The organism is Vibrio sp. OPT24, assembly GCF_015163545.1.
Classification (GTDB): domain Bacteria; phylum Pseudomonadota; class Gammaproteobacteria; order Enterobacterales; family Vibrionaceae; genus Vibrio; species Vibrio cyclitrophicus.
In genome coordinates this window covers 490,266-547,936 of the sequence record NZ_JADDYI010000053.1, presented here as the reverse complement: position 1 = coordinate 547,936, position 57,671 = coordinate 490,266, and the positions used below count along the sequence as shown (strand labels likewise).

The following is a 57,671-nucleotide window of genomic DNA, read 5'->3' as shown; positions in this document are numbered from 1 at the left end:
ACGCCTAATTTGCCTGAAGGCGCGGCGTTAACAGGCAAGCCGGTACCTGAAAGCGAAGCTGAAATGCAGGGCATGATTGAAGATTTACGCGCACTAGGTGCTAAAGCGGTTCTCTTGAAAGGCGGCCACCTGGAGAAAGATGAAAACAGTAACGACTTACTGATTCTGCCAACCACATCTGCTCTGATTAGCGCGAAGCGTTTTCCTACCAAAAACACTCATGGAACGGGCTGTACGCTCTCTTCTGCTATTGCTTCTTTCTTGGCTCAAGGCAACAAACTTCCAGAGGCTGTCGACCTAGGTAAACAATACATTTCACGAGCAATTGCTCACGCCGACGAACTTCAAGTTGGTCAAGGTCACGGCCCTGTAAATCACTTCTTCGTTGGGCACGGTAATGTCCGTTAATACGATTGGCGTTCAACTCAGTAATGCGACTCTGCGTTACCGAGATAGCGAGCACGCGACCTTATCTGGACTGTCATTGAGCTTAAAAGCAGGCAAGTGGACAGTGTTACTTGGTCGCAGTGGCTGCGGAAAAACCACGGTATTGCGTTATCTGGCAGGCTTGTTGGACGACAAGGTGGAATGGCAGGGCACATTGGCAACGTCTGATGAATTGCCTTTAACGGAGCGCATCGCTTACATGGCGCAGCAAGATTTGTTACTGCCATGGCTATCGGTTATCGACAACGTGTGTTTGAGCCATCGCTTTCAAAATTCCGCAGATAAGCATAAAAATATCGAGCATAAAAATCAGGCGTTAGAGCTACTGATTTCTGTTGGTCTGGCTGATTACGCGGATGCTATGCCGGATCAATTGTCTGGTGGTATGCGTCAGCGTGTTGCTTTGGCTCGAACCTTAATGCAAGACAAGCCAGTCGTGCTGATGGATGAGCCTTTCTCTGCGCTGGATGCGGTAACGAGACACAAGCTGCAAAGTTTAGCGTGTGAACTGTTAAGGGGTAAAACCGTTGTGTTGATCACTCATGATCCACAAGAAGCGGTGCGTCTGGCGGATAACTTGTATGTGTTGCAAGGCACGCCTGCGAGTGCTCACTCTTTATCTGTGCCTCACACGTCAACGCCACGAGTGTTAGATGGTGAGTGTGCCGAGCTACAACAAGCGATCTTAGAACAGTTGGAGCGTGATTATGAATGAACTAACTCGAAGTGAAGCTACTGATAGCTCCAAGATAGAAAACTCAATGGAAGAAAGTTCAACTAACGCGCAGGCTAGCACAGCGCGTCCTCGCCAGATGAATCCTGTTATGCGTTTGCTTATTAGCAGTGCTGTGATTCTTGGTTTGTGGCAAATGGTGGTAATTATATTCGAGATGCCAAGCTTCATTCTGCCAGCTCCCGCAGAAGTCTCCCTCAAGCTGATTGAACGCTACGATGTGTTACTCAAACACACTTGGGTGACTGCGCAAGAGATCTTACTTGGTCTATTGCTCGGTTTATCCATGGGGCTGTTTTTCGCCTTGCAGATGTTGATGTTTGACCCGTTGAAGCGTTGGCTATTGCCTATCTTGATTGCTAGCCAAGCGATTCCTGTATTTGCGATTGCGCCAGTACTTATGCTTTGGCTTGGCTATGGCATCGCTTCAAAAGTGGTGATGGCGGCGATCATTATCTTCTTCCCTGTGACCACTTGCTGTTACGACGGTCTGCGTAATACACCGACAGGTTATCTTGATCTTGCTAAGACGATGGGTGCATCGAAATGGCAATTGCTCCGCTATATCCAACTTCCTGCTGCATTGCCAACATTGGCGTCTGGCATTCGTGTAGCGGTGGTGATAGCCCCAATAGGCGCAGTCGTCGGTGAGTGGGTAGGCTCCAGTGAAGGTTTAGGTTACTTAATGCTACAAGCCAATGCGCGCATGATCATTGATGAGATGTTTGCGGCCTTATTTATCTTGGCGGTGCTGTCTATCTCGCTCTACTTCATCACAGATAAGTTACTCAAAAAAGCCATCCCTTGGGAGAACCAGTGATGGCTTGATCAATAACACTTTGTTTAATAAGGCTTCGCTCAACGCTATTTATCTAAACAAAACGTCGTTAAAAACTAGCTCTATAAACACAATAATAATATTCAGAAGGAAAGGTTAACTATGAAAAACACCAAATTGGTAGGTGCAGTGGCACTGCTTGCTTCGCTAGTGTCAGGTCATGCTCTAGCGGACTCTGAACAAAAGAAACTGACACTGATGTTGGACTGGTTTGTGAACCCGAACCATGGCCCGATTGTGATCGCTCAAGAGCGTGGCTACTTTGCTGACCAAGGTCTAGATGTTGAAATTCAAGAGCCAGCAGACCCAAGCACACCAGCAAAATTGGTCGCGGCAGGTAAGGTCGATTTAGCGGTAACTTACCAACCAAGTTTAACCATGGATGTGGCAGCGGGTCTTCCTTTAGTTCGTGCATCAACCCTTATCGCGACGCCACTAAATACACTAATGGTATTGGATAACGGCAAGAACGATACGCTAGCGGATCTGAAAGGCAAGAAGATTGGTATTGCGATTGCTGGTAACGAAGAAGCGACTATTGGCACCATGCTGGCTCAAGAAAGCGTTGAGTTTACAGACGTGCAAACCATCAATGTTGGTTGGGCACTGTCGTCTTCATTGGCATCAGGGAAGGTAGATGCAATCTGGGGTGGCTTACGTAACTTCGAGACCAACCAGTTAGCTCTTGAAGGCTTTAAAGCAAAAGCATTCTTCCCAGAAGAGCACGGTGTTCCTGCTTACGATGAGCTTATCTTTGTTGCGAACGCAAAGCAGCATGATGATGAAGCGATCAAAGCGTTCAACAAAGCATTGGAACAAGCAACCACTTACATTGTGAACCACCCACAAGAGTCATGGAGCGAGTTTGTTGCGTATTCACCTGATACGCTGAACAACGAGCTTAACCAACGCGCATGGAACGACACGCTGACTCGTTTTGCACTTCGCCCTTCAGCGGTTGACCTGAAACGTTACGACGATTACGCACAGTTCATGTTCGACAAAGGCATTATCAAATCACTACCAAAAGCCGCTGACTACGTACCGACTTTTGACTAAGGAATCTCATGAAATACCAAGACTTAATCCAAGCCTGTCATCAAGATTGGCAAGACTACACAGAGCATGATTTTGTTAAAACGCTGGCGAACGGCACACTCGCTCAGCCGTGTTTCCTGCATTATTTGAAACAAGATTTTCTGTTCTTGAAGCAATATGCTCGCGCTTATGCGTTGGCGATTTACAAGGCGAAAACCTTGGCTGATATGCGCCGTGCATTGCCAAGTGTTCATGCTCTGCTAGATTCTGAAATATCTCACCACGTGACTTACTGTGGTCAGTGGGGCTTAACGGAATCTGACCTAGAAAACGAACCTGAAGATTTCGGCACAGTCGCTTACACACGCTACGTTCTAGACGCGGGTATGACGGGTGATCTTGTCGATCTTTATGCGGCACTGGCTCCGTGTTCAATTGGTTACGCTGTGATCGGTAAAGCGCTGTTAGAAAGCAGCGATACCGTTTGGGAAGGCAACCCATACGCAAGCTGGCTGCAACTGTATGGCGGCGAAGAGTTCCAATCAGGTGTGGCTACAGGCGCGGAGTACTTTAATCAGCTGCTTGCTGAAATTGATATCAACAGCGAGCGTGGTCAAAGTATCGTTCATATCTTTAAAACGGCAACGCGTATGGAAGTGGCTTTCTGGCAGCAAGGTCTGAATGCACTTAATGACTCAACAGCGGCTTTCACGAATAAGGATTAATCCATGCTAACTGAACAAATCATCCAATCACTGCGCGCAGTACGAGAGCAAAAACCATTGGTTGTGAACATCACCAACTACGTCGTGATGAACAATACGGCGAATGCTTTATTGGCGATTGGTGCTTCACCTATCATGGCGCACTCACAGCAAGAACTGGCTGAGATGATGTCATTCTCTGGCGCTTTGGTGATTAACATCGGCACACTTGATAGTGTTTGGACGCCAAGAATGCGCTTCGCGGTTGAACAAGCGAATGCGAACAACAAGGTTGTGGTCCTTGACCCTGTAGGTTGTGGCGCAAGTACGCTGCGTACCGAGACTTCTCGTGAAATTGCACGTTTAGCCAATAAGCTAATCATTCGTGGTAACGCGTCTGAGATCATTGCGCTAGCGGGTGAGCAAGCACAGAGCAAAGGCGTTGATGCGCTGGATAGCAGTGATGCCGCATTAGGCGCTGCACAGTGCTTAGTGGCTGAATACGGTGCAAATGTGGTAATTTCTGGTGAGACAGATTACGTTGTCACCAAAGACAGTGTTGTGATGTTAAACAATGGTCATCCAATGATGCCGTTTGTAACGGGCATGGGCTGTACCTTAACGGCCTTGACGGGCGCATTTGCTGCTGTTGGTGATGACAGTGGTTTAGCGGCTGCGGCGATATTGGGCGTGGTTGGTGAAATCGCGGCTGAAAACTCACGCGGCCCGGGTAGCTTACAAATGAACTTGCTTGATGAGCTATATCAGTTAGACGAAGAGACTCTGATTCAACGTTTGAAGATTCAGTAGGGTTAATCTAACTGTAAGCCACAAGTTAGAAGCCTAACTTAAAACTCTTTAGATAAAGAAAAGCCCCCGATACTTATGTGCTGGGGGCTTTTTATTATTGGTTTGGAGTTGTGTATAGACTAGCTTGCTAGGTTCTAAATCGATTCACTTGGCTCTCTAGGTGATGAGCAACCTCGGTTAAGTCGCTCGCTGCACCTGAAATGCTGCTTACTGACTCTTGGTTACTTTGCGCGATGGTGTTTGCACCTTGCGCGTTCTCACCGAGTGACTTGGTTAGACGATCTTGCTCATCAACCGATACCGCGATTTGGCTATTGGCTTGATTTAAATCTTGAATGTGTTGGTTAATCACATGCAAGTTCTGAGAAGCCTGCTGTGCCTGAGTTGAAGCATCGGAAACCGTGCTGTGGCTCTCCTTAATCGACTCTAACGCATCTTTAGCGCCACGCTGCAGCGATGTGATGAGTTCATCAATCTGGCTAGCAGAATCTTGGGTGCGCTTAGCAAGCGTTCTTACTTCATCGGCTACGACGGCAAACCCGCGACCTTGTTCACCTGCGCGCGCAGCTTCAATAGCCGCATTCAATGCTAACAGGTTGGTTTGCTCAGAAACGCTTTTGATTACTTCAAGAATGGCACCAATGTTCATCGACTCTTTATGTAGGTCTGTCACTTTCTGGCTACTCACCTGCATGCTTTCATCGGCGCTGCCAATTTCATGCAGTGTCTTGTCTACTTCTTTAAGTCCCATCGCGACATTCTCGGTCGCTTGATTTGCAACTTGAGAGGCGTGGTTAGCACTTGAAGCAATTTCCGATGTGCTCGAAGCCAATTGATCAACGGCTGACGAGATATTGATCATTTCATTGTTCAACTGTGTCGCGTTGGTCGAGCTGTTGTTGGTCACTTGATTGAGTGACTCCGACATCTCACCAATACGCACACTAGAGCGGTTCACTTGGCCAACAATATCGCGCAGAGATTCAATGGTGATCTCCATATTAGTCAGCAGTTCGCCAATCTCGTTCTTGCTCTCGATGTTCACTTCAACATTCAAGTTGCCTTGAGAAAGCTCATTGGTGATCTGTTTAACCTGCGCGATGCCTTTGGTAATAGAGCGAGTTACCAACACGGCGCTCGTCATACCAATAACTAAGGCAACACCCGTTAGCAATATGATGATTTGAATCGAGCGTTTCTCACTGGCTTGGAGTACTGGCGTGAGCGCTTGTTTTTGCTGCTCGAGAATGCTTTGAGCATCCGCGACCGCGATAGCCAAGCTGTCACCAATAGAGGCGAGGCTAGCGGTTCTTTGGGTGTTCTCAATCATCTGTTGATGAACTTGCTCAAAACCTTTCGCGTACGCTTCACGTTGGTTAGAGAAATCTTCAATCAGTTCACTTTGATAAGGGGATGATTTAAGAGATTCAATATCACCTTCGATACCTGGTAGAGCATATTCAAAAATGTCTTTACCGGCCTCATAGGTTTTGAGGTCGTTGTTGTTTGAGTAACTCAGCACAGTGATCTTGGCGGCGAGGAAATTCTCCATCAACATACCGGCGTATAAGCTCGCGTTTGGATCGTTGTTGTTGTAAGACTCATACAACAAGCTCTGAGCAGCTTTCAGTGCGTTGGTTTCCCTTTTGACCATCTCCACATTTACCAACTGGTCAATGAGGAGTTGGCTTTGTTTCATTGACCCATAAGCCGAATCAAAAGCTGCAACGCTGGCTTGCACTAATTGCAGGCTCGAGAGACTATCGGTATTGGTGGTGGTTTGGATTAGATTGTTCAGCAGTTCATCAATCGCGAGTTTGCTTGATTGATAATTCGTTTCGTATTGCTCATCCAATGACTCTAAGTAACGTTCAGAGGCTAAACGCATCTGAAGAAAGTGCACTTGAATGTTGCCTGATAATGTCGCTTTATGGCTGAGCTCACTGTATTGGCTAAAACCGTTCGACAAGGTTTGGATACCTTTGTAACTCACAAAGCCTGAAATGACGAAAAAGAGCAAGCAGATGGCATAACCCAGCTTGATCTTGAGCGCTATAGAAAGGTGGCGCATAACTATCCCTATATTGACCTGATTCTTTCACAGAGCAGTATTTCATAAAACGGTGTGTCGGGCATACTCAAAGTGAATAGTTTGTGTAAAAAGTAACGCTTTAGTTAAGTAATTCAGTTTTTTCAACACATTTTCAACGGGTTGCATATTTAATAGCGCGCGCTTAATTGAGCTAATTTAGTATTAACGTCCATGCACATGATGATAATTGTCGGTAAAATGGTAACAACTCAATTTAGACTTCAACGCCAAAGGTGCGATATGACCCTTTATAAACTCTATTTAGTAACGGATGACCAACAAGATTTAGATACGCTCAAGTTCGTGGTTGAACAAGCAGTTGCTGGTGGCGTCACCATGGTCCAAGTAAGAGAAAAGCATGGAGATGTAAGAGCGTTCATTGAACGAGCACAAGCTGTTAAGTCTATTTTGGCAGGAACAGACGTACCTTTGATCATTAATGACCGAGTCGATGTTGCATTGGCGGTGGATGCCGATGGCTTACATTTGGGTCAATCGGATATGCCACCAATCATAGCGCGTCAGTTGATTGGACCAGATAAGATTCTAGGTTTGTCGATAGAAGATGAGCAACAACTTCAACAAGCTGACGATTTGCCGATTGATTACATTGGTCTCAGTGCGCTTTTTACAACACCGACCAAGACTAATCTAAAAAAGCATTGGGGTTATGAAGGTATTCAAATGGCTTTGGAGACAACGAAGCTGCCGATTGTCGGTATTGGTGGAATCAACGAATCGAATATCCCTCAGTTAACGCAAACAGGCATCCATGGGTTGGCATTAGTCTCTGCGATATGTCACGCAAAAGACCCGAAAAAAGCAACGCAGGATCTGTTGTCCCTAATGGAGGAGTGAAAGGGTATTTAGACCAGAAAATAATGCGTTTAGCTGTTTGTTTTCTAGTTAAAACATAAGCACAGAGGTGTGCTTATGTTTATCGACTGAGCTTTTAAGGAAAACTATTAAGCACGGCATTCTATATACCTATGTAAACATATAAGGGACATAAACAGTTTATCGGATGTACAGAATTATCTGTTGAATATTCAGTTTGGTCTACTGAGCGCACAGAGCAACAGTGCCGATGATCATAAGAACGATCGCGGTGTACCAACCGTATTGCGCTGTTTTATTCGCGACAAAAACTTTAATGTAATTGATTTCTTCATGCGCCATCGCGATAAAGTCCGTGTAGTTAATTGATAACTCACGGCTGGCTTCTTTCAAGTCTTGCTGCAGTTTGTTGAAAGCCTCATCGATGAAGCCTTTTGTTTCTGAAACAGAAGGAGTAGCAGCCAAAGCTAGACTATTCCAAACTGCCATACGCGATTCATATTCGCTTTCACTGACACAATTAAGTACGCGTAAATCATACTCTCGTTTGTTACGCTCTTTACCCATTTTCTCAGGGCAAATATTTCTTAAAACGTTCACGACAAATTTTCCAAAAGGTTCATTTAGATATAGAAAAGCACTCAAAGAGGGCTCATAAACTGGGGCGAATCAATATTCAAAAGTGATCTATTTGAAGCTGTCATAAGTTCTTGCAGGGCAGGGACACTTATTTCGAAGATTTGAAGTTGGGTCAGTGTTGTTAAAGAGCGATTTGGGACTGTCTATATTCGTTCGAAAAGACAAACCCGTTGGGATCGCATAGTAGTTATGTCACTTTGGGACATCAACTAGGGTGTTTTATCCAGACGACAAAGATATTTATCGGCAAGATAAGCTAAAATGAGGTAGTCGAGGCGTAATCATTACTAACCTCGATTCTAAGAATGGATCAGCTTTTAGTTTACTTGCCATTGGTTGTATTGCAGTGAATACCGTTCAAGGGTCTCGATGAGGCTAGTAAGAACCGGGCCGTTAATGTGACTGCGAGACACCAAGCAACCAACAGGTGTTATCCAACCACCATGCTCGTGTGCGACAGGCAAAGCCACAAGGTCTCCTTTTTCAATCCCTTTCATTACCATCATTTCAGGCACATTTGCCCAGCCAACATTCTGTTCAACGAGATCAACAATGGTCTTATGATTATTGGCATACCAAAGCATGGAGCTAATGCCGTAAGTGAACCATAGTTCGCGTTGTTTCGAACTGCGATGCACACATTGGCGATAACGCTTTAAGTCTGAGTCTTGCACTACGGGGAATTGGCTCAGTTCGTGAGTAGCCGAACTGACAGTTAGGAAACGCGCTTGGCCAAGCAAGAAAAAGTCCATATCAACCTTTAGCTCACCATCGGCATAGATGATTCCAACTTGCGCCTTGCCGCGTCTCACTAAGTCTTCGACATCGAATGTTGAAGTGGTAATGATATCGAAGTGTGTGATAGGGAATTGATCGGCTAGCGAGCTGATTATCTTAATGAAATTCTTATCGATAATGCTTTCATCAACCGCAATGATCAGTTCATGTTCGTCTTCTTGTGTCAGCGATTCTACTTTTTGGTCGAAGTACTTTTGTTGATCAAGAATGGACTTAGCGACAGGCAATAACGCTTTACCTGTGTTGGTTAAAACGGGGATGTTTTTCTCTCGGTTAAACAGCTCTTGGTCGATGGCTATCTCTAGGTTGGCGATCGACTGGCTGACGCCGGATTGAGCACGTTTCAGCTTGCGCGCTGCCGCTGAAAAAGATCCGCTTTCACACACAGTGACGAAGACTTTTAATTGCTCAAAACTGTACATGCTACCTCTCACTCAATCCAATATGGGCTAATAACGTTCAGGCTATCACTATTCGTGATGGCTGTTAACTTTCTCTTATTATTTCAGATGACATAATCTCGACCAATTCAACACGTAATAGATTATTTAGAGGAATGTATGAGTACGTTAGAAAGAGTGTTTCACTCTGTGTTATTTGAAGTATTGGCCGTAACACTTTCCATTGTCGGCTTAGCGATATTTACCGATCATGATGTGAACGCCTTATCAGGAACCATGATAGTTGTTGCGAGTATCGCGATGATGTGGAACTACTGTTTTAATCGCATTTTTGATCGCCATTTCACGGGGGAAAAATCACAGCGTTCACTTAAGTTACGTGTTTTTCATGTCGTGTTATTTGAGGCTGGCTTGCTGGTGGCGACGATCCCTGTGATGGCGTACTTGCTCAACGTCGGTATTTGGCAGGCATTTTTGATGGATATCGGCGTGACCATTTTTATTACCATTTACGCATTTGTATTCAACCTGATTTACGACCATGTTCGAGCGTTTTTGGTGCATAGATCCAATCTCGCAGTTCAGTAATCTGCTAAGTCAGTAAATGCTATTTTGGCTACTAACTGATTGTTTATTCGTTATTTTTACGGAGGTATTCGGCTAGTAAGCCTAGGTCACTCGTCATTTATTCTGCTATCTTCAATAAGGTGATAATTTGAAATACAAGCCAAACCTGAAGCAAGCTATCGAAGTGCGGATAGGGCGCTTTATCGTGCCAAGGGCAGTGGCCGAAATAGGGTATGTAGTTCTAGTCCGAGTTGCCCAGAGCCAATTGCCTTGGTTAATTATAATCGTGTCTGAGCCGAAATTGAGCGTTGGTAAATCTTTGGGGTAATACCGGAGACTCGTTTAAAGGCTCTAGAAAAGTGGGAAATATTGGTGTAACCCAATTGGCTCGAAATGTAAGTCAACGTATGGCCTTCTTCCATCAGCTCACATGCGACGGAAAACATCAGGTTCTCTTTGATTTTCCGGTAGGTGGTATTTTCGTTTTTCAGCTTACGTTGAAATGTTCGTACAGAAAAGTTTAAGAGTTCAGCTGCCTCTTCAAGTGAGAGGTCTTGCTCCTTCATGTAGGGTTTGAGTAACTCGTAAACGCTGTCAGTAAAGCTTGTGTGCCATTCAATGATCGCCGGCTTGTTACTTAAGTCTTTGGCGGTGAGTCGAATCGGTAGTTGTAAGATCTCATCAGGGATAAGAACCGCGGTAGAGCGATGGCCGACAAACAGCTGGCAGTGATTGGAAAGCAGTGTTTTAACGATGTCGGTGTCATTGCCTTGCAAACGCACTTTGGTTGGTTGCCAAGGTGACTTAGATAGAATGGTGATTAATTCGATGATGTAGGTAATGGCAAAAACTTCGCCCCATTGGAACATGGGTGAATTATCTTCAGTTGCGGTTCGGCAGAACCAACTCTGACCATGCTCTTGAATGAAGTCGACTCTACTACCGGGAGAATCATAAGAGAAAATGGTGTTGATGTGTTTTAACGAATCCTCAATCGTTTCAAACTCGGTAAACTGATGCAAGACGTATGGGATGATTCGTCGTTTAAAGGCCAAACCGAGCACATCCGTAAATCGAGAGACACCGAGTTGTGACGAAGTCAGATAAATCAGTCGCTTGATGGATTCAGACGGCACAAAGTCACTTTCTGATTCAATGAGGCCGGGCGGCAAGCCTGAGTCTTCAAGCAACTTATACAGGTCTAAGCCATAGTCCGTGAACACTTGCACTAAGATTTTGGCATAACTTGTTTGTATTACTGGGACTTGGTAAGAGCGAGTAGCCATGATCAAACAATCCTTGTGTATCTATACGTTATTAGACGTGCATATCATTTACAGTGTTTTGTTTAGTAAATCTAACCCTATTTACTTGAGTTTTCCATGGTCGGGTTTATTTTTAAGATATTAATTTTGTTTGATTTTAGCTATTGAGAAGGGAGTTCCATGTCAGAAGTCAAAGGGAACAAGCAAGACGACAATGAAGAAAGTAGCCAACCCGAAAATGGTAAAGATAAGGTAAGAAAGGTCACCAATTACTTACTCGGGTTTGTGGCATTCACACTGTTATTTAGTGTTATCGCCGATCGAATTATTCCTATTACTGATAACGCACGTGTGAAGGGTTATATCGTTCCTATCAAACCTGAAGTGTCGGGCAAGGTGCTTGATATTTTAGTACAACCAAACCAATTGGTTAATCAAGGCGACACACTTGCGGTTTTGGATAAGTCTGATTATCGAATTGCAGTTCAACAGGCAGAGCAAAACTTAGAAATCGCAGGGCAGAATGTCGGTGCTCAGACTGCGAGCATTGCTTCTGCGCAAGCCAAGTTAACCTCTGCTCTGGTTGAGAAGCAAAACACTCAATTACAGGCTAAACGAGTGTTGGAAATGGCAGACAAAGGTGTCGTGTCTAAATCGGATGCTGACCAAGCCCGCGCTGCACTAGCAACTGCTCGTGCTGGTGTTACTAATGCGGAAGCGGATTTGGAACGTGCTAAACAACAAATGGGTAAAGAGGGCAAAGAAAACAGCCAAGTGAAAGCGGCATTATTGGCCCTAGAGCAAGCTCAATTAAACCTAGAACGCACGGTTATCAAAGCGCCAACTCAAGGGGGTGTGTCTAATTTTAGTTTGTCAGAAGGTTTCTATGCATCTGCGGGGCAAGCCATTATGACGTTTGTCTCAACCGAAGATATCTGGATCGAAGCTTACTATCGCGAAAATAGTTTAGGCAATGTCGCGGTCGGTGATGAAGTGGAAGTTGCTCTAGATTTTGCTCCGGGTCGAATCGTGAAGGGTCGAGTGAGCAGTATCGATTGGGGGGTCGATTGGGGACAAAATGATCAAGCTGGTAAACTAGCTCAAGCGAGTCAACAAACAGGTTGGTTACGCCAAACACAGATGCTTCCTATCACTATTGAATTTGAACGAGATGAGATGCAAGGCATGCTTCGAGTGGGTGGCCAAGCGGATGTGATTGTTTATAGCGGTGATAACTTTGTTTTCAATGCGATAGGCAAAGTATGGATTCGTCTGATTAGCGTATTGTCTTATGTCCGATAAGCCGATTCTTGACCAACAAACACAGCAACGGATCCTGAGGTATACGGTTGGGGTCACGTTGGCTGTTTTCTTGGCGGCATGGATAAACTGGCCACTTGCGTTTGTGGCGCCAGTGTTCACTGCTAAGTTCCTAATTGATAAACCAAATCTTCATAAGGAAACGGTCTACGAATTGCTCTTGGCAGTTGTGGTGACTATGGGGTTAGGTTTATTGCTATCGCGAGGAATTACCCATTACCCAATCCCATTGCTGATTTTAGTGGGGCTAATGATGCTTTGGGGTTACTACTTGTTTGTCGACCCTAAATGGAACCTGTTCGCCACCATATTGTTGATTGCTGTCTTGATGTTGCCATTCATGGCGATTGATAACCCTGGCGTTTCGGTAATGCTGGCATCTGGCTTAGCAACTTCTGGTGTGGTTTCAGTGATGATCTTTGCGTTAGTGCATGTATTTTTCCCTGAGCCTAAATCGGAGTTCTCAGGTTTTGCTGCTGCACCACTCGAAAAGAAACAGCGTTGGTATGCGGCCTTTAGGGCGATGATTATCTCCTATCCAGTGGTATGTTTTTTCTTTATTTTTCAAATATCTGAAGCTTTATTGACAATGATGTTCATTGCGCTGTTATCGTTGATGATTACGTCAGAGAAGTCGATAAAGTTGAGTGCTTTTCTAGTGATAAGTAACGGTATCGGGGGACTGCTCGCGATAGCGGCTTTTTCAATCCTTTCGATTGTTCCTAATATTATCTTCTACTCTTTATTCATAGGCTTGGTCGCTATTGTGATCGCCAAGAAGATCTACACAGTTCCCGAAAAAGCGCCGATTTTCGCCACTGCATTTAGTACGTTGTTAGTACTTGTCGGTAGCACTTTGATGAGCTCAGGCGACATCGATAGCAACACTCTTATACGCATATTCCAATTAGTGTTAATTGGAGTCTATATGATTTTGGCTTCTTTATTCCTAGAAACTCGGAATTGGAAGTTCCTACAAAATCAGCCTTAATTATGTTTTACAAGGACGTCTCATGAAGTTAACCGATGATTTTTCAAAACAGGCGATAGACGCTGCCATCAAAATCGCAGCGATTGCCATGCTCGTGTATTGGTGTTTCTCGATTTTGCGCCCATTCATTCTATTGGTTATTTGGGGGGCGATCATTGCAACTGCGCTCTATCCAGTTGCTGTCGCCATTTCAAATAAGACGGGAATGTCGAAAGGAAAAGCCAGCGCGTTACTGAGCTTTATCGGAGTACTGTTACTACTCATTCCTTTAGTTGCGCTCTCTTCCGGTATTTACACCAGTGCTTCGGACCTAATGACAGGGCTACAGGACGGAACCTTGTCTCTGCCGAAACCCAAAGAATCTTTGCAAGATATCCCATTAGTTGGTGAAAGAGTCTATGCCGCCTTGGTCCATGCTTCTTCGAATATAGAGGGCGTGTTTATCACGTATGCAGACGAACTTAAGGTATTTGCTTCTAAAATGGCATCGATCTTAGGCTCATTGGGTGGTGGTTTTGTCCAATTTATTATCTCAACCATCATTGCAGGTGCGTTCATGAGTAATGCCGATAAATGTCAAACCGGAGTGACTCACTTAGTGGTTCGTTTAACGGATGGCAAAGGTGTAGAGCTCGTGCAGTTATCTAAATCAACCGTGCGCAGTGTTGTACAGGGTGTGATAGGCGTTGCTGTGATTCAATCTATCATGTCGGCAATTGGTTTGGTTATCGCGGGTGTTCCAGCCGCGGCATTGTGGGCGCTAGCGGTGTTACTGGTCGCTATTATTCAGTTGCCTCCGATTCTTGCTTTGTTACCTGCCATTATTTACATGTTCAGTGTTGAATCGACACTGGCGGCGAGCTTGTTCTTAGTGTGGTGTATTTTGGTGAGCGGCAGTGACGCTATCTTGAAGCCAGTACTACTGAGCCGTGGCTCTCACATTCCAATGTTGGTGATTTTGCTTGGTGCGTTGGGCGGAATGGCGATGTCAGGAATCGTTGGTCTGTTTGTTGGTGCTGTGATACTGAGTTTAAGCTATGAGCTGATGATGGCGTGGCTTGGGCTTGAAGAGAAAAACCAAGAAGACACTGAGAAAAAACCAGTAGAGGCAGAGGAAAAATAGATGAAGCCAGTCTCTAAAGACGACAACTTCTACTTCTTATTCTATGCACTGTTGGTGTTGTTTTTTGGTTGCGCGGTGATGCAGCAGTTTTATCCGCAAGGCCAGAAAACAATACTATTTCTCATCATCATTACTCTGGCGAGTTCAATTGTTGGTATCCATAAAGAGCGAGCTTTGTATCGCTCTTGGTATGGGATGTTGTTGATTACGGCATTAGTGTCTGGTGTGTTTTCGTTTTTGGAAGGCTATAACCTGTCGATAGTGACGCTATCGGCGTTGGCTGTGTTCTTGTTTTCACACATTTACTCGGCGTTAAAACAGGTGATGAAAGCAAAAACGGTAACACCCAATCACATTATCGGCTCGATCTGTATTTACTTGTTGTTGGGGTTTGCTTGGTCGACCATCTACTTGTTGATTTTAGAAATATTTCCCAACGCCTTTAATGGGTTAGAAGAGCAAATCTGGCTAACCAATTTGTTTAATGCGATGTACTTTAGCTTTATCACATTGACTACGGTTGGTTATGGTGACATATCACCGGCATTACCTATTGCTCAGTTCTTCGTGTTTATGGAATCCATTATCGGCAGTTTTTACTTGGCCATAATGGTGGCGAGTTTGGTGAGCATTCGACTTACACAGTCTCAATCTCAATAGGGCATTTACAAATAATAGAGCACATACGAAGAAGCCCAGCAGTTGCTGGGCTTCTTCTATTTTGTGAGCTTTAAAGTCTGTTTAAGTTTGAACTCTGTGTGGGCGATGAATCTTACGCTTCAGTGCCTTGTATCTTCTCTAATTCAGCGATGGTCGTTTGTGACACAAGCTGACCATCCATGTAATAGCTAACGTTTTGACCCTCTTTGATACCTGTCAGAGTTGCCGTTTCACCAGAGGTATAGACGATGTCCATTTGAACCGTGTTTTCGTCAATCTTAATCATCTCACCCGTTTCAATCGTGCGATTGTTTGAAATTGGCCCAACAGGTGCTTCTTTCAAGCTTGGGTCTAGGTCGTCGTTCAGTTTTGAAAGGGAGGTTGTGGCAATACCAACGGTTACTTCATGACATAGGTGTAAGTTTTTACTGCAAGCCAACGTAAAAGGCGAAAGATAAGGGTAGTGGCTTTAAAAGCAAACTTGGCGATTGAGGTCATCGCTTCAGCCGCAATGCTCAAGCATTTATGTAAATCTGATTATTTGTATTCTGAGTAGGTCATCTTGTTATCTCATCTCTCGTTGTTATCTTTTACATATAAATAATGACTCCTGTCTAGCTCTATCCCCTGAGTACGTAATGTACGAATATTCAACGTGAAATATTTACCATTTAGTGCCACGTAGCTTAGAAATTAGCCGAAAGGGAATTCGTTGAGAGAAATTAAGCACCTGCCTAGGTGTAAGTTATTAAGTTACCGAAAAAACGAGGTTATATAGTGGTATGATCGCAGGCTCAGCACCATAAGTAATAAAGAATAGGAAACAGAATGACTCACCTTACCGAACAGCAAGAAGCTGCAATGGCGATGTTTAAAGAAAACTTACACCTTCCAAATGGTGGTTTTCATAAACTGATTATCGAGCTAAGTAAGGAATTTCAGCTGCCTTTCCAAAAGGTGCGTGCGGTTTTAAAGAAAGCTCAAAAAGATGTTGAACGACAGATACGAGAAGACTTTACCAACGTTGATGACACAGTACTGAGCCAAGCGAATTGGGTAAACATCATTAAGTCGAAGCTTGTTGAGTTAGCGGAAGAAAACCAAACGGTCATGGATAAGCTGCAACTCAATCTGAAATATCAAAAAGTATTGTCGGCAACCAATGGTTCAATCGCAAGCGAAGACGAACGTGACGAGTTGATTGAAGAGTTGATTCAAGCTTATGAGAAAGAGGTGTTCAAACCTTTACTGGCGATGCTGCATACAACAAAGCTGTATTGGAAGTTAATGCTGGTGGATGAGACATGTAAGATGAATGAGGAAAATCGTGAGAAGTTCAGTGATTACCCTCAACACATGCAAGCTGCAGAACACTTATATACTTTGGATCAGAAGTTAAGGTCTATGCCGTTAACTTATTAGTCCATGAATGCACTGATAATGACTCATTGGTGATTCAGAGTTTGATATAAGTTGGTTTCAATAGAAGCACGATAACCTAGCTAGCGTTAGCCGCGTGTGAAATGCAAAAAGGGCTAGGTTTCTGATCTGTTTTACTTCTACTCTATTTCGTTCAGCTAGAGCGAATTGAGGGTGACATCTTTTGTATCTTTGGAACTAGGCAGTGTTTCTTTTTGTAGCCTTTGGAAATGCTATAGGAGTGTGAAATGTCCTAGGGTGTTTCCGTTGCCCGAAACGATAGTTCCGATGCTGTCTCGTTCATTAAATTCAAAGTCGATGAGATAACTGTTGTGTTGTAGCTTAGGCAATATGTGGCGGTGAAGTATATCGCTATTGAGCTGTCGGATCTCGGTGACCCATGAAATCTCTTCTTTGTGTAAGTCTATTTTAATCTTGAGCATTTATTACCTTTTAGTTTATTGACTGTTTTTTCGCGTGATAGTTGGTACCAATGGGTTTGTCGTGTTGTTCTACGTGACATAACTGTGCCTTGTGTTTATTACATTTGTATTTAAGTGATCGATCTATTCTGACTTCGCTGATAAAAGAGCAAATGACGATAGATCGGTAGTAGGATCGAATTTAAAAGCTATTGAATGACTATCTGGGTGAAAGCTGACGCAGAGATGGTGTAACGAGGGAATCGAGAACTGTCTATGTGGAACTTGGACTTACTTTAGCATTAACAGCTCTATAGATTAGAGCCAGGTGGCGAACTATACGCCTAGTTTTTAAAATTACAACCCTATTTTCAATTAAATTTAAAAATATTTTTGAGTGATTTGTCATCGCTTACTGAAGGGTAAATGAGCGAAGAGCAGGGGGACTTGCCTTGATATGTGACTAGACTTGGCTTTGCGTCTGTTCGTATTCATTATCATTAGTGGTTTAAATTAAAGCAGTAAATTCACTAATGATTAAGTGGCTGTTATATATCATCTTTACATTGTAAATTACAAATCGTAACTTTGGGTCAAGTGCCGTGATTGCAGGTCTTTAGGTCACTTTTTGCCATCAAATGTCCTCTCCAGATTGATAATTATTTTCCTTTTCGTGTCTTTTTCTATTTCTGATTCCTAATACTTTTCTTGACTACGCAAAACATGAATACTCACTTTTACATTTCTGAATAATAAAGTTGTTGTGTCGCCAATTTAGTGCAAATATAATTGATAATAATTCTCACTTGCGTTACAAGTTTGTTGTCAAATCAATGACAGACTTTAAATTATCGTTATTTAGCAGTTGTGTACGCCCCATGCTCGTCTATGAGTGATGTGACTTTCATTGTCATGAGTAGTGGTTTTGTATCAATGGCAAAGGAAGAAACATGAAGAAAACAATCAATTCAGTTCGCCAGTTATTTAGCGGGCTTGCCATCGTTCTAGCATCATCATTCATGATGACCGCACAAGCGGAAACGGTCACCATTGAGCATGTAAAAGGCACAGCGCAGTTTACTGAAGTACCACAGCGAGTGGTGGTTCTTGGCCATGGTAGCTTAGACGTGCTAGATCAAATTGGTGTGCAACCAGTTGGCGCGCCTCATAGCTTGCTGCCTGATTACCTCGCTTCATACAAAGAAACGACTGCGAACACTGGCTCGTTGAGCGAACCTGATTTTGAAGCTATCTACATGTTGAAACCAGACATCATCATCGCGGAAAACCGCATGCTTAAGGTTTACGACCAACTAACACAGATCGCTCCTACGGTCATGTTCTCTATTGAAGGTGATAAGTACTGGGCTGACGCTCAACAAAACTGGCGCGCGCTAGGCGACATTTTTGGTAAGCAAGCTGAGGTCGAAGCGATCATTAAAGAGACTCAAGCTTCGATCACTGTGATAAACGACAAAGTGGCGTCTAACGAAACTTCAGCCATGATGCTAATGAACAACGGCAACAACATCGCTATGTTCAACAAAGGCAGCCGTTTCTCAATCATCTTTGATGATTTTGGCTTCGTTGAGTCAAAGAGTGCAACAGTGGCTCCGATCAAAGGAACACACGGCAATCTAATCTCTTTTGAATACATTGCTGATGCGAAACCTGAAGTGCTTTACGTTCTTGACCGCGAAAAAGCGATTGGCAGATCTGAAGGACGCGCACAACAACTGTTTGATAACCCATTAGTTGCGGCAACACCTGCAGCGCAGCAAGGTAACATCGTTTACCTTGATTCAAGTGCTTGGTATCTGGCAGGCGGTGGTGTGACTGCGATTCACAGAATGCTTGGTGATGTTGAACGTACTATTCAATAGTTACTCATCATCAGATTTTTGGGCTTATAAGAGTGTTCTTATAAGCCCTTTTCACTTTTCATACGGGCTACCCGAGACCTACCTTTAGTATTATTTCTATGTTGAAACCCATTGCAGCTGCTGTATTTCTTGTTGTGTTATGCATTGCGTCATTGATGATTGGAGTCGCTGAAATTAGTTTTAGTGACTTCTTCAACGGCAACCAACACGCCAACTCTATTTATATTGTTAGTCGAATTCCTAGGTTGTTCGCGATTGTGCTTGCTGGCGCGGGATTGAGTGTCGCAGGCTTGATCATGCAGCAGATCGTACAGAACAAGTTTGCCGCACCTTCGACTATGGGGACCATTGACTGTGCCATGTTAGGTTACATCGTTGGTATTCTAGTGCTGGGTAATGCCGCGCAATGGAGCTACTTAGGCTTTATTTTCGCGTTTGCCGTTTTCGGGACCATGTTGTTGGTGCGTTTCTTACAACACCTAAAATTCAAAAATGCGGTTTTGGTGCCTTTGATTGGCATCATGTACGGCAACGTCGTCTCGTCTTTAACAACCTTCATTGCTTATAAGTACGACTTAGTGCAAACCATGTCGGCATGGACGATGGCGAACTTTGCAAGTGTGTTGCAAGGCAGCTACGAAATCCTTTATCTGGCTGTGCCTGCCTGTGTGTTGGCTTACTACTTTGCGAGCCAATTTAGCGCGGCGAGCATTGGCGAGAGCTTTGCTAAAAACATCGGCCTGAATTACCAGAAAATCGTCTTCATCGGTGTTGCGCTTGTTGCTATCTGCGCCTCTTCTGTAGTGATGATCGTTGGCGTCATTCCATTCCTTGGCTTAATTGTCCCGAATATCGTGTCGTTGATGATGGGCGATAACATGAAGAAGATTTTACCTTGGACAGCTTACTGGGGCGTGATTTTAGTATTAGCTTGTGATTTATTAGCTCGAATAGTCATTTTCCCTTATGAGATCCCAATCTCGATGGTAATCAGCATCTTTGGTGGCTTAATTTTTATCTACCTAATCATGAGAGACAAGTCGAATGCGTGATTCAATAAAAATTGCGATTCTGGCTATCGCATCTTTGGGTATGGCGGCAGTATTTGTGGGGCAGGGACTCACGTGGGATAACTACGAGTTCTTCTTGTCTCTGCGATTACCAAAACTGTTGTCGATTGTGTTGGCGGCGGTAGCGATTTCTGCATCGTCATTGGTTTTTCAAACCATTACTAACAATCGAATTTTAACCCCATCCATCTTGGGTTTTGACAGTTTGTACATGCTGGTTCAAACGGTGCTTCTGTTTGTATTTGGCAGTACCAGTTTCTGGGTGATTGATTCCATCGCTAACTTTTCGTTGTCTGTGACTGTGATGATCTTGTTCTCATTTGCCCTGTTCCATTTCTACTTTAAGAGCAAGCGAAACAACGTATTTACACTGCTGTTGATTGGTATTGTGTGTGGCAGCGTATTCTCGAGTCTGTCTAGCTTCTTAGCGATGTTGATTGACCCGAACGAGTTCGCGGTGCTGCAGAATGTGATGTTCGCAAGTTTCAATAATGTGAAAGGTGAGCTGGTTTATCTCAGTCTTATTCCACTGGGTTTGAGCTTGCTTGGACTATGGTTGTTTGCGCCCAAGCTCGATGTACTTTGGCTTGGCGTCGATAACGCGACAAGCTTAGGCGTGAACACCAAGCGACTGACTCAGATTATCTTGGTGATTGTGTCAGTGATGGTGGCTGTGTCTACTGCTTTGGTTGGCCCAGTACTTTTCTTTGGCTTGATCACCGTGAGCTTGGCTCGTCAGATGTTCAGCTCTTATCAGCATCGTGTGCTTATCATTGCCAGCAGTTTATTAGCGGTGGTGCTACTTGTTTCTGGCCAATGGTTTATCGAAAAAGTGATGGCGTTTGAAACCACAGTGAGTGTGATCATTAACTTGGTTGGCGGTTTGTATTTTATGTTCTTGTTGTTACGCACCAGAATTCAGTAAAGGTAGTAAGTAGTGATTAAATTAACAGGTTTAAGTAAGAAGTATGGCAAGACACTTGTGGTGGATGATGCCAGTGCCATGTTCCCGAAAGGCGAAGTAACTTCTATCATTGGCCCAAATGGTGCGGGTAAAAGTACGCTGCTTTCAATGGCGAGTCGCTTAACAGACAGTGACGCGGGTGAAGTGGTTATTGGCGATAAGTTACTGGCTGAGTGGGATACCAAAGAGCTAGCGAAGCACCTTGCCGTGTTAAGACAATCAAACAACATCAATATGCGATTTACGATTCGTGAGTTGGTCTGTTTTGGGCGTTTTCCGCATTCCCAAGGTCGCTTGAAAGACGAAGATCATAAGATCGTCGATACAGCGCTCGAACACCTTGGCATTACCGATATCCAAAACAAATACCTTGATGAGTTGAGTGGTGGTCAGCGTCAAATGGCGTTTATCGCGATGGTTGTGGCACAAGATACGGATTATGTGTTCCTAGATGAACCACTGAACAATCTTGATATTAAACACTCTGTTGAAATCATGCAGACGTTGCGTCGTTTAGCGCATGAGTTCAATAAAGCAGTAGTGATCGTGATTCACGACATCAACTTCGCGTCTTGCTATTCAGATAACATTGTCGCGATGAAGAAAGGAAAAGTGGTTAAGTCAGGTAAGGTTGCGGAAGTGGTTGAAAAATCAGTGATGGAGTCGATTTACGAGATCCCATTTGAGATTCGTGAGTTCGATGGTGTTCGAATCTGTATGTATTACTCTGGTCGTTAGGCCTATTAGTTCCTAGATACAAAAAGGAAAAGAGCTCCCATATGAGGAGCTCTTTTTTATTCTCCAAGCTTCTTTGCGCGTTTGCTGCTTTATCTTCTTACAATTTAAGCTTCTTGTAATTTTAACGCCTTGTAACTTCGTCATCTTCTAAGATGAGCTTCTTGCGACTGTTGATAAAGTGACCCAGGTTGATCCTTTACAGTGCGTGGTACGGTGTTAGACCCATTAACACACTCCTCAGTACCAAGATATGTTTAACCATATACTTTGAGAGTATCAGAGTGTTACGCTGTAAGTTGCATAATAAATCCAGTCGAGTTTTTGACATCAAGACCTACTCATCGCTAGTTTGATGTTAGTCGAAGATCTATCCTTCATTTTTAACAAACATTTGTCATTTTCGTGTTGAGAGGTGTGAAAAGCCATCTACACTATGGTTATAACTGTTTGATTTTTATACGAGGTATCAATGAGTCGGAAACCTATAGTGTTAGTCGTAGATGACACCCCAAGTAATTTGGATGTGTTAACTGCAATACTCAAAGATATCTATCAAGTCAAAGTAGCAATTAACGGTACCATTGGTATTAAAATTGCGAAAATGGTACCGCAACCCGATCTCATTCTTCTTGATATTATGATGCCTGATATTGACGGATATGAGGTGTGCCAACAGTTAAAATCACAACCGAATACTGCCCATATTCCTATCATATTCGTGACCGCTAAAATTGGGCCCGAAGCGGAGGTAAAAGGATTGGCTTTGGGGGCTGTAGATTACCTTACCAAACCCATCACACCAGCTATTGCACTTCAACGTGTCAAAACTCACATTACACTTTATGACCAACAACGCGCGTTGTTTAGTCAGGTAAAAGAGAAAACTCAAGAGATCAATCTCGGTAAGCTAGAAACCCTGAACATATTGGGTAGAGCGGCTGAATTTAAAGATAATGAAACTGGTATGCACGTCATGCGCATGAGTCATTATTGTGAAGTATTAGCTAAAGCCTTAGGCATGACAGACGAAGATGCAGAGACTCTCCGTGATGCGGCGCCGATGCATGATATTGGGAAAATCGGCATTCCTGATAGTGTGTTATTGAAGCCCGGTAAGTTGGATGCTGATGAATGGGCTACCATGCAAAAGCACGTTGAGTATGGTGTTGAGATACTAGGTAGACAAAGCGATTCAAAGTTGATGCGAATGGCAACCCAAGTGGCGCAGTATCACCATGAAAAATGGGATGGCAGCGGTTATCCAAATCAGATCGCGGGTGAAGCTATTCCTTTAGTTGGTCGGATTGCGGCTGTTGCTGACGTGTTTGATGCTCTGACGGCTGAAAGACCTTACAAAAAAGCGTGGAGTGTTGAAGAGGCGCTTGCTCTAATTACGGAGCAGAAAGGCAAACACTTTGACCCGACAATAGTCGATTTGTTTCTCGTCAACTTGCCCGAGATACTAGCGATTAAAGAGAAGTTCAAAGATGAATAAGCGCTTTATTATATGGATTAATCAGTGTTTTATTCTCATTTCAAGCTTATCGCTTCTGATCGTTGGTTTACCACATGCTTATGCTGAAAGCGTCAGTGAAGATGATTTAACCCAGTGGTTAGAAAGCAAACCAACAGTGACCTTTATCGCGCTTTCCAGTCATTATCCTTATTCATTTATCGATGATGAAGGTGAGGTATCCGGTATTATTCGAGATTGGGCGAAAGAGTTTGAACTCAATTATGGAATTGAAACGAACTTTATAAGTGTGAACTCTCATTCCGAAGCAAAGCAGGTCCTACTTGATGGGCGTGGCGATGTTTTTCCTTTCCAGCAATTCGACCCAAGCGAAGGTGGTCGATTTCTCGCTACTAGCCCTTATATTCCCTACCAAATCGCGGTGATTCTCCCTACCGACGATCCTACTAATAATAACATCGAGCAATCTGATAAGCGTCGTATCGCCATGGTGCGAAATAGTATCGATCTAGAAAAGTCAGGAGTACAACTCAGCTCGATCGAAAGAGTTCAATTTGATACTGCTATTGATGCTATTCGTGCTCTGGAAGAAGGCTCAGTCGATGGCATGCTTGCTGAGCCAGTCACTACGCTAGATCTCGCTCACAAGAGCGGCGTATACAGTTTAGCGGTTAATTACGTTCTCGAACGCTGGAAATACATAGAAGCTTCAATGGTTGTTCGAACTAGGGACGCCAAACTGCTTGCTTTGTTAAACCAACAAATCGCAACATTTGATATTGGGAAGAAAAACCGGATTTTATCGCACTGGTTAAAAGGTTCGCCCTATCGCACTCCAGTAAAAGGTGTGTTTGGATTTGGTAACCCTCCTTACATGTACCCAGAAAGTACATCTGTAGGGATTGAGCATGACATTATGCAGCGCGCGCTCAACAATATGGGATATCGACTTGGTGACGTTGTCACTCTTCCTCGTAGCGCAGCCAACCAGGCTATTGATAATAATAGTTCGATATCGTTTGTTTCAGGAATACAGGCTGATGGGGCTTCAGTACATTTTTTGAGTGATAAAATCATGGATGTTGAGTTTGTACCTATTTCGCTAAAAAGGCGCAACTTGAACCTCAACTCTGCCGAAAATTTATCGCTGGGTGCTTTGCTATTTGATGATACTTCGCCAATAAAAAACTCCGTTGAGATACTGAGAAACAAAGTCAGTATCGGTAGCCTTGAGGATATCGACAGCCTAGAATCTGCATTTTCTCAGCTACGTGCACAAAACGTCGATCTATTAATGGTTGAGAAACGGGTGCTGAGGTGGTTTGTCATGAATACCCGTTTCATTGAGATGCGTGAAATCGAACTACATGAAGATTTTAAAGTCAACTATCCGATTTATGTGGATTTTAGATCAGCTAAGCTAAGAGACAGTTTCAATGAAGCGATTAAACATCTAAAGCAAACTAATGACGAGTTTGAGCAGATACTTGAAACTCAAGTTAGGAATGATCTTACTCCAGTACTTAGGAAGGCCGACATCATTGCTCAAATATCGGCTTATTTTATTGTGAATGACCGCTTTGAAGAGCTCCCTAGGATCTTCGATATATTCGATGCTGAGCATACTTTTAGAGTGATTTCCGCACAAGCAGATAACAACAAAAGGCCTATTGAGTCTTGGTATTTAGGCGAAGATCTCGATTCCTCACTGAACAAAAAAAACACCTCCAAATTATCATCTGTGACTAAAGGCGCTGGCTATAAAACGCAAACAGGAAGTGTTAATGCAGGGTTCATGACGTTTTACTTTGATGTTAGTTCCGTCGAAAGAAATTATGTATATTTCCCTTCCATTGAACAATTTGAATCGTTTGGAGAAGGAGCACAGCGTTATATCGCCGGTGTCTATCAATCAAACAACTTGACTGGTGAGCTTCTAAATCTCAGCCAAAAAGAGCGTCAATGGATCAAGAACCATCCCGAACTAAAAGTAGGTATCGACCCCAATTCATTACCTTATGAAGCCTTGTCTAGTAAGGATGAATATATTGGAATGATTGATGATTACCTGACGTTAATTGAACAAAAAACTGGGTTACGATTGAGTCATGTTGATGTTGAAAACTGGCAAGAAACTCGCAGACTTGTTGATCACCGTCAGGTTCATCTAGTGTCTGCTGCTGTCGAGAACCGCTCGTTAGGTGAAAATGTAAAACCAGCAAAAGCGCTATTTTCTAGCCGTCTTGCTATAGCTTCACACCGAGATATTAATAGTCTTGTGCTGGAAGAAGCTTATGGATGGAAGCTTGGAATATTAGCAAATGGTGCCAATACTGAAGCTATTGTGGAAAGTTACCCAAATATTGAATGGGAGCTTGTCGATTTTACGAGAAAAGGGTTGGAGCGAGTTGAGTCTGGTGAGCTCGATGGAATTATTGACACTGTCGACGTGCTTAATTACTTGATCGATTCGTTTGGTTACCGAGGTATTGGGATCATTGGGCGATTAGATTTTTTCTTGTCACCAACATTTCATGTCATAAAGTCTGAGCCGTTATTGTTGTCAATTATGAATAAAGCGATTGAAAATATATCGGCTGAAGATCATCAAAAAATATCAGCTAAATGGGCGGCACCTAAAGCGATTGAAAAAATTGATTACCAACTGGTTTATACCATATCGGTATTCTCGATCGTGATAGTGTTGCTGATTGTATTTTGGAATAGAAAGCTATCCAAACAAATCACTATTGCCAATAACGCGACCGAAGCACTTCGCAAAGCACAAGATCAACTATACAACATCCTGAATACTTCGCCTATCGCGGCGAGTGTCATTGTTGATGACCAAGTGCGTTATGCAAATGATACGGCCAAACGCCTATTTGGGGTGGGACGAAAAGAACTCTCTTCTATCGATGTTGAAGTTGTTTATGACTCTTTGTCTGATCGTGATGCGTTTGACAAAGAGCTAGATCTTAACGGTAAAGTAGTCAACCGGGAGTTAGTGCTGAGAAAGTTTGATGGAGGCCGCTTTGTCGCGCTTGTGAGCTATTACCTATTTGAACTTGATGGGGAAGTCGCGACTCTATTTTGGGCTTTTGATATCTCTGAAATGAAGCGCCTAAATGAGCAACTTGAAGAAGAGAAAGAGAGAGCCGATCTGGCTAGCCAAGCTAAATCTGATTTCTTAGCTAACATGAGCCATGAGATCAGAACACCGATGAATGCGATTATCGGTTTGTCTTATTTGGCTATTGGCGAAATATCTAATCCTGTTGCTCGAAATTATATCGAGAAAGTGCATCGTTCAGGACATTCACTGTTAAGTATCATTAACGATATCCTCGATTTTTCTAAAATAGAAGCGGGGCAGCTATTCATTGATAGCATCCCATTTAACCCTATGGTGACCTTTAAAGATGTCATAGAACTGATGGAGTCTAAGGCGTCAGAAAAGCAACTTAACCTATCGATGTCTGTTGACCCAGAGTTAAACAGTCCAATGCTCGGCGACCCGTTAAGGCTCTTTCAAGTCATTCTTAACCTTATTGGTAATGCCATTAAATTCACAGAGTTTGGACATGTGACATTAACCGCTGTTCTACTGGAGTCTAACGATCACAGCGTGAGTATGAAGATCAGTGTATCCGATTCGGGAATCGGGATATCAGAAGAGAATCGACACAAGCTCTTTCAAGCATTTAGTCAAGCTGACAGCACCACGACCCGAAAATTTGGTGGTACTGGTTTAGGTTTGAATATTAGTCAGAAACTCGTGCATGCTATGGGCAGTAAAATTTCAGTCGAGAGCGTGTTGGGTAACGGCAGTGAATTCTCTTTCCCTATCACGTTACTTAAATCGAATGCACAAGAACTTGAGCAATTTAAGTCCCAAGAATTAAAATTTGATTACCATGTTGAATTTAAAGGGCAAAGGGTACTTTTGGTTGAAGATAATGAACTGAATCAAGACTTGGCATTGGCGTTCTTGGATCGTTTCAAGCTAAACGCAGATTTGGCCGAAAATGGTCAAGAGGCCGTTTCACTAGCCAAAAATAATGATTACGAAGTCATTTTAATGGATCTTCAAATGCCAGTTATGGATGGCTTTGAAGCGACACGGAAAATTCGAGAGTTTGACATGCAAGTTCCTATCATTGCGATGTCGGCTAATGTGTTCGCTGATGCAAAACAGAGAGCAAGAGACGCAGGGGTAACAGATTTCCTAGATAAGCCGATAATCATTGATGAAGCGAGCTCTTTGCTTATTAAGTACATTGTGCCTGAGGTTATGGTCGAAGGAAAAGCTGCACCTTTAACGGATCAAGTGGTGAGCTCAGCGGAGAACGATGACCATTCCATTGATGAGAACTCTGAAGAATCTCCTGTATTCTCAAAACAGCGCTTTGATCAACTCACTCAATCCGACGTTGAACTCCAAGATAAGCTGCTTAGAAAGTTCGACAATAGTGCACCAAAGATCATGGCAGAGGCCTTTGAGAGTCATGAGAAAGGTGAATGGGTGAATTTAGAGCGTAGCCTACATACCTTGAAAAGTATGGCAGCATCGATTGGTGGAGTACGTTTAGCAGGCTTGCTAAGTGATTTAGAGGCGAAAGCCCATGCGAAGGAGTGTCATGAGTTTGATCTTCAAGAAGGTAAACATGGTTTGCTCGAGCTCATTAAGGCTATTGAAAGTCAATTTGATAAATCACAAGTAGTTGAAGCGGTTAATCTAGGAGCTTTGTCGTCAACGGTGACAGAGAAGCAAAGAGTGAAGTTGCTCAGTCTACTTGAAGCCTACGACAACGAAGCTGCGCAATATGTGTCTGAGTTACTTGTTTTGTATCCAAGTTCTGCCGAGCTTAAAGAGGTGCAACGTGCGCTGGATGGGTATGATTTCGAGCGGGCGACTGACGTAATCCGAACTTTTCAATAATCACATAATTTGTGTTAAATCACATCAGTACTCAAAAAATTGGCCCTTTTAACTGTTTTAGTTTAGGGGCCAATAATGTTGGAGGAACCGATGAAGCTAAAGGTCAAATGCAGTTAAAGATTAAATGCAGTAAACAGCTACAATACGGTAAAAGGGTCTAATCAAATCGGCAAACACACCTAATCACGGACATTTTGTTTGATTAGATCAATGACAGTATCGTATCTGTGTGGCAGTTTTCGGTTCCTCTTCTGAACCAAATACAGCGTTTCTTCTACCTTTACCTTTGGTGGTACAACGTACAGCTTATCTCTGCCTGGGAAGTGTTCAACAGCACCGGCGGGCAGTACCGTAAAGCCTAATCCTTTTGATACTGGTAGCAATATTTGATGAAGTTGATTGATGTAGCCAGACTTTGGTATTTCGTTGATGTTGATATTCGCCAAATCTTTGTCTCCGCATAAGTCGAAATACAAAGACAGATAATGGGCAGAGTCTGGGTGCGCAATTAATCCAATGTCATCCAACACTTTTGGTGTTATCTCTAAACCTGCATGGCTTTGATGGACGATTAAACACAACGCTTCTTTACCGATGACTTGGCTTTGATAATAACTGTCGTTTGGAGAATGTCTCACGATGCCGATATCTGTCGTGCCCTCAAGTAAGTCATTTAATATTTTCTTGTTGGGAGCTGCTTCTAGGTTAATGCTTAATTCTCTATGCTGTTGCTGCAATTCAAGAAGCTTTGGATAAAGGCGCAGAGATAAAGAGCCAGAGCACGAAAGGTTGCATTGCCCTGAATAAGGGTTATCAAAATTCAAAGACTCGAAAAGATCTTCTTGGTCTTTTTCCAGTTTGAGAGCATAGCGATACATAATGCGACCTTGCTCGGTAAGTTCGAAGCTCTTATTTTCCCTCGATAAAAGGTCACAATCACACACTTGCTCTAGCTTTTTGATATGTTGGCTAACTCCGGGCTGCGTCATATACAGCTTTTCGGCCGTTTGGGTAAAATGACCTACTTCAACCAGAGTCTTAAACGTGTTTAGCCAAAGCGGATTAATCATACTCATTTCCAAATCCCCAAACCTGTGAATAGCAAAATTAAAATCAACATGAATAACGAAAAATTATTATTCTATTAAGTAATGATAATTTCAACCTCAAAAAGACACTTCTATGGAAATCAAAGCAAGCTAGTGTAAAGCGAACGATATGTGTTTTTGGCTGGATACGGACGTTAATCTATTTATTGAGTAACAAAGTGTTGCGACTTTGTTGAATGTTTGGTTTATTGGCCGACTACGATCGTATTTGGGAATGAAGATGAATAGAAACGTTTGGCTGCTATCACTGTGTCAGGCCTTATTGATGACGGGTAATATATTACTGATTTCGGTGATTGGTTTGATAGGTAAACAGATCGCCCCTAGTGTCAGCATGATTACTTTACCCGTTGCTTTACAGTTTTTAGGTTTAATGGCGGCCACTATTCCCGCGTCTTTAATTTCAGGTAAGTTAGGACGAAAACGAGGGTTTAGTATTGGCAACGTAGTCGGTATTACAGGGGCAAGTCTTGCAACTTACGCGTTATCTCAACAACACTTTTATCTGTTTTGCTTCGCTACATTTTTGCTTGGGATAGGTATAGGTTTTGGCACGCTTTATCGTTTCGCTGCTATCGAAGTGTGCGATGAAAATGCTCGCCATCGTGCGATTTCTATATCAATGGCTGGTGGCGTTCTTGCTGCCGTGTTAGGGCCTAACTTGGCGATTATGTCGCAACAATGGTCGCAAGATGGCTTGTATATTGGTGCTTTTGCTTCGTTGATTGGATTGAACATTCTTGCGTTGCTTATCTTACAAACCATTCAATTTCCAAGAGTCTCTTTTAATAGTCAGGCTCCCAAAGCTGATCCTTTAGGTGTGATCGTTAAAGCACCGAACTTTATTGGAGCAGTTTTTGCTGCAATGGTCGCTTATGCGGTGATGAATATCCTAATGACAGCAACACCGTTGGCAATGATTGGCTGTGGTTTTGATTTTACCAAGGCGGCTGGCGTGATTGAGTGGCATGTTCTGGGGATGTTTGTACCTGCATTCTTTACCGGATCGCTTATCGAGAAGTTTGGCTCAAGAATGATGATCTTGGCGGGCGGGATTCTGTTCGTTGTCTGTATTGCGATTAACATTCATGGCGAATCTATCTGGCACTTCAGAGCGGCCTTGGTCGTGCTAGGTGTAGGTTGGAACTTCATGTTTATCGCGGCAACAGGCTTGTTTAGTCAGTCTTACCAATTGCAAAACAAAGCCAAGGCTCAAGCATTCAATGAATTTGTTGTCTTTGGTTGTGTGACTATCACAGCGATGCTTTCTGGTTGGCTAGAATCAACAGCAGGGTGGCAGAACCTTAATATCTACGTATTACCCTTCGTATTAGCTGTGATCTTGCTGTTCGCTTTTAGCGCGCGTAAATCGCGTGTTCAAAAACAGCCAGTATGATGATTTTCTGAGCCTCCAAGCCTCCAAGCCTCCAATTAATTCAAGCTTATTATAGGTAGTACGAATCTTGTTAGATTGAAATACAGACTAATAAAAAGCCCTACCATTTGGTAGGGCTTTGCTTACGGCTTAAATAATCACGTTTTCTTAAAACTGCTGTCGTGGCTTATCTCCTGTGACAACAGTACTTAAGTTTGCTTTCAAGTCGATATGGTAGAGTCCACATCGCTATTATTGGGTTTAAAAACCTGCTGTGATTTACAGGTCGACTAAAATTGTCTTAGTCGTAATCCCACCTTGGTCATCGATTATCTTCAGTGTCACCTCGTGCTTTCCGTATGAAGGGAAGATTGACGTGAATGTGCGACCACGTTTCACCTTTCCGTTTGGAAGTGTCCACTTGGTATCAACAATACGACCATCGCTGTCTGAACTTGTAGACCACATGGTTACCCAACGCCCCAAGTGTATGTACTTCGCTCTCGCTTCTGGAAGAGCATTTGGAGACTCAACAACCACTAATGAGCTAAACGAATCGGTAGCGCCTTTGTCGTCGACAACGGTCAAGCTTACCGTGTATTCACCGGCTTGCTCGTAAGACCAAGTTGGTGTCACTTCGTTGCTTGTTGTACTGTTTCCAAAGTCCCATAGATAATTGGTGATTTCACCGTCTTGATCAGAACTGAAGTTACGTGCAGAAACGTTCCGGCCAGTAACATCGACCTCGAAGTTTGCAGTAGGGGCGACGTTGTGTTGGTTTACTTTAGATAAACGCACCACACCATATTCGTTGTTTTCACCTTGGTTGAGTATTTCAATTTCAAGGCCAAACTCTGTTAACTTACGCCCTGAGTCTGGTGCTTGAGGTGATGCGTAGTCTTCAGTATCTGAGAAGTTGGCAGTTCCAACTAAGTTGGTGTCTTCTAGTACGTCGTTATCTCCATTGACGAGGCGCATTGGTGCTTGATCACTCAGTGAGAATGCAGCATCACGCACTTGGAATCGAGTTTGAGCGACTTCTCCTGAATTCGCCCATGCCATGGCATTTTGATCTGCATCCACCACACCTAGCCAACCTTCGCCTGGGTGTTTGCCTACCCAGTTATCGGTGAGAGCTTCATCGACGTACCAAATAATGAGGCCCGGTTCGAATGAGATCAGTTGACCCATGCGTTTGATGTTGGCTAGACCTTCATCAACGTCCATGTGGCTACGCCATTGCAGCAGGTAGTAGTGTTGCGCTTGGTGGAATCCATTACTCAGCTTGTAGCCATTTAGGGCGAAGGTGGAGTTGCTTTCACCATCGTCTATTGAGGTGACTTCACCATCAACGACAACACTGAGGTTATCCAGATAGAAGCCTTCCATCGCCAAGCCACCATCGGTGATGTACTCGAATGACAGTTCTACTTCTTGGCCTACCCATTGTGAAACGTCAAACTCAGCGTCAATCCACCCGCCAGATTCGCCCCCAATAGCAGGAACGAGGCCAGTATTGTATGGGTCATCCATTGAGGTGATGTTGCCTGCGATGGCTTGTCCATTCACGAGTACCCGCGCAAAGTCGTAGTCTTTTTCAATCTCGTACCAAGTTTTGAAAGACAGCAGCGCAGATTCACCCGCTGGAATCACCAACTTGCGAGTCATGTTATTTTTCAGGTCATCGCCTTTTTGAGAGTGGAACGAATACTCTCCCTCAAAGGGTTTCAGACTTTCAATTTGCTTTTCAGGAAGATCGACCTTAATCATGTTCGGACGGTTGTTATCCGTTGTTTGGAACAACGTATAAACTTGTGGGTTGTCTTCTAGGTCATCAATTGAGATCTGGTCGTCGTTAATCCAACGTCCGCCAATCGATTTTTGTAGGAAGTGTTTTGCCCAAGAGCTGAATGCCGTTGGTTGTGTACCACCAATTTGACCAGCCCAACTGCCTGAAGACATGATTGACCAATAGGAAACCGGTTCACCTTTGCCTGTGTATTGAGTGTCATACTCATCAGGTAAGCCTAAATCGTGGCCGTATTCGTGAGCACAAACCCCGGCTGCAGCATCAATCGGCTGAATAGTGTAATCGAACGCGGCGTATTGACCACCAAAGCGGTGAGGGAGGGAACTTGAGGTGCCACTAAGAATATGAGCTTGGCCAAGATTAAAGCGGTGAGACCAAATTGCATCAGGGCCTAATACGCCGCCACCGGCTTCTTCGCCTACCGATGCATGGAACACCATTAGATGATCTATCACACCATCGGGTTCGCGGAAGTTTCCGTCACCGTCGTAATCGTAACGATCTTCAATGTCGTAATCGGCAAGGTTGATACTTGCGTCTTGCGCCAGTTGATTAAGCGCTTCACGAACCAGTTCCTGTGCGTTTAAGTCGTTGTCGGTGGTAGGGGAGTTGCCACCATAGAATGACGCAGGCTTAGAAGCGCGGTACCAACCTACCGCTTGACCTGCAACGCTGTAACTATCACCTGATTCGCTTTGGTAATATTGACGCATTGAGATTAGGTTCTCGCCATTAGGTCCGATGTAGCCAGAATTTGAAAACAACAATTCTTGATAATGATTTGGATTGTAGCTCGCGTACAACATCTGAGTATGTTCTTCAGTCAGTTTGTTGTCGTCCCAGTTTAAATCAGGAAAATCAACCAGTAGAGCGAGTACTTTATCTGTACGCTTGGTGCCGACTTCCAAAGCAAAGACGCTCGCCTTTTTAACACCAGATCCTTTCTCGATGGCTTTCAGTATCTTCGCTCGTTGTTCTAGCGCTTTTTTACCGAATTGGGCATCACCTTTAAAACCAGAATTGATCTTATTCTTTAAATAACGGTCGAGCGCATCGTGTTTTGCTACATCGGTTGCGTCTTGATCAACTAAGCCTTGTCTTATTAGCATTTCAATTAGCTTGTCTTCATTAACCACGCCTAAATCAATAGGTGTCTTTGCATAACTACTGACGCTAAATAGAGCAAGCATTGCTGAAGCCAACAATGTTTTTCTCATCATTTTCATTGTATTTCCTTTTTATATTTCCATGTCGATATCAGTATCAACTTGCCTTATTCGGATCTGTTGTCCGAGTTTGGCCTAATACACTCTTGTGGTGTTATATTTAACTGACGTGTGTTTGTGGTATGTTTCGTATTTTCTATCTCTTTTATACGTTCTATTTCTTTTGTATTAGTTGTCTCTTTTCTATTTTTTGAATCAAACGGAGTGCCCTTCACTTTTTTAGCGTTGAGATAAACACGCAAAGCTTCTTGATTGTCCTCATAGGTTAAGCCAGAGCAGATAAAGCCTCGTCCAATCAATGATTTCAGCAAGAGTTCATCGTTCTCAATAGTGGAAGCCTGTGACAGTGAGCAATAAAGTAGAACTATTAAAGGCATTGTTTTGGAAGACATCGTGATAAGAGCCATTAGTTTTGATTATGTAACAAAATATATTTATAAAATTAACCAATCAAATGGTTAATTTTTACAAACAATTATTCGTTCCGATTTCAACATTAAGAGTTAATATCAAATAAGATGGGTTAATTATTCTTCTGTCAGTTATTTAATGAAAGTTAATGAATAAATAGGTGATAGTTTGGTTATTAGTACTATTCATTGAAATGAACGTTATTACTCTAGAAGGTAATAAATATGAGGTTTGTCATAATCACTGTTTAATTATTTTCGTGCATTTGGAAATCTAGAAGTGAATTAAATTATAAGAGATGAATGTAACTTTAGTCGTTAAATTATTTTTAGATGGAAAGCGTGCAACAACAGAGTTTTTTTGGAATAAACGAATAAGTAGTAAAAAGAGCCGAGTTAGGCTCTTTCGTTTGTATTCTAGTTAGTCATTTGGTGACAATACCTATGATTGAGAGACATCGCGATAGAAGTACCGTTCACACACTTTGGGGTTAATGCGCTTGATGACATTTGAGATCAAAGCAACGACAAGCACTGAGAATACTAATCTTCCCCAAAATATGGTGTAGAAGTCAGCCCCAATGAGCAGGATCAACAACGTATCTTCAATCAAACTGTGGAGCAAGTTGAGCAGCATGAGCGCGGTGAACACGTCTCTAGCTGAGATATGTCCTTTCTTGGCTTCGTTGATCAATAAGCCACCGCCAAACGAAAGCCCAAGCGTGATTCCGATAATCGTTAGGTTGGTTGCGTCTTTGCTGATCCCTAACAGTCTTAAGAATGGTCTCAACATTACAGCCATCAGTTTTTCAATTCCGACAAGCTTTAAAATTTTGAGTAGCAGTAATAGTGCTGAGATTACCATGAAGATAACCGCAAAACTCTTAAGCTGATCCAAGGCCCAGGTGAGGTAACTTGTATCCGTTGATACTTCCGGTTGCCAAAGCACTGTCGCGGGGTAGTTGAGTAAGTCGCCATATTGATAGCTGAGATTCAATAACCATGCTAATACCAAACTGCCGCCGACTCTGACTGATAACGTCGCCAACCAACTGACGCCTGCTTTTTTGGCTATCGCACCTTCGATTGGCAGTGAATGGGCGAGGAGCATCATGCTGCCTAATACAGAAGCCTGAGCAACAGTGAGAGGAATATCTGAGTTAATGAGAATAATGAGCCCCGCATAGATGTTGGTGAGTATGGTGGTTGCCCATACCAATCCCATCTCTTTTGGTAAGCCGACGCTTTCCATTATTGGGCTAAGCCATTCGCTAAGAATCACGATGCCGCCGAGCTCTTCAATGACCTTTATCACGATGATAATTGGAATCATGATTCGGAAAAGAGTCGAGGTGACATCGATAATCTCTTTAAGGAGTTCTTTAAAAAATTGATAGGTTGATTTCATCGTTACGACCATAGTTCGATTGTTTAGTATGAAAAGATCTTACCGTGATTGATGTGATTAAAATTTCTAAATTGAACTTTAAAGTTGCTATGGATTTTTTAATTATCGTAATATTAAAAATTATAAGTCAAAAAATTCTTGGTTTAAGAAATTATGGTAATTGATCGTATAGATAGGAATATTCTCGTTGAACTGCAGAAGAACAACCGAATTCCAAACCTCACATTGGCTGAACTGGTCGGATTGTCACCGCCTGCTTGCTTAAAGCGAGTGAAACGGCTGAGAGAAGAGGGCGTTATAGTTGGTGATGTGTCTATCATCAACCCAGAACTGACCGGCAGTAAGATTACTTTGGTTGTGTCCGTGGAAATGGAGCGTGACCGAGGGGACATTTACCAGATCTTTCGCCATTCTATTTCAAAGGCAGAAGAGGTCACGCAGTGTTATCAGATATCAGGCAGCTTTGACTTCATGTTGATTGTGACGGTCAAAGACATACAAGCCTATGAAGATTTTGTTGAGCGTGTATTGCGCAAAGATTTAAATATTCGTAAGTTTCACACGTCTGTTTCTATGAGAACGGTGAAATTCAGTACAGCTGTCAATTTAGATGAGTGATTTGGCTTTTTAAATTTGTAGGGTGAGTTCGAACTCTGTGAAGTATCTAGCTTAAATCTGTATAAATAGCAGGCATTTACGCAAAATGTGATATTCACATTTTGTCATAACTTTAATAATTGTATATATTCCTCGCCTAAAATAATAATTAACAAAAGTTAATATAATGACTGTCAGCTCATTTTCTCAATCACGTGAAACGCTTCTAAGCGAAAACGAACAACTCGTCTCAACTACCGATCTTAAAGGTGTGATTACTTACAGTAATGATGCTTTTTGTCGTATAGCAGAATATAGCCAACAAGAACTCCTAGGACAAAACCACAATGTTGTCAGGCATGGTGATATGCCCAAAGCTGCATTTGCCGATATGTGGATCAACCTAAAACAAGGTAAAGCGTGGCGTGGAATCGTAAAGAACAAAACGAAGTCCGGTGGCTTTTATTGGGTCGATGCTTATGTCACGCCAATTTACGATAATGGAAAGGTGAGTGGCTATCAGTCTGTTCGTGTTAAACCTAAGAATGAGTGGGTGCAGATTGCAGATAAGGCCTACCAAGGCTTATTGAAGGCTGAGAAGTCTGGCCGCCAATGGTCATTACAGATCAGCGATAGTGTTCGTTATGCCGTGTTATTGGGATCGTTGGCTGCGCCTCTCGTATCAAATCTAGTCGAAGTTGGGCAAATGTCGCAATGGTTTCTTAGTTTGCTTCCTGTTTCTGCATTGGCTCTGCTTTTCCGACAAGAACTCATTGATACACCGTTACAGTTAAAGAAGCTTCAGTCTAAGTTTGATAGTGTCAGTCGTCTTGTTTATTCAGGTAATAGTAAGTATTCAATCGCCGACTTCCATTTGAAGCTGTTGTCAGCGCGAATCAGAACGGTGTTAGGTCGTATGACGGATTCTGCGAAGCCATTGCAAGACTTAGCTGATAATCTCAATACGACTTCATTTGAAGTGTCAGAAGCGTTAGATCAACAAACGGAAGATATTTTACAAGTGCGTGAAGCAACTGAAGAAGTTGAAGTCACGGCGAATGAGGTCTCTTCTCGTACAGAAGAAGCGCATCAGATTGTTGATGTGACTTTGCAAACCTGTGCGGGTGCTAAAGAAAGCATTAATCAAACTCATCAAAATTTAGAAAGCTTAGCTTCACAGGCAGAGAAGGCCACCCAAACAACTTACCAACTGAGCGACCAAGCTCAAAGCGTCAGCAAGATAATGGAAGAGATAGGCGGAATCGCCGAGCAAACCAACTTGTTGGCACTGAACGCTGCGATCGAAGCGGCTAGAGCAGGCGAGCAAGGACGTGGTTTTGCGGTGGTTGCTGATGAAGTGCGTGCGTTATCGGGTCGCACTTCTAAGGCGACGGTTCAAATCAAAGAGAGCATTGATACCATGTTAGCGACGATTGAAGGTTGGCAGAAAGATATTTTGGCTAACCGAGAACAAACGGATGCGTGTGGCGATGTAGCAAAGGTAAGTGCAGAGCGCTTGTCAGAAGTTGAGAACCTAATGCAATCGATGAACGAGTTAATGCAGTCGGTTGAAAGTTCCGCACATAAGCAACGTCAGCTATCTAGTGACGTAAACCTTCATATGCAGTCTATCGCGTCAACCGCCGAGCAAAACCTAGTGGCGACACATTCAGTCAAAGATCATTCGAAAGAACTCAAAGAGCAAGTGAATGAATTCTATCAATTGGCGAAGCGTTTCGAAGAGAAATAGCGGTTAGATTTACGCCGAGTAAGAAATAAGAGAAAGCCTTGCGAAATTAGCAGGGCTTTTTTGTGAGCTAAAGGAACTGTTAACAATCAAAGACTAACAGGCAACTGATACAAAAAAGCCCCGCATTTTCATGCGGGGCTTTCTGTATGCATCAACCCATTTAAGGGTGAGACAATTTAATCAAGACTAAGCTAGAAGCTCTTTTGCTGTGTTTACTACGTTTTCAGTAGTGAAACCGAACATCTTGAATAGCTCGCCTGCTGGTGCAGATTCGCCAAACGTTGTCATACCGATGATCTTGCCACCGAAACCAACGTACTTGTACCAGAAGTCAGCGATGCCAGCTTCTACAGCGATACGTGCAGTTACGTCAGATGGAAGTACAGACTCGCGGTATTCAGCGTCTTGCTTGTCGAATGCGTCAGTTGCAGGCATAGAGACTACGCGTACTGCTTTACCTTCAGCTGTTAGTTGTGCTGCTGCTTCAACAGCAAGCTCAACTTCAGAACCAGTCGCGATCAGGATAAGCTCTGGTTTGCCTTCGCAATCTTTCAGGATGTAACCACCCTTAGCGATGTTTGCCACTTGCTCAGCGTCACGATCTTGCTGTGCAAGGTTTTGACGAGAGAAGATAAGTGCAGAAGGGCCATCTTTACGCTCAATTGCCAGTTTCCAAGCAACAGCAGACTCAACTTGGTCACATGGACGCCATGTGCTCATGTTTGGAGTCAGACGTAGAGAAGCGATTTGCTCAACCGGTTGGTGAGTAGGACCATCTTCGCCAAGACCGATAGAGTCATGAGTGTAAACTTGGATGTTCTGAGTTTTCATCAGAGCAGCCATACGCATTGCGTTACGAGCGTATTCCATAAACATTAGGAACGTTGCGCCGTAGGGTACGAAACCACCATGCAGAGCGATACCGTTCATGATAGCCGTCATACCGAATTCACGTACACCGTAGTGGATGTAGTTACCAGAGAAGTCATTTGCTTCAAGAGACTTAGAACCAGACCACATAGTCAGGTTAGAAGGCGCAAGGTCAGCAGAGCCGCCCATGAATTCAGGTAGCATAGCACCGAACGCTTCTAGAGCATTTTGAGATGCTTTACGTGATGCGATGTTTGCTGGGTTAGCTTGAAGATCGGCGATGATTGCTGATGCTTTCTCTTCCCATTCAGCAGGAAGGTCACCGTTTACGCGGCGTTTGAATTCAGCTGCCAACTCAGGGTATGCTGCTTCATAAGCTGCAAGTTTCTCGTTCCACGCTGCTTCCTTAGCTGCGCCTGCTTCTTTCGCATCCCACTCTGAGTAAACTTCCGACGGAATTTCAAAAGGACCGTGCTCCCAACCTAGTTGCTTACGAGTTGCTGCGATTTCATCAGCGCCTAATGGTGCACCGTGACAGTCGTGCGTACCTGCTTTGTTTGGAGAACCAAAGCCAATCACTGTTTTAGTACAGATTAGAGTTGGACGAGGGTCTGCTTTAGCTGCTTCGATAGCCGCGTTGATAGCGTCAGCATCGTGGCCATCAACGGCTGGGATTACGTGCCAGCCGTAAGCTTCGAAACGCTTAGGTGTATCGTCAGAGAACCAACCTTCAACTTCGCCATCGATAGAGATACCGTTGTCATCCCAGAAAGCAACCAACTTACCAAGACCTAGCGTACCTGCTAGAGAACATGCTTCGTGAGAGATACCTTCCATCAGACAGCCATCACCCATGAATGCATAAGTGTAGTGGTCTACGATGTCGTGGCCTTCTTTGTTGAACTGTGCCGCAAGTGCTTTCTCAGCCATCGCCATACCAACAGCGTTAGTGATGCCTTGACCTAGAGGGCCAGTAGTCGTCTCGATACCTGGTGCGTAGCCGTACTCTGGGTGACCTGGAGTCTTAGAGTGCAGTTGACGGAAGTTCTTAAGATCTTCAATTGAAAGCTCGTAACCTGCTAGGTGAAGCAGAGAGTAAATCAGCATTGAGCCGTGGCCGTTAGACAGGATAAAACGGTCGCGGTCAGCCCACTCTGGGTTTGCTGGGTTGTGGTTTAGGTGAGAGCGCCAAAGTACTTCAGCGATGTCAGCCATGCCCATAGGAGCGCCTGGGTGACCAGAGTTTGCTTGTTGTACGCCGTCCATGCTTAGAGCACGAATAGCGTTAGCTAGATGTTTGCGATTCATAAGAACTTCCGAATAAAAATTAAGAAAAACAAAATTGATAAAAGTAGGGGAACTGAACGTTCCCCTATTTGAATTTGGTAAGAGTGATTACAGCTTAGCTGCAATCATGTCTTCTAGTTTGCCTTGGTCAACTGCGAAGTTGCGGATGCCTTCAGCTAGCTTCTCAACAGCCATTGGGTCTTGGTTGTGATCCCATAGGAACTCAGCGTGAGTCATCGCTGCAGGGCGCTCTTTAGTACCGTTAGAGTCGATTAGCTTCTCTACTACTTCGCCTTCTGCTGCTTCTAGGTCTGCTAGAAGTTGAGGAGCGATCGTCAGACGATCACAGCCTGCAAGTTCAAGGATCTCGCCGATGTTACGGAAGCTTGCGCCCATAACAACAGTCTTGTAACCGTGGTCTTTGTAGTAGTTGTAGATGTCTGAAACAGAGATTACACCTGGATCTTCTGAAGCTTCGAAATCACGACCTTCTTTCGCTTTATACCAGTCCATGATGCGACCAACGAAAGGAGAGATTAGGAATACGCCAGCTTCAGCACAAGCACGAGCTTGAGCGAAAGAGAATAGAAGCGTTAGGTTACAGTTGATGCCTTCTTTCTCTAGGATTTCAGCAGCACGGATACCTTCCCAAGTAGAAGCCAGTTTGATAAGGATACGGTCGTTAGTGATGCCAGCGTCGTTGTACATTTTGATAAGTTGACGAGCTTTAGCAACGCTGCCTTCCATGTCGTAAGAAAGACGAGCATCTACTTCTGTAGAAATACGGCCAGGTACAACTTTAAGGATTTCTTTACCGATGTTTACGTTAAGCATGTCGCAAGTGTCTTGAACTTGCTGTGCTTTGTCATCGCTTTGCGCTTTAGCGTATTCGATAGAAGCATCGATTAGAGGTGCATACTCAGCAATTTGAGCAGCTTTAAGAATTAGAGATGGGTTAGTTGTCGCGTCTTCTGGTGTGTACTTACTGATAGCTTCGATATCGCCAGTGTCAGCTACAACAGTTGTTAGTTTACGAAGTTGCTCTAATTTATTGCTCATTTTGATCATCCTATGTATCGCATAACACCCCTTTAACGGGAGAGGTGCGGGCATTTGCAAGCTAACTAATGAAGCGCTCAATGGTTGTACCAGTGAGCCGAACTTACATTAATTTAAATTTTTCTCCGAACGAACATTTGCACAGAACATTTGATCGCTCGATGAGTAAATGATGTAGCCATATTTATCCGTTCTAGCCCCAAAGTCAACGGTAAATAGTGCTGTATGGTGACTTTAGTCAAATATATTTCGCTCTAGTAATCATGGGGACTATAAGCAAACGTTTAACAGCTAATATGGCGTTAATTTGTCACCGTTAAAAACCTGGTTAACACCCTGAACAAATGTTCCTTGTTGTTACATATGCTCAGGGTGTAAACTTGTGTATCACATGCTTAAGCATCGAACATTAGTCCTCCAAGCAGGTAAAATAATTGTTAAATATTGGTTGAGTGGTATATGAGTAAGAATATCCAAGATGTTTCCGAAGAAAACACTGATCTCCTCACTGAAGTCGCGGTCGCTTATTATCAAGATGGCGCGACTCAAGAAGAGATTTCCAAAAAGTTCTCTATTTCTCGTGCAAAGGTTGGTCGAATGCTCAAACAAGCCAGAGATGAAGGTATTGTTGAGATAACCGTGAAATATCACCCAGTATTCAGTGCCAAGATAGAACAGCGTTTGATTGAACGTTTTGGTGTGAAGCGTGCTCTGGTTGCGTTAGACCAGCCGAATGAAGAACAACAACGTCTTCAAGTAGCAGGCTTGGTGTCTAATTATCTTACCAGCACATTGAAAAATGGCATGGTGGTGACGGTTGGCCAAGGCCGAAACGTATCGTCGGTTGCTCACCATACTGGTGTTATCACGCCACGTGACTGTAAGTTTGTATGTGGCATCGGCGGTATTCACCCGAGAGGTGGTATGTTTAACGCCGACCATATATGCAGACAGTTGGCTAAGAAGTACGGCGGTTCATCAGAAACCTTATACGCCCCCGCTTATGCAGAGAATAAAGCACAAAAAACCGCGTTTATGGAGAACAGCACCGTTAAGCAAACACTCGATCTAGCTCGTAAAGCCGATGTCGCATTAGTGGGTATTGGTGATATGAGTGAAAACAGCTATATGGTCGATTTAGGTTGGTTTACACCTGGTGAAGTCGTTCAATCGAGGTTGTTACAAGGTGTCGTCGGTGACTTTGCGGGTTACGACTTTTTCGATGTACACGGCAAAGCTGCCAATACAGTAATGAGTGACCGTGTGATTGGTTTGGCCTTGGAAGAATTTCGCCCAATTGCTGAAGTTATTGCTATTGCAGCTGAGAACAGTAAACCTCTCGCTCTATTAGGCGCACTAAGAACTGGTGTGGTAGATGTGATTGCAACTAGTGTAAGTAATGCTTTAACGGTACTTAACTTGGATGAGCAAATGAAGCATGTTGAACTGATTGATAAAAACTAAAGAGAAGACAAAGGAGATATACTTTATTGTCCTATCCCTTGTTGTTCTTACGAATGCTCTGCTCCAGTCAAAATGGATATTTTACCTAAGCGACATTTATTCAGGAGAATGGATAATATGTTTCTTCTTGCTCGTCATGGTTCAAATCAGTAGTGATTGTACTCACTTAACTCAGTGTACAAAACTGTTGGTGTTGATCAGATTTTAGTATCAGTAATATGCGACTATTTATACCAAATAATCAAAACTAACATAGAGACACGGTTAGATCCGTTTCCTCAGTTAGAGTGGTGGCTAAAAACTGACATAGTTGATCGTAAGGAATAGGTCGTGAGAAGTAATAGCCTTGCATTAAATCGCACCCACACGCCTTTAGAATAGAGAAGTGTTCGTTGGACTCTACGCCTTCTGCCAATACCACCATGCCAAAGTTTTTGCCTATCGCAATGATGTTTTGCACCATCGTGAGCGACTGTTGGTCTATAGCGATGTTCTCAATGAAACTCTTATCAATTTTAAGCTCATTAATAGGGAGAACTTTCAGCATACTTAATGAGGAGTAGCCGGTACCGAAGTCATCGAGAGATATTTTTATATCCTTCTCTTTCAAGGCTTGGAAAATAGGTTTCACTAAGGTTACGTCCTCAATGAATAGGCTTTCGGTAATCTCTAATGTTAGGCAATGAGCAGAAAATTGATATTTTTCTAACGTAGCGAGTAAGTGTTCAGAGAACGACTTATGAGAAAACTGGCGAACCGATATATTAATCGACAATCCAATGTTTTGTTCAGTCGTTCTATGTAGATGAGCGATTTGCATGACGCTCGATTCAATGATGAAAGCGCCCAATTTTTGCATTAAGCCAGTACTTTCAGCTATGGGTACAAAGACATCGGGCGGAACAAATCCAAGCTCGTCATCAATCCAACGCACCAGTGCTTCAACGCCATGAATGCTCTTATCGGTGCGGACCAGTGGTTGAAAAACCATAAATAGAGTTTGTTTTTCGATAGCAATGCGTAGTCTTTGTTCCACTCGCATTTTGTAGATATGGGCATCTTGCATTTCTGTCGTAAAAATACTGTATGAGTTTTGCTGTTGTTTTGCTTTGTACATTGAAATGTCGGCAGAACGGAGCAAGCTATCTAAATCTTTCCCGTGTTCAGGGAAACGAGCGATACCAATGCTACAGCCTAACAAAAACTGCGAATTTTCAACTTCATAAGGTTGAGATAGCACATCAATAATTCTTTCTGCGAGCCGTTTAATCTCGGGTTCGTTGGTTAATGGCGTTAAGAACAAAAACTCATCACTGGATTCCCGTACCACTAAGCTCAAGCGTGAGCGGAATCTCATTAAACGCAATGCAATCTGTTTGAGTACTTTGTCACCGAAATCGTGTCCGTGAGTATCGTTAACGCATTTAAAATTATCGATGTCGATAAATAGTAGAGAGAATTGCTCTGACTCATTTTTTACCCAATTATGAATGTTTCTTCGCATGTATAAGCGATTGGGTAGGGACGTTAATGGGTCGTGATTAGCTTGGTAAATGAGTTGGCTTCGGGTTCGTTGCTCGTTCTTGGCGATTGATTTAACCAAAAAGTAGAAACCTAGCTGTAGAAAGATAAAGATAATGAGAAGAATACCGAACTCATTGATAAAGATGTTATCGACATAAGAGAGCTCAGTACGACCAACGACCCAAAGTTTGTAATCTGGGATGTATTTAGCGCTTAACAAAGCGTGGTACTTCTCGTCACTGATGACAAAAGAATAGGTGTTTTTTCCTGTTGCAGCGTCTTTGATGCTTATGCCAATTTGCTCATTAAAACTCTTAGAGATGCGTTTCATTACATCCTGCCCAACGGGATCTGAGTAGGCATCGAGTGATTCGATATCGCTGGAAAAAAACTGTCGGTAGTTGTCGAGTCGAAGTAACGTTAATGTGTTGTAGCTACCGGCGTGCGCATTGTTTTCAAAAACTATTGTGCTGTCCAAACGTAAGCCAGCAGTCATAACCGCAGCAATATTTTTGCCATCGATTGAAATAGACTTCCTCATTGGGATAATGAGGCTGTTTAAAGATTCTTGAAAGTAAGTACGACCCAACACCATTTTCTCGCTCGCCATAGCGTCCAAAAATGAAGATCTTGTTTCTTTGTACTGGAGCAGATTTTTCTGGTCAGATAGTTGAAGATTTGAGCTAATTGAAAGGTAATCACCTTGAGTATTGAGTAAGCCAAATGCAGCAATAGCAGGGTGTGTATCAAGTAATTTATCTAGAATAGGTCGAATTTGAATCGAAGCCGTCCGTGTAAAGTCAGACTGCTGGGCTAACTGGTGCCCAACTACTTCCAATAAGGCTTCTTGACTGGTTAATAGTGAGCTGACAGAGCTTGAAAATAGCTCAACTTGAATATGCTGCTGCTCTGTGAAGTCATTTCTGTTTGACTGCCATTTAGTGACGCCCAGCCCAGCGAAAAGCATCAGGGTAAGCAGTACGATCAGAGCGTACAGCGACCAGATGTTTTTCTTAAATAGAGCCATAGGGTGCCTTTTGTTAGTTACTTCTTTTAACTGATTGCAAGTGACAAACTATTAGGTTGTCAGCGTTGTGCGTGTAACAAATCGATGAATAAAGTATCAAGGATTAAATAGTGTAACGACTACAAGCTGAGATTCTTGAGCGAAATATTAACTACAAAAATAACGATAACGATTAACCTAGAGCTGATCACAGTTTTTACTTATCAAACAACCACGCTTTCGAATCAACCGTTTTTAGATTGTGCTAGTTTCAAACTAAGATGAGATATCTCAGCCATAAAGAGCTTACTTTGTAAGGAGTCCTTATTATCTGTAAGCTCTTATGCATGCGTAGTATATGCTATCAATGGCATTGAGCAAAACGAATTACTTATGAGTGACGGCCATCGGCAGTTGTTCATTGGCACCCCATTCAGTCCACGAGCCGTCGTAAACTCCCATTTCACCTGAATAGCCAGCAAGTTTCGCCGCTAATAAAATGATGCAGGCTGTTACTCCAGAGCCACAGCTAAAGAACATGGGTTGAGAAGGGGTTAATTCTAACGTTGAAAAGATATCAACAAGCTCACTCTGGGGTTTTAGCTTGCCGTTATCGAGTACCTGTGCAAACGGTAGGCAAATTGAGTTTGGAATATGACCACTGCGCAAACCTTCACGTGGTTCAGGTACTTCTGAATCGAAACGCGCTTGAGAGCGCGCATCTAGAATGTTTGCGCTCTTGCTAGTTGAGTAACTCTCAATCTGCTGAGCATTTACAAAATAGTTATCTTGACTACTTCCTTCAAAATTCCCGGCTTGGATTTCGGTTCTATAGTCAGTGTCTGTAGCGTAACCGGCTTCTATCCATGCTGGCAAACCGCCGTCTAAGATGTATACGTTGTTGTGTCCCATCGCCATAAACATCCACCATGCACGAGGAGAGGCTAAGGTACCTGAATTATCGTAAACCACGATGGTGCTGTTTTGATTGATACCAATTTCTTGTGCCCGTTTATTGAAGTGTTTCTCGGTCGGGAACATATGAGGAAGTAGAGTGTGTTTGTTGCAGAAGTCTTTGTCGTAGTCAAAACGAATAGCCCCAGGAATCATCTGTCCTTTGATCTTTTCTGATTCGCTTGGAATTTGAAACTCGATACTGGCGTCGAGGATGACTAGGTCGCTTTTTAGCGAATGATTTTCTAGCAAACGTTGTTGAAGTTGTTCTGGTGAGATCAGTGGCTGATTCATTCTTGTTATGTCCATTTTTTGTTGTGATAGCTATTACTGCTATAGCCAGTACTACGGTGCAGTAAGGCAATGGGCGAACTGGTAGCTATTTTGTCCGGTTATTTGATTGCTTAATGTATCAAGCACGACCACAGAATCAATAGGGCAGTCTGTCGTTGGTGGAATTGAAACGCGAAATATTTCGTTGCCTTGACTTTGAAGAGTGAGGTAGCGCCTGTGGCCATCTAGGGATTGAGTGAGTGTGTTCGAAATTACTTTTGCTTGAATGCGTTGACCTGTTTCAGATGTCATCGGGAAATAGGTGAGGGCCAACAATAAGCCCACACCACATAGTAAGATTAATAGGCCTATTTTTAATTGAGTCATGAGAGTAAGTCTTTGAAGGTTATATTTAAAATATAAGTGAGATTGGCGGTAAAGTGAATGGAACCAGCTGAGAAAGCTGAATTACCTGTTATTCGACGAAACGAAAAAAGTGAGCACGTATGCTCACTTTCTATCGATACAGAATCCGGTTTGTATCTGTTGACGACCAAACTGTTTCGACCGATTACCAGACGATCTGAGAATCACTGCTTGATACCACTTGTTGTAATGGCGGCTGACCATCGTAAAACCAAATCTCTATCAAGAGAGCTTCATGGTTTACCGGTGCTGAAAAGTTGGAGGCGAACATGCCATTGTGTAATGGGCCTGCAATCACTTTACTGGAGTAATCCGGCTTCAAGGTTGAATCGTCTCTTGTGCTAAAACGGCTGTAAACGGTCACGAAAGAACGATCTGTCGAGATATTACTGATGTCGATATCGAGCTCAAACTGTTCGACAGAGCTGTAGTCAAACCCGTCAGGCACTATTAGATCACTCATTGTATAGCTTTGCGCTGCGACTGTACTTGTCACGGGAGTTGGAGAAGGGTTTGCTGTTAGCACAGTAGAAGGTGTTTCTGGGGTCGACGGACTGGATTGCGATGGAGTAGATGTACTGCCCCCACCGCCCCCACCTCCACAACCCACTAATGCCAGTGGAGTTACCACTAAAATAGTGACTAGTGATTTCTTGATGTTCCAAGTACTTTGCCCGGACATATGTTCTTCCTCAGAAAGGTTACGACTTGAGTCAACGTAATGATTTTCTTGAGACTGTTTTGTGTAAATAGTCATAACATCTCTCCTTATGGTTGGTAGCGTTGGTTGTCTGTAGGTGATAGATACCATGTCTGGTTCGTAGCTCCGCCTGATTCTGCGTATTGTTTGAACTCTGGGTAAGCGGTAACAATATCTACGTACTCTAAAGGCCATTCCCATTCATCGTCCGAAGTTACTATCAGCGCCCAAGGGTGATTTTCTGCGGTTTTGAAATATTTGCCGGTTGATGGATTACTGTCATCGACGCCTAATCCAGCCTCAAAGAGATTCGTGGTATCAAATGCCTCGGTTGGAGCTTGGTCTGGTAGGTGAACTTCCCAGCTGCGTCCTGGATGCAGAGGTAGATTTTCGCCGTGATAGTAACCTGGTGTTGCAAAGATGAACGGGTCGTAAGGCATGTCTGTCCAATTGTCAGTACTCACACCGTCACCAGCTAAGGTAATACCGATTTGGAACGAGAATTGTTCGCTGTCTTTACACGAGTTACTGGTTCGGTAGAAATTACACGACGTATCTGTTTTTGAAGTTAAGTCCTCAGCCGCAATAAATATAGCTTCACTGCGTCCTACTTCCATATCTAGGTCCGTAAAGATGCCATTGTGCTTCATGTAAGAGCTTCCGCTGCTCACTAAGCTCGGATCTAGATTCGGAAGTCGAACGGCGAATCCATTTCTATATGAAGCACCTACGGCTGCTAGACGTCCGTCGATGGTGGATTTCACTACTTTTCCGTCTTTAAGTATCTCTGTAATGCGGTACATAATTACAGCATCATTCATGTCGTAATCAGCTTTATAAGGCCAGTTATCTTCATAGGCCAGAGTGGCGTAGCCAGAAGCACTAGGGAAGTAGCGGGCTGTGGCTCCGTCGTTAAGCACATCCACTTGAATATCAACGACCTCACCGGATGTAGAACCACCAAAGTAGCTTAGATTGGTTTGTTGGCTGAATCTAAAGCGAGCCCAAGTAGTACCAGTAAGTGCGTTGATGTCGACGTTAAGGAACAAGTCGTTCTCACCTGCATCCAGTTGGTAATCGGTAAATACTTGCTCATTAGCGCCATCAAAACTGCCATCTTGGTTCCAGTCAATCCAAGCTGAAAGATAACCGGTTGTTGAAGCTTCAATCACCACTTTTGAATCGAGTCCGGCTTCAAGTGCGGTAACAAAACCGATACCACCGTTTGCCCACTCGTCATCAATGCCGACACTTTCATCAGATTGTGGTGTGACATAACCATCCAAATCAGCATCTGGAGGTGTTGTTCCTAACCATGTGTTGCCATCAAGCTCATGTCTTGGGCCGTTACTTGCGAGTAGAGTTAGGTAGCTGTCTGGCGCATCGCCGAAATCGATGCTGGAATCTTCATCTACAACTGGGGCATTTGCACAACGAGCACCATCGTTCTGTCCAGACGCTGGACCATTCGATACAAACTCAACCGCAGGAACAATCCCAGCGGCTATGTTGGCAGCGTTTTCTGGTGATAAGTTGATGCGGTAGATCTTACCGTCTTGGTTTCGTGACACATAGTAGTAGCCGTTTACATCGAAATAGCCAGCTCCGAATGTTCCTGTTTCTCCTGTGTCACCGATGTAGGTTTCGGTACCAGTTTTAGGATTGAAGCTGTATAAGCCTCCGGAGTCATTATCTATACCATATAAAGAGCCATCACTTGGGTGAAAAGCAAAATCGGTGAGTTTTACAGTTGCGGGGCTGTTTGCAATCTTATTTACAGTGACGGTCGCATTTGGATCAGCATCTAAAGGAGATAGGTCAACGGTGAATAGCCCTTTGCCCGTGCGGTATAAGTAGTAAACGTGGCCATATACGTCACCTACATAAAAGGTGTGATCGGTTGGTAAGCCACTGGTATTGATAATTTCTGCTTGGAAGTCTTTGCCAAGACGCACCAAGCGTTTGTTGGTGGTGTCATAACCATAAATATATCTGTCTTCGAAATCGAAACCGACGCCGTTGATGTTGGCATTCATACCCGTGTCGTCTTCTAACAGGGTGGTTGAACCTGTCACTAGGTTTACACCCCAAACCTCGACGGGTTTAGACTGAAAGAGGTAAGCCTGACTCGGGCAAGTGTCGAATGGTGCGGCGTTGGCGAATAGGGGTGCACTCAATAGCAAACTTAACGTTGTAGTTCTCATATCTACATCCTTGTGATGGAAGTTATAGATACTTAATCAAGTTATATGCCATTTTTAACTTGCTGATTTTATGTTACTTTATTTCTATTGTTTTTGGTTTCTCAAAATGAGAATTCAAATGAAACCTAAATCTCATGTGCTATTTCAAATTGACAGGGCAATCTAGGATTCCTATTTTGAGTTACAAAAAAGCCCTGATTTTTAGTCAAGGCTTAGGTTTTCGATAAGAGTGGATATGAGTTAGTCTACCCACACACCAAACAATTAGGCATTTTCATTAAATTCATCTCACGCCAGCTGTGTGACATGGCATCGAGAATCAAGAGTTTGCCTTGTTTTGGTTGCCCGAATTTTGCAATCACCTTGATCGCTTCTAAAGCTTGAGCTGCGCCCACCATACCGACAACAGGCGCCATAACGCCGGCTTCAACACAGCTTAGAGCAGCATTGCCGAATAGAGCGCTCAAACACTGGTAGCAGGGTGCGTTGTCATCTTGATAAGTGAATACGCTAATCTGACCTTCCATACGAATTGCAGCACCAGAAACAAGTGGTGTTTTTGATGCGTAACATAAACGGTTCAATTGATTGCGCGTTTCTACGTTGTCGCTGGCGTCAAGAACAAGCGAGTGTGCTTCAACCAACTTTCCAAGCGCTTGGTCATCAAGTCTATGATCGACGGTCTCAACTTTTAGGTGTGGGTTTAACATCTGCAATGATTCTGCGGCTGAGTCGACCTTCTTCTTACCAATGTCAGCATCGGTGTGAAGCACCTGTCGCTGCAGGTTTGAAAGCTCAACAACATCATCGTCGATCAGCGTGAGCTTACCAATACCGGCAGTCGCCAGGTATTGAGCAGAGGCACAACCCAAACCGCCGGCACCCAGCACCAAGATTGAGCTCTGTTTCAGCGCTTCTTGGCCTTCAAAATCAAACTGTTTAAGAATGATTTGACGGTTGTAGCGAAGCATCTCAGCATCGGACAGTATTTCCATCAGCAAGCCTCGTTAGTAAAGCGTCGAGTTAAACAGTTGGATCTGAACCGTTTCGCCTACTTCAACACGGCCACGTTCACGTTCTAGTACCACAAAGCAGTTTGCCAAGCTCATCGAGCGGAAAGCACCAGAGCTTTGGTTGCCAGTTGTTTCTACCACAAACTGACCGTTTTCAATCGAGTAGATGCCACGTTGGTAATCAGTACGGCCTGGACCTTTTTTGAATGCAGACTTAGTAATAGCAGGAATCGATTCTGGTGCTGTCCATGCTGTGTGACCTGCAAGTTTAGCCAACATTGGCTGAACTAAAACATACATGGTCATCATCGCTGATACAGGGTTACCCGGTAGGCCACAGAACCACGCGTTATCCAATTCGCCGAATGCGAACGGTTTGCCCGGTTTGATTGCCAGTTTCCAGAAGCCGATTTGGCCAAGCTCTTCCAAAATATCTTTGGTGTAATCCGCCTCACCAACACTCACGCCACCAGAAGTCACGACCACGTCTGCTATTTGCTGTGCGTTCTCGAACGTTTCTTTAAGCGTTGCAGGGCAATCTGGGATGATACCCAAGTCGATAGCTTCACAACCAAAGGCTTCGATTAATGGTTTAATACCGTAACGGTTACTGTCGTAGATCTGACCGTCTTCAAGCGGTTGGCCTAATGGTTTTAGTTCATCGCCAGTAGAGAAGAAAGCGACTTTAGGCTTATGTAACACTGTCACGTGGCTCACACCCAATGAAGCAATCATTGGAATGTCACGAGGTGTTAAACGCTCACCGCGACTAAGAACGATATCGCCTTGTTTGATGTCGTCACCAGTAGGGCGAATGTTATTGTTCAGCTTTATGTTGTCTTGTTGAATCTCAATACCAGCCTCAGTTTCGGCCGTATTTTCTTGCATGATGACGGCGTCACAACCTTCAGGGATCTTTGCGCCAGTCATAATGCGAATACAGGTATTGCTTGGCCATTCACCTTCGAACGGTTGGCCTGCAAAAGATTTGCCTGCTAATGGTAGTACATTACCGTTCTCTAGGTTTGCTAAGCGCAGTGCATAGCCGTCCATTGCTGAGTTATCAAAAGGAGGTACGAAAATAGGGGAAAGAATATCTTCAGCAAGGACATAACCTAATGCTTCAGCAAGAGGCAGAGATAAAGTCGTTTGGATTGGTTTGATTGGTGATAGCAGCTTATCTAGTGCTTCTTCAATTGGCATTAAGCCCGGAGCGTCGCAACAGCCCATAATTGAAATCCTTGATCGTTATTATTTTGATTTAGGTGCTCGGCCTTTCTGAGCTTATTAAAACTCGCCGACGAAATTGAAGTCACTTTAGCATAGTTTAAGCCCCGTAAATAATGACCTCCCTTAAAATATGGGTGTATTTCTTCAAAATTCCGAGTATCCTTGTTTGCCATCCAAAAGGGGTAATAGAAGAGGAAGTTCAATGCCAGGTCTTAGCGAATCAGCGAAGTTGGTTAAAGATGCGCTAGCAAGCCGTGGATTAGAGACACCAATGCGTCCTAACCAGGTGAGCCGAGAAGAGAAAAAGGAACGAATCGAACATCATATGCGTGAGATTCTCACTCTCCTTGAACTTGATCTTGCGGACGACAGTCTGGAAGAAACACCACAGCGTATTGCTAAAATGTATGTGGATGAGATTTTCTCTGGTTTGGATTACGCCAATTTTCCTAAAATCACCGTAATTGAAAACAAGATGGGTGTTCGCGAAATGGTTCGTGTAAAAGACATTACCGTGACCAGTACCTGTGAGCACCATTTAGTGACTATTGATGGTAAAACGGCCGTAGCTTATATCCCTCAAGGCAAGATTATTGGTCTTTCGAAGATCAATCGTATCGTTCGTTTCTTTGCTCAACGTCCTCAAGTTCAAGAACGCATGACGCAGCAAATTCTTGTTGCATTACAAACGCTACTAGAAACGGATGATGTTGCTGTAACTATGGATGCTGTTCACTACTGTGTGAAATCACGCGGTGTGATGGACGCAACTAGCGAAACGACAACGACAGCTCTGGGCGGTATTTTCAGATCAAACCCAGCAACGCGCCACGAGTTCTTACACGGTCTGCGTTAATACGTTTCGTTATTTGATGAACGCGATTTAGCCTCTGTAAATTGATGTTCGTTAAAAATAAATATTCTAAGCCTCGCTTTCTGCGAGGCTTTTTTGTACTTGTAATTAAGTTGACTACAATAACTGCGAATTTCGTCATTCCCTAGAGTGAAGAATGAGCGGAGTAGGGAGTCTGTTTATCTGTGTGCTTTCTGACTTGATACGAGAACCCGACTCAGTCGTTCCTCCTTCTCGAGGATGGCGGCGTGTGAGGTAAAATACGAGAGTGAGGGTTCAGTGTGTATTCTACGCCAGCCTTTTAGAAGCAAACGCTGCTGATCTTGCAGAATGAGCGACTTAGTCACTTTCGTCATTCCCTAAAGTGAGGAACGAGCGTAATAGGGAATCTGCATTTTCGAGAGGTGGATTGGAACGGAAATTAGATGCGCTCTACAGAATCTATAAAGCGCAAATTGGGGTACAGCAGCTGGTGGAATACTTAAGAAAGATTAAACAAACGCTTAAAGTGGTGAATAAAACCAGATGGCTTGTTCTCGGCTTGATAGATGTTTAACCCATCATAAAAGCTACCCATGAACTCTACGCGAATCTCATCATCACTGCTTCTCAATAAGCGAGACAGTAATCTTGCGGTTACTTCAGCATGATCATTAGCTAGGCTGTAATCCATACCGAGTCGCCCTTGAATGAAGAGCCATAAATGAGTGATTAACGTTAACTGTTGCGCGTTAGAGTGTTGAAACTTGTCACTGTGCGTATTGCCAACGGTATTATCGAATACATTTTGCATCGCCTCACTGGCTTCTTTATTGCTTTCGAAGCGATAGCTGACATCGATATGTACTTTTGTTAGCAGTCCAAGCAGAGTCTGGCGTGCAGAGTTATCGGGCTTATTCTCACAAGCATGTTTAAACAGAGCATGGTTTTCGTCGATAAAAGACGTTAGCTCTTTCTCAAAACCTGTCGCAATCGCGGTTACTGAGTCTAAACCGGCTTCTTTTAAACAAACGTGAAGTTTGGTTTTGGCTTGCTGGTTTGCTTCAAGTTTCTGCTGACTGTTAGTTGGTAGCTCAGTCATTACTCTGTAGCTCTTCCCATGTTATCTCCGCAGATTGCGTGTCGCTATTCACAAACGCAGAGTTACCTGACAGCATCACTGAAAGATCCATTGTACGTTGTGTCATTGCTGCTAGCTGCTCAATACCATCGTTGTCTAAACGTACAATTTGAGCTTTCAGGTAACCGAATTTACCTTTGTTTTGCTCCCACCAAACGTTCGACTTAGTGTTGAAGCTGAATACACGCACTGACTTAGATAAGCGAGTCGCTTTTTTAACACGCTCTGGATCCGGCTCGCCAACATCAATCCAATCTAGGATTTGATCATCTAATGATTTCTGCCATAAATCAGGTTCTTCAATGCTAGACAACCCTTTAGTGAATTCAAGTTCAGGAGATGCATTGATACAAAATGCAATGATACGAGCCATCATACGCTGTTCTGTTTCAGACGGATGTTGTGCAATCGTTAGATTGAAAGAGTCGTAATAGTCGCGATTCATATCAGTTAGAGAGAGTCGAAACTTATAGATTGTCGGTTTAAGAGCCATTGAGGGGTGTCTTAGATAGAAATAGTGAGGGGGAATATTACCTTAAATCTCTGAATAGCGGGTAAAAAAATAGCCAGCAGAGGCTGGCTATTTTTAGAAAGCTTTAAAATACTAAATTAAAGTACTTTGATGCTGTCAGCTTGTGGGCCTTTTTGACCTTGAGATACTACGAACTCAACTTTTTGGCCTTCAGCAAGAGTTTTGAAACCGTCGCCAGTGATCGCAGAGAAGTGTGCGAATACGTCTGGACCGTTTTCTTGTTGAATGAAGCCGAAGCCTTTAGTTTCGTTGAACCATTTTACTGTACCAGTAACTGTGTTAGACATGATTATATCCTAAAATTTAATTTTTATAGTGAGCCAATTGTGGCACTGATAGCGTGGAAAAGTTTATTGCTATTGCGTACAACACAACGGGGTTACTAGTAATCCAACGAAATGTTTATATACAAAGAACTTTCTTTCTAGCCGAGATGAAGTCTAAATCAAATCAAGGGATAGTCAATCGAATACATAGTGAAAGGTTGCAGAAATTTGGGGGTAGTCAAACTTTGCATTCCTTAAATATCATGGAGTTACAGTTGTATGGCGATTTGTTGTCGTTTTTGTGAAAAAGGTGGATGAAATTGATGACAAACCTAGGGTAATTGCACCAATTTCATAAATTAAATTACGGCTCATAAAAAGCCGAAAATGAGGTTTTAGATCCGTTTAGCAGCTTGTATTTATAAATATTTTTGCGATTGAACAACTGTAGTTGAGCGATTGTCACTTTATTCCTTTAAGCGATACAGGTTCCCATTATCGGTGCTGAAAAATATGTCCCCGGCGGGTGAGATTTCTATGTCTCTAATTCTTTCCCCTAAGTTTTCTAGAATGCGTTCTTCCTCGATTACTTCACCTTGCTCGTTCAAAGTAACGACATTAATGTGGGTGAGTTTAAGTGCGCCGGCTAACAGCTTACCTTTGAGTTCTGGAAACTTATCGTCCCGATAAACCATTAGACTGCCTGGTGCTATTGAAGGTACATAAACCTTTATAGGAGGCTCAATGCCAGCTTTGGTTTCAGATTCGCCAACGCTAATCGGCCCCCAATACTCTTTGCCGTGTGATGTGACTGGCCATCCATAGTTTGCGCCTGCTTTTATTAGGTTGATTTCATCACCACCTCGCGGGCCGTGTTCAATCGACCAGAGTTTTTTAGTAGGGAAATCGTAAAACAAGCCTTGTGGGTTACGATGACCAAAACTCCAAATTTCGTTCAGAACCTTATTATTATCAATGAATGGGTTATCACTTGGCACGCTTCCATCTGGATTCAATCGTAAGATCGAACCAGCGTGAGTCATTGTGTTTTGGCCATTATCTCGGTCGCCCCGATCACCTATTGAAAAGTAAAGGTGAGTCTCATCAAAGGTGATTCGGCTACCAAAGTGACGCCTAGTGTCCGTTCTGGATTTTGATACAAACACGTCTTTCCAATTTGAGATTTTACTGTTGCTGTAATTAGCAGAGGCGAGTGCCGTTACACCTTCGTCATCAACGTTTTTGCTGTATGTTATGTACAACTTATCTTGTTCAAAAGGGGATAGAGCGATATCTAATGCACCGCCTTGGCCCTTAGCCCACACATTTGGTAGTCTGAATAAAGTCTCTTGCTCACCTGTCTTTAAATCAACGTGCTTAATGACGCCTTCTTTTTCAGTGAGTAGCATTGAGTCACCGTTGATATAAGCCAGCCCCCACGGAATAACGAGGCCATCGGTGATCTTCTCAGCTTGCCATGCATAAGACTTTGGTGAAGCTATTGGACCTGATGCAACGAGTGCTAAAGCACAGGAAATAAAGCGATGATAAACGTTCATTGAAGTCCCTTGATGATCATTCTTTTTGTTAGTCTAGCGCTTGTGTCTAATAGTTGGAAAGTTAGGGTGAGTGAAAAGTGACTATTCACATATTTCTCTCAACTAATATTGTATGAACAAACAAGCTGGCGTATGTTTATTCTGCCACCTTCTATTCGATTCTTTCGGAGCATAATGAATATTACCCCTGCAACATCTTCGCTATTTTTTCTGTTTTTAAGTTGTCAGGTAGAAAGCCAAGCTATCTATTCTCAAACCACCCGATCTCAAAACAGCTGTTCTTTTGGATACTTTACATCATGAGTCGTCGATTTGATTTTAAATCGATCTTACTCGCGTGTTTGGTCATCAGCATTGGCCAACTCAGTATGGGGTTGGTGTTTCCTTCTTTACCTTGGATTGCCAAAGACTTCGATGTGTCACTAGAGCAAGCTCAGCTTTTGGTGAGTGTGTATTTGTTAGGTTTTGGCCCTTCTCAATTTATTTATGGCCCTATTTCTGATGCTCTGGGACGTAAAAAAGTACTGCTAAGCGGCTTATTAATCGCAATGCTTGGCTTGTTGATGATTATATTCTTCAGTCATTCGTTCACCAACATAGTAATGGGAAGGTTCTTACAAGGTTTAGGTACGGGTTGCTGTGCGGTACTGGCTCGTGCCTCAACACGAGATCGTTTTAGTGGTTCTGATTTGCCGCTGGCAATGTCCTATATCGCAATGGTTGCATCTATTACACCTCTGATCGCGCCCGTTATTGGTGGGTTTATCAACTTCCACTTTGGTTGGAGCATGGTGTTTATCTCGTTACTTGGATACGTATCTTTTGCTTGGGTCGTGTTGGCGTTCAAATTTAAAGAAACGGTCACTCAATTCTCGGCGATTCCTTCACCAAAGAAAATGATTGCACAATACAAGGAATTACTCACCTCTCGTTATTTTATGAGCTTTGCGAGTATAGGTTGGCTCAACTTTAGCTTGATGATCACTACTGTGTCAGTGATGCCGTTTATCATGCAAAACCAGATCGGTATGACATCCGACGAATACGCGATGTGGGCGGTGATTCCTGCATTAGGCATGCTTGGCGGAACAAGTCTTTGTAATCGTATTCGTCCGATACTAGGTAATAAGAAAACACTGTTATGCACACCTATATTGCATATCTGTGCGGCCTTGTGGCTTTTCTTCTGTCCACTTGAACCACTGTACTTAATGATTGGTCAGTTCTTGATGATACTTGGTAATGGTATCGCGTTACCTTGTGCTCAAGCTTTGGTGATGTTGCCATATAAAAAGAACGCAGGCGCGGCGGCTGCGATGTCGGGCGGTGGGCAAATGGTCGTATCTTCAATGGTGAGTATGGGGCTAGTCCAATTAGGACTCGGGGAAGCATGGCACCTATCGCTCGTGATCATTGTGTTCACGCTGGTTACTCTGATTAATATTTTGCGTGGTTTTAGTAGCCAAGAAGC

General features: G+C 43.4%; 46 protein-coding genes and 2 pseudogenes (1 of these 48 only partly in view). 25 read left to right on the top strand and 23 right to left on the bottom strand.

Features of this window, described 5'->3' with window-relative positions; genetic code table 11:
* The 6 genes and pseudogenes from thiD to thiM all read left to right on the top strand — a co-directional run.
* Positions 1-408, top strand: the 3' end of a protein-coding gene (thiD, locus tag IQO02_RS16145; RefSeq protein ID WP_010430528.1) for a bifunctional hydroxymethylpyrimidine kinase/phosphomethylpyrimidine kinase. It extends 486 nt beyond the left edge of the window; the window shows 408 of its 894 coding nt (coding positions 487-894); its start codon lies off the left edge, out of view; the stop codon is at positions 406-408.
* Positions 398-1,162, top strand: a complete 765-nt coding sequence (locus tag IQO02_RS16140) for an ABC transporter ATP-binding protein (RefSeq protein ID WP_010430526.1) — start codon at positions 398-400, stop codon at positions 1,160-1,162. Before thiD ends, IQO02_RS16140 begins: the two co-directional genes overlap by 11 nt.
* 103 nt (positions 1,163-1,265) lie before the next feature.
* Positions 1,266-2,000: pseudogene (locus IQO02_RS16135) on the top strand (ABC transporter permease); the annotation flags it as partial.
* A 120-nt stretch (positions 2,001-2,120) separates the two neighbouring features.
* A complete protein-coding gene (locus tag IQO02_RS16130; RefSeq protein WP_010430522.1) occupies positions 2,121-3,077 on the top strand; it encodes an ABC transporter substrate-binding protein in 957 nt (318 codons plus the stop codon).
* A gap of 8 nt (positions 3,078-3,085) precedes the next feature.
* Positions 3,086-3,781: a thiaminase II gene (gene tenA, locus IQO02_RS16125; protein WP_010430520.1), complete on the top strand. Its 696-nt coding sequence runs from the start codon at positions 3,086-3,088 to the stop codon at positions 3,779-3,781.
* Positions 3,782-3,784: 3 nt separating this feature from the next.
* Positions 3,785-4,570, top strand: a complete 786-nt coding sequence (gene thiM / locus IQO02_RS16120; RefSeq protein WP_010430518.1) for a hydroxyethylthiazole kinase — start codon at positions 3,785-3,787, stop codon at positions 4,568-4,570.
* Positions 4,571-4,697: 127 nt separating this feature from the next.
* On the opposite strand, the gene IQO02_RS16115 is transcribed toward thiM, so the two are convergent.
* Positions 4,698-6,641 (bottom strand): methyl-accepting chemotaxis protein, encoded by a 1,944-nt coding sequence (locus tag IQO02_RS16115; RefSeq protein WP_102282432.1) that lies wholly within the window; start codon positions 6,639-6,641, stop codon positions 4,698-4,700.
* A gap of 261 nt (positions 6,642-6,902) precedes the next feature.
* Here IQO02_RS16115 and thiE point away from each other — a divergent pair, with 261 nt between their 5' ends.
* The gene (gene thiE, locus IQO02_RS16110; protein ID WP_010430512.1) at positions 6,903-7,520 is read left to right on the top strand and encodes a thiamine phosphate synthase; all 618 of its coding nucleotides are present in this window, start codon (positions 6,903-6,905) and stop codon (positions 7,518-7,520) included.
* Between the two features lie 201 nt (positions 7,521-7,721).
* Here thiE and IQO02_RS16105 read toward each other — a convergent pair whose 3' ends face one another.
* Positions 7,722-8,066 carry a hypothetical protein gene (locus IQO02_RS16105; protein WP_010430509.1) on the bottom strand — a complete coding sequence of 115 codons (345 nt, stop codon included), beginning with the start codon at positions 8,064-8,066 and terminating at the stop codon, positions 7,722-7,724.
* A gap of 389 nt (positions 8,067-8,455) precedes the next feature.
* A complete protein-coding gene (locus IQO02_RS16100) occupies positions 8,456-9,358 on the bottom strand; it encodes a LysR family transcriptional regulator (RefSeq protein ID WP_016793019.1) in 903 nt (300 codons plus the stop codon).
* A 138-nt stretch (positions 9,359-9,496) separates the two neighbouring features.
* Here IQO02_RS16100 and IQO02_RS16095 point away from each other — a divergent pair, with 138 nt between their 5' ends.
* Positions 9,497-9,925, top strand: coding sequence for a PACE efflux transporter (locus IQO02_RS16095; RefSeq protein WP_016785403.1), 429 nt, complete (start codon positions 9,497-9,499; stop codon positions 9,923-9,925).
* Between the two features lie 257 nt (positions 9,926-10,182).
* On the opposite strand, the gene IQO02_RS16090 is transcribed toward IQO02_RS16095, so the two are convergent.
* On the bottom strand, positions 10,183-11,190 hold the full coding sequence (locus IQO02_RS16090) for a helix-turn-helix domain-containing protein (RefSeq protein ID WP_016788038.1): 1,008 nt from the start codon (positions 11,188-11,190) through the stop codon (positions 10,183-10,185).
* Between the two features lie 159 nt (positions 11,191-11,349).
* Between IQO02_RS16090 and IQO02_RS16085 the strand changes: the two genes are divergently transcribed.
* The 4 genes from IQO02_RS16085 to IQO02_RS16070 are packed head-to-tail and all read left to right on the top strand — an operon-like array spanning position 11,350 to position 15,263.
* Entirely contained in the window at positions 11,350-12,471 is a 1,122-nt protein-coding gene (locus IQO02_RS16085) for an HlyD family secretion protein (RefSeq protein WP_016793017.1), read from the top strand.
* Positions 12,461-13,480, top strand: a complete 1,020-nt coding sequence (locus IQO02_RS16080; RefSeq protein ID WP_016793016.1) for a DUF2955 domain-containing protein — start codon at positions 12,461-12,463, stop codon at positions 13,478-13,480. Before IQO02_RS16085 ends, IQO02_RS16080 begins: the two co-directional genes overlap by 11 nt.
* A 22-nt stretch (positions 13,481-13,502) precedes the next feature.
* Complete coding sequence (locus IQO02_RS16075) at positions 13,503-14,603, top strand: AI-2E family transporter (RefSeq protein WP_016793015.1); 1,101 nt, start codon at positions 13,503-13,505, stop codon at positions 14,601-14,603.
* Positions 14,604-15,263 carry a potassium channel family protein gene (locus IQO02_RS16070; RefSeq protein ID WP_016796765.1) on the top strand — a complete coding sequence of 220 codons (660 nt, stop codon included), beginning with the start codon at positions 14,604-14,606 and terminating at the stop codon, positions 15,261-15,263. It begins immediately after the preceding gene.
* A gap of 112 nt (positions 15,264-15,375) precedes the next feature.
* On the opposite strand, the pseudogene IQO02_RS16065 reads toward IQO02_RS16070, so the two are convergent.
* Positions 15,376-15,633, bottom strand: a pseudogene (locus tag IQO02_RS16065) (hypothetical protein); the annotation flags it as partial.
* Positions 15,634-16,091: 458 nt separating this feature from the next.
* Here IQO02_RS16065 and IQO02_RS16060 point away from each other — a divergent pair.
* Entirely contained in the window at positions 16,092-16,685 is a 594-nt protein-coding gene (locus tag IQO02_RS16060) for a hypothetical protein (protein WP_016793447.1), read from the top strand.
* A gap of 230 nt (positions 16,686-16,915) precedes the next feature.
* Here IQO02_RS16060 and IQO02_RS16055 read toward each other — a convergent pair whose 3' ends face one another.
* Positions 16,916-17,125, bottom strand: coding sequence for a hypothetical protein (locus IQO02_RS16055; protein ID WP_016799301.1), 210 nt, complete (start codon positions 17,123-17,125; stop codon positions 16,916-16,918).
* Between the two features lie 929 nt (positions 17,126-18,054).
* Here IQO02_RS16055 and IQO02_RS16050 point away from each other — a divergent pair.
* The 6 genes from IQO02_RS16050 to IQO02_RS16025 all read left to right on the top strand — a co-directional run bounded on the left by IQO02_RS16050 (position 18,055) and on the right by IQO02_RS16025 (position 28,175).
* Positions 18,055-18,987, top strand: a complete 933-nt coding sequence (locus IQO02_RS16050; protein ID WP_102282431.1) for a siderophore ABC transporter substrate-binding protein — start codon at positions 18,055-18,057, stop codon at positions 18,985-18,987.
* A gap of 98 nt (positions 18,988-19,085) precedes the next feature.
* Positions 19,086-20,039 (top strand): ABC transporter permease, encoded by a 954-nt coding sequence (locus IQO02_RS16045; RefSeq protein WP_016768309.1) that lies wholly within the window; start codon positions 19,086-19,088, stop codon positions 20,037-20,039.
* Positions 20,032-20,982 (top strand): iron chelate uptake ABC transporter family permease subunit, encoded by a 951-nt coding sequence (locus IQO02_RS16040; RefSeq protein ID WP_016768310.1) that lies wholly within the window; start codon positions 20,032-20,034, stop codon positions 20,980-20,982. Before IQO02_RS16045 ends, IQO02_RS16040 begins: the two co-directional genes overlap by 8 nt.
* A 12-nt stretch (positions 20,983-20,994) precedes the next feature.
* Positions 20,995-21,759, top strand: coding sequence for an ABC transporter ATP-binding protein (locus IQO02_RS16035; RefSeq protein WP_010430471.1), 765 nt, complete (start codon positions 20,995-20,997; stop codon positions 21,757-21,759).
* Positions 21,760-22,228: 469 nt separating this feature from the next.
* The gene (locus tag IQO02_RS16030; protein WP_010430468.1) at positions 22,229-23,254 is read left to right on the top strand and encodes an HD-GYP domain-containing protein; all 1,026 of its coding nucleotides are present in this window, start codon (positions 22,229-22,231) and stop codon (positions 23,252-23,254) included.
* Positions 23,247-28,175, top strand: coding sequence for an ATP-binding protein (locus IQO02_RS16025; protein WP_102282430.1), 4,929 nt, complete (start codon positions 23,247-23,249; stop codon positions 28,173-28,175). Before IQO02_RS16030 ends, IQO02_RS16025 begins: the two co-directional genes overlap by 8 nt.
* A gap of 179 nt (positions 28,176-28,354) precedes the next feature.
* Here IQO02_RS16025 and IQO02_RS16020 read toward each other — a convergent pair whose 3' ends face one another.
* Positions 28,355-29,245 (bottom strand): LysR family transcriptional regulator, encoded by an 891-nt coding sequence (locus tag IQO02_RS16020; protein WP_016768313.1) that lies wholly within the window; start codon positions 29,243-29,245, stop codon positions 28,355-28,357.
* A 259-nt stretch (positions 29,246-29,504) separates the two neighbouring features.
* On the opposite strand from IQO02_RS16020, the gene IQO02_RS16015 reads away from it, so the two are divergent.
* Positions 29,505-30,680 carry an MFS transporter gene (locus IQO02_RS16015; protein WP_016792675.1) on the top strand — a complete coding sequence of 392 codons (1,176 nt, stop codon included), beginning with the start codon at positions 29,505-29,507 and terminating at the stop codon, positions 30,678-30,680.
* 258 nt (positions 30,681-30,938) lie between these two features.
* On the opposite strand, the gene IQO02_RS16010 is transcribed toward IQO02_RS16015, so the two are convergent.
* From IQO02_RS16010 to IQO02_RS16000, 3 genes are all read right to left on the bottom strand, one after another.
* Positions 30,939-33,695: an immune inhibitor A domain-containing protein gene (locus IQO02_RS16010; RefSeq protein WP_016792676.1), complete on the bottom strand. Its 2,757-nt coding sequence runs from the start codon at positions 33,693-33,695 to the stop codon at positions 30,939-30,941.
* 47 nt (positions 33,696-33,742) lie between these two features.
* Entirely contained in the window at positions 33,743-34,087 is a 345-nt protein-coding gene (locus tag IQO02_RS16005; protein WP_016799299.1) for a hypothetical protein, read from the bottom strand.
* Positions 34,088-34,547: 460 nt separating this feature from the next.
* Entirely contained in the window at positions 34,548-35,513 is a 966-nt protein-coding gene (locus tag IQO02_RS16000) for a hypothetical protein (protein WP_010430449.1), read from the bottom strand.
* Between the two features lie 153 nt (positions 35,514-35,666).
* Here IQO02_RS16000 and IQO02_RS15995 point away from each other — a divergent pair, with 153 nt between their 5' ends.
* The gene (locus tag IQO02_RS15995) at positions 35,667-36,131 is read left to right on the top strand and encodes an Lrp/AsnC family transcriptional regulator (protein WP_016768317.1); all 465 of its coding nucleotides are present in this window, start codon (positions 35,667-35,669) and stop codon (positions 36,129-36,131) included.
* Between the two features lie 166 nt (positions 36,132-36,297).
* Positions 36,298-37,860 (top strand): methyl-accepting chemotaxis protein, encoded by a 1,563-nt coding sequence (locus tag IQO02_RS15990; protein ID WP_016768318.1) that lies wholly within the window; start codon positions 36,298-36,300, stop codon positions 37,858-37,860.
* A 186-nt stretch (positions 37,861-38,046) separates the two neighbouring features.
* Here the strand turns inward: IQO02_RS15990 and tkt are convergent, their stop codons facing one another.
* Both tkt and tal read right to left on the bottom strand, forming a co-directional pair.
* The gene (gene tkt, locus IQO02_RS15985; protein ID WP_010430445.1) at positions 38,047-40,038 is read right to left on the bottom strand and encodes a transketolase; all 1,992 of its coding nucleotides are present in this window, start codon (positions 40,036-40,038) and stop codon (positions 38,047-38,049) included.
* 87 nt (positions 40,039-40,125) lie between these two features.
* Positions 40,126-41,076: a transaldolase gene (gene tal, locus IQO02_RS15980; RefSeq protein ID WP_010430444.1), complete on the bottom strand. Its 951-nt coding sequence runs from the start codon at positions 41,074-41,076 to the stop codon at positions 40,126-40,128.
* A 459-nt stretch (positions 41,077-41,535) separates the two neighbouring features.
* On the opposite strand from tal, the gene IQO02_RS15975 reads away from it, so the two are divergent.
* Positions 41,536-42,540 carry a sugar-binding transcriptional regulator gene (locus IQO02_RS15975; RefSeq protein ID WP_010430443.1) on the top strand — a complete coding sequence of 335 codons (1,005 nt, stop codon included), beginning with the start codon at positions 41,536-41,538 and terminating at the stop codon, positions 42,538-42,540.
* Between the two features lie 247 nt (positions 42,541-42,787).
* Here IQO02_RS15975 and IQO02_RS15970 read toward each other — a convergent pair whose 3' ends face one another.
* From IQO02_RS15970 to moeA, 7 genes are all read right to left on the bottom strand, one after another.
* Positions 42,788-45,091 (bottom strand): putative bifunctional diguanylate cyclase/phosphodiesterase, encoded by a 2,304-nt coding sequence (locus IQO02_RS15970; protein WP_016795038.1) that lies wholly within the window; start codon positions 45,089-45,091, stop codon positions 42,788-42,790.
* 366 nt (positions 45,092-45,457) lie between these two features.
* Entirely contained in the window at positions 45,458-46,318 is an 861-nt protein-coding gene (locus IQO02_RS15965; RefSeq protein ID WP_010430439.1) for a sulfurtransferase, read from the bottom strand.
* A 51-nt stretch (positions 46,319-46,369) separates the two neighbouring features.
* Positions 46,370-46,684, bottom strand: coding sequence for a hypothetical protein (locus IQO02_RS15960; RefSeq protein ID WP_010430437.1), 315 nt, complete (start codon positions 46,682-46,684; stop codon positions 46,370-46,372).
* Positions 46,685-46,868: 184 nt separating this feature from the next.
* Complete coding sequence (locus IQO02_RS15955; RefSeq protein ID WP_016795037.1) at positions 46,869-47,480, bottom strand: hypothetical protein; 612 nt, start codon at positions 47,478-47,480, stop codon at positions 46,869-46,871.
* An 11-nt stretch (positions 47,481-47,491) separates the two neighbouring features.
* Positions 47,492-49,627, bottom strand: coding sequence for an LruC domain-containing protein (locus tag IQO02_RS15950; protein ID WP_010430431.1), 2,136 nt, complete (start codon positions 49,625-49,627; stop codon positions 47,492-47,494).
* A 245-nt stretch (positions 49,628-49,872) separates the two neighbouring features.
* Positions 49,873-50,622, bottom strand: a complete 750-nt coding sequence (gene moeB / locus IQO02_RS15945; protein ID WP_010430430.1) for a molybdopterin-synthase adenylyltransferase MoeB — start codon at positions 50,620-50,622, stop codon at positions 49,873-49,875.
* 12 nt (positions 50,623-50,634) lie between these two features.
* Positions 50,635-51,870, bottom strand: a complete 1,236-nt coding sequence (gene moeA, locus IQO02_RS15940) for a molybdopterin molybdotransferase MoeA (RefSeq protein ID WP_016795036.1) — start codon at positions 51,868-51,870, stop codon at positions 50,635-50,637.
* Between the two features lie 202 nt (positions 51,871-52,072).
* On the opposite strand from moeA, the gene folE reads away from it, so the two are divergent.
* Complete coding sequence (gene folE, locus IQO02_RS15935; RefSeq protein ID WP_010430425.1) at positions 52,073-52,726, top strand: GTP cyclohydrolase I FolE; 654 nt, start codon at positions 52,073-52,075, stop codon at positions 52,724-52,726.
* A 478-nt stretch (positions 52,727-53,204) separates the two neighbouring features.
* On the opposite strand, the gene IQO02_RS15930 is transcribed toward folE, so the two are convergent.
* The 4 genes from IQO02_RS15930 to IQO02_RS15915 all read right to left on the bottom strand — a co-directional run bounded on the left by IQO02_RS15930 (position 53,205) and on the right by IQO02_RS15915 (position 56,200).
* Positions 53,205-53,804 carry a hypothetical protein gene (locus tag IQO02_RS15930; RefSeq protein WP_010430422.1) on the bottom strand — a complete coding sequence of 200 codons (600 nt, stop codon included), beginning with the start codon at positions 53,802-53,804 and terminating at the stop codon, positions 53,205-53,207.
* Entirely contained in the window at positions 53,797-54,336 is a 540-nt protein-coding gene (locus IQO02_RS15925; protein WP_010430419.1) for a YaeQ family protein, read from the bottom strand. The genes IQO02_RS15930 and IQO02_RS15925 overlap by 8 nt, the downstream gene beginning before the upstream one ends.
* Positions 54,337-54,452: 116 nt before the next feature.
* The gene (locus IQO02_RS15920) at positions 54,453-54,662 is read right to left on the bottom strand and encodes a cold-shock protein (RefSeq protein ID WP_010430417.1); all 210 of its coding nucleotides are present in this window, start codon (positions 54,660-54,662) and stop codon (positions 54,453-54,455) included.
* A 446-nt stretch (positions 54,663-55,108) separates the two neighbouring features.
* Entirely contained in the window at positions 55,109-56,200 is a 1,092-nt protein-coding gene (locus IQO02_RS15915) for a PQQ-dependent sugar dehydrogenase (RefSeq protein WP_102282429.1), read from the bottom strand.
* A gap of 299 nt (positions 56,201-56,499) precedes the next feature.
* Between IQO02_RS15915 and IQO02_RS15910 the strand changes: the two genes are divergently transcribed.
* Positions 56,500-57,671 (top strand): multidrug effflux MFS transporter (locus IQO02_RS15910; protein WP_193838627.1); only part of this gene is annotated, 1,172 nt, incomplete at its 3' end.

Coding starts and splice junctions, on each gene's coding strand:
- IQO02_RS16140 (WP_010430526.1), top strand. CDS start 398: ATGTCCGTTAATACGATTGGCGTTCAACTCAGTAATGCGACTCTGCGT.
- IQO02_RS16130 (WP_010430522.1), top strand. CDS start 2,121: ATGAAAAACACCAAATTGGTAGGTGCAGTGGCACTGCTTGCTTCGCTA.
- tenA (WP_010430520.1), top strand. CDS start 3,086: ATGAAATACCAAGACTTAATCCAAGCCTGTCATCAAGATTGGCAAGAC.
- thiM (WP_010430518.1), top strand. CDS start 3,785: ATGCTAACTGAACAAATCATCCAATCACTGCGCGCAGTACGAGAGCAA.
- IQO02_RS16115 (WP_102282432.1), bottom strand. CDS start 6,641: ATGCGCCACCTTTCTATAGCGCTCAAGATCAAGCTGGGTTATGCCATC.
- thiE (WP_010430512.1), top strand. CDS start 6,903: ATGACCCTTTATAAACTCTATTTAGTAACGGATGACCAACAAGATTTA.
- IQO02_RS16105 (WP_010430509.1), bottom strand. CDS start 8,066: ATGGGTAAAGAGCGTAACAAACGAGAGTATGATTTACGCGTACTTAAT.
- IQO02_RS16100 (WP_016793019.1), bottom strand. CDS start 9,358: ATGTACAGTTTTGAGCAATTAAAAGTCTTCGTCACTGTGTGTGAAAGC.
- IQO02_RS16095 (WP_016785403.1), top strand. CDS start 9,497: ATGAGTACGTTAGAAAGAGTGTTTCACTCTGTGTTATTTGAAGTATTG.
- IQO02_RS16090 (WP_016788038.1), bottom strand. CDS start 11,190: ATGGCTACTCGCTCTTACCAAGTCCCAGTAATACAAACAAGTTATGCC.
- IQO02_RS16085 (WP_016793017.1), top strand. CDS start 11,350: ATGTCAGAAGTCAAAGGGAACAAGCAAGACGACAATGAAGAAAGTAGC.
- IQO02_RS16080 (WP_016793016.1), top strand. CDS start 12,461: ATGTCCGATAAGCCGATTCTTGACCAACAAACACAGCAACGGATCCTG.
- IQO02_RS16075 (WP_016793015.1), top strand. CDS start 13,503: ATGAAGTTAACCGATGATTTTTCAAAACAGGCGATAGACGCTGCCATC.
- IQO02_RS16070 (WP_016796765.1), top strand. CDS start 14,604: ATGAAGCCAGTCTCTAAAGACGACAACTTCTACTTCTTATTCTATGCA.
- IQO02_RS16060 (WP_016793447.1), top strand. CDS start 16,092: ATGACTCACCTTACCGAACAGCAAGAAGCTGCAATGGCGATGTTTAAA.
- IQO02_RS16055 (WP_016799301.1), bottom strand. CDS start 17,125: ATGCTCAAGATTAAAATAGACTTACACAAAGAAGAGATTTCATGGGTC.
- IQO02_RS16050 (WP_102282431.1), top strand. CDS start 18,055: ATGAAGAAAACAATCAATTCAGTTCGCCAGTTATTTAGCGGGCTTGCC.
- IQO02_RS16045 (WP_016768309.1), top strand. CDS start 19,086: ATGTTGAAACCCATTGCAGCTGCTGTATTTCTTGTTGTGTTATGCATT.
- IQO02_RS16040 (WP_016768310.1), top strand. CDS start 20,032: ATGCGTGATTCAATAAAAATTGCGATTCTGGCTATCGCATCTTTGGGT.
- IQO02_RS16030 (WP_010430468.1), top strand. CDS start 22,229: ATGAGTCGGAAACCTATAGTGTTAGTCGTAGATGACACCCCAAGTAAT.
- IQO02_RS16025 (WP_102282430.1), top strand. CDS start 23,247: ATGAATAAGCGCTTTATTATATGGATTAATCAGTGTTTTATTCTCATT.
- IQO02_RS16020 (WP_016768313.1), bottom strand. CDS start 29,245: ATGATTAATCCGCTTTGGCTAAACACGTTTAAGACTCTGGTTGAAGTA.
- IQO02_RS16015 (WP_016792675.1), top strand. CDS start 29,505: ATGAATAGAAACGTTTGGCTGCTATCACTGTGTCAGGCCTTATTGATG.
- IQO02_RS16010 (WP_016792676.1), bottom strand. CDS start 33,695: ATGAAAATGATGAGAAAAACATTGTTGGCTTCAGCAATGCTTGCTCTA.
- IQO02_RS16005 (WP_016799299.1), bottom strand. CDS start 34,087: ATGTCTTCCAAAACAATGCCTTTAATAGTTCTACTTTATTGCTCACTG.
- IQO02_RS16000 (WP_010430449.1), bottom strand. CDS start 35,513: ATGAAATCAACCTATCAATTTTTTAAAGAACTCCTTAAAGAGATTATC.
- IQO02_RS15995 (WP_016768317.1), top strand. CDS start 35,667: ATGGTAATTGATCGTATAGATAGGAATATTCTCGTTGAACTGCAGAAG.
- IQO02_RS15990 (WP_016768318.1), top strand. CDS start 36,298: ATGACTGTCAGCTCATTTTCTCAATCACGTGAAACGCTTCTAAGCGAA.
- tkt (WP_010430445.1), bottom strand. CDS start 40,038: ATGAATCGCAAACATCTAGCTAACGCTATTCGTGCTCTAAGCATGGAC.
- tal (WP_010430444.1), bottom strand. CDS start 41,076: ATGAGCAATAAATTAGAGCAACTTCGTAAACTAACAACTGTTGTAGCT.
- IQO02_RS15975 (WP_010430443.1), top strand. CDS start 41,536: ATGAGTAAGAATATCCAAGATGTTTCCGAAGAAAACACTGATCTCCTC.
- IQO02_RS15970 (WP_016795038.1), bottom strand. CDS start 45,091: ATGGCTCTATTTAAGAAAAACATCTGGTCGCTGTACGCTCTGATCGTA.
- IQO02_RS15965 (WP_010430439.1), bottom strand. CDS start 46,318: ATGAATCAGCCACTGATCTCACCAGAACAACTTCAACAACGTTTGCTA.
- IQO02_RS15960 (WP_010430437.1), bottom strand. CDS start 46,684: ATGACTCAATTAAAAATAGGCCTATTAATCTTACTATGTGGTGTGGGC.
- IQO02_RS15955 (WP_016795037.1), bottom strand. CDS start 47,480: ATGACTATTTACACAAAACAGTCTCAAGAAAATCATTACGTTGACTCA.
- IQO02_RS15950 (WP_010430431.1), bottom strand. CDS start 49,627: ATGAGAACTACAACGTTAAGTTTGCTATTGAGTGCACCCCTATTCGCC.
- moeB (WP_010430430.1), bottom strand. CDS start 50,622: ATGGAAATACTGTCCGATGCTGAGATGCTTCGCTACAACCGTCAAATC.
- moeA (WP_016795036.1), bottom strand. CDS start 51,870: ATGGGCTGTTGCGACGCTCCGGGCTTAATGCCAATTGAAGAAGCACTA.
- folE (WP_010430425.1), top strand. CDS start 52,073: ATGCCAGGTCTTAGCGAATCAGCGAAGTTGGTTAAAGATGCGCTAGCA.
- IQO02_RS15930 (WP_010430422.1), bottom strand. CDS start 53,804: ATGACTGAGCTACCAACTAACAGTCAGCAGAAACTTGAAGCAAACCAG.
- IQO02_RS15925 (WP_010430419.1), bottom strand. CDS start 54,336: ATGGCTCTTAAACCGACAATCTATAAGTTTCGACTCTCTCTAACTGAT.
- IQO02_RS15920 (WP_010430417.1), bottom strand. CDS start 54,662: ATGTCTAACACAGTTACTGGTACAGTAAAATGGTTCAACGAAACTAAA.
- IQO02_RS15915 (WP_102282429.1), bottom strand. CDS start 56,200: ATGAACGTTTATCATCGCTTTATTTCCTGTGCTTTAGCACTCGTTGCA.